The sequence below is a fragment of the Blastococcus sp. SYSU DS0973 genome, assembly GCF_054051055.1.
This window is the reverse complement of record NZ_JBJHAN010000006.1, coordinates 1-57,281: the sequence shown is the minus strand read 5'-3', so window position 1 is coordinate 57,281 and position 57,281 is coordinate 1. Positions and strand designations below refer to the sequence as shown.

Annotated in this window: 54 protein-coding genes and 1 pseudogene (1 of these 55 running past the window's edge); 39 read left to right on the top strand and 16 right to left on the bottom strand. The window is 73.8% G+C overall.

Annotated features, from left to right (window positions below; all coding sequences use genetic code 11):
- From ACI791_RS11660 to ACI791_RS11650, 3 genes are all read left to right on the top strand, one after another.
- A protein-coding gene (locus ACI791_RS11660; RefSeq protein ID WP_456586216.1) for a GuaB3 family IMP dehydrogenase-related protein crosses the window boundary here: on the top strand, positions 1-819 show its 3' portion. The gene continues 309 nt to the left of window position 1, outside the view; only the last 819 of its 1,128 coding nucleotides appear in the window; its start codon lies beyond the left edge, outside the window; the stop codon is at positions 817-819.
- Between the two features lie 4 nt (positions 820-823).
- Entirely contained in the window at positions 824-2,386 is a 1,563-nt protein-coding gene (gene guaA, locus ACI791_RS11655) for a glutamine-hydrolyzing GMP synthase (RefSeq protein WP_456586215.1), read from the top strand.
- 125 nt (positions 2,387-2,511) lie between these two features.
- The gene (locus ACI791_RS11650; RefSeq protein WP_456586214.1) at positions 2,512-3,555 is read left to right on the top strand and encodes a sodium:calcium antiporter; all 1,044 of its coding nucleotides are present in this window, start codon (positions 2,512-2,514) and stop codon (positions 3,553-3,555) included.
- A gap of 80 nt (positions 3,556-3,635) precedes the next feature.
- On the opposite strand, the gene ACI791_RS11645 is transcribed toward ACI791_RS11650, so the two are convergent.
- Together ACI791_RS11645 and ACI791_RS11640 are read right to left on the bottom strand one after the other, a co-directional pair.
- Positions 3,636-3,929: a hypothetical protein gene (locus tag ACI791_RS11645; RefSeq protein ID WP_456586213.1), complete on the bottom strand. Its 294-nt coding sequence runs from the start codon at positions 3,927-3,929 to the stop codon at positions 3,636-3,638.
- Positions 3,922-4,854, bottom strand: coding sequence for a PspC domain-containing protein (locus tag ACI791_RS11640; protein WP_456586212.1), 933 nt, complete (start codon positions 4,852-4,854; stop codon positions 3,922-3,924). Before ACI791_RS11640 ends, ACI791_RS11645 begins: the two co-directional genes overlap by 8 nt.
- 124 nt (positions 4,855-4,978) lie before the next feature.
- Between ACI791_RS11640 and ACI791_RS11635 the strand changes: the two genes are divergently transcribed.
- The 3 genes from ACI791_RS11635 (at position 4,979) to ACI791_RS11625 (ending at position 8,282) form a co-directional block, all read left to right on the top strand.
- A complete protein-coding gene (locus ACI791_RS11635) occupies positions 4,979-6,202 on the top strand; it encodes an ATP-binding protein (protein ID WP_456586211.1) in 1,224 nt (407 codons plus the stop codon).
- Entirely contained in the window at positions 6,199-6,852 is a 654-nt protein-coding gene (locus ACI791_RS11630) for a response regulator (protein ID WP_456586210.1), read from the top strand. Before ACI791_RS11635 ends, ACI791_RS11630 begins: the two co-directional genes overlap by 4 nt.
- Positions 6,853-6,938: 86 nt before the next feature.
- A complete protein-coding gene (locus tag ACI791_RS11625) occupies positions 6,939-8,282 on the top strand; it encodes a short-chain fatty acid transporter (protein ID WP_347057966.1) in 1,344 nt (447 codons plus the stop codon).
- A gap of 14 nt (positions 8,283-8,296) precedes the next feature.
- On the opposite strand, the gene ACI791_RS11620 is transcribed toward ACI791_RS11625, so the two are convergent.
- Positions 8,297-9,037 (bottom strand): PIG-L deacetylase family protein, encoded by a 741-nt coding sequence (locus tag ACI791_RS11620; protein ID WP_456586209.1) that lies wholly within the window; start codon positions 9,035-9,037, stop codon positions 8,297-8,299.
- A gap of 143 nt (positions 9,038-9,180) precedes the next feature.
- On the opposite strand from ACI791_RS11620, the gene ACI791_RS11615 reads away from it, so the two are divergent.
- Positions 9,181-9,474, top strand: coding sequence for a hypothetical protein (locus ACI791_RS11615; protein ID WP_456586208.1), 294 nt, complete (start codon positions 9,181-9,183; stop codon positions 9,472-9,474).
- Between the two features lie 60 nt (positions 9,475-9,534).
- On the opposite strand, the gene ACI791_RS11610 is transcribed toward ACI791_RS11615, so the two are convergent.
- A complete protein-coding gene (locus ACI791_RS11610; protein ID WP_456586207.1) occupies positions 9,535-9,828 on the bottom strand; it encodes a chorismate mutase in 294 nt (97 codons plus the stop codon).
- A 331-nt stretch (positions 9,829-10,159) separates the two neighbouring features.
- Between ACI791_RS11610 and pcrA the strand changes: the two genes are divergently transcribed.
- The gene (gene pcrA, locus ACI791_RS11605; protein ID WP_456586206.1) at positions 10,160-12,457 is read left to right on the top strand and encodes a DNA helicase PcrA; all 2,298 of its coding nucleotides are present in this window, start codon (positions 10,160-10,162) and stop codon (positions 12,455-12,457) included.
- A 112-nt stretch (positions 12,458-12,569) separates the two neighbouring features.
- Here the strand turns inward: pcrA and ACI791_RS11600 are convergent, their stop codons facing one another.
- Positions 12,570-13,370: a M23 family metallopeptidase gene (locus ACI791_RS11600; protein WP_456586205.1), complete on the bottom strand. Its 801-nt coding sequence runs from the start codon at positions 13,368-13,370 to the stop codon at positions 12,570-12,572.
- 243 nt (positions 13,371-13,613) lie between these two features.
- Positions 13,614-14,495: an esterase/lipase family protein gene (locus ACI791_RS11595; RefSeq protein ID WP_456586204.1), complete on the bottom strand. Its 882-nt coding sequence runs from the start codon at positions 14,493-14,495 to the stop codon at positions 13,614-13,616.
- Between the two features lie 182 nt (positions 14,496-14,677).
- Here ACI791_RS11595 and ACI791_RS11590 point away from each other — a divergent pair, with 182 nt between their 5' ends.
- The 9 genes from ACI791_RS11590 (at position 14,678) to ACI791_RS11550 (ending at position 23,935) form a co-directional block, all read left to right on the top strand.
- A complete protein-coding gene (locus tag ACI791_RS11590) occupies positions 14,678-15,697 on the top strand; it encodes a hypothetical protein (protein ID WP_456586203.1) in 1,020 nt (339 codons plus the stop codon).
- A 42-nt stretch (positions 15,698-15,739) separates the two neighbouring features.
- The gene (locus ACI791_RS11585; protein WP_347057958.1) at positions 15,740-16,150 is read left to right on the top strand and encodes a cobalamin B12-binding domain-containing protein; all 411 of its coding nucleotides are present in this window, start codon (positions 15,740-15,742) and stop codon (positions 16,148-16,150) included.
- A 125-nt stretch (positions 16,151-16,275) separates the two neighbouring features.
- Positions 16,276-17,436, top strand: a complete 1,161-nt coding sequence (sucC, locus tag ACI791_RS11580; protein ID WP_456586202.1) for an ADP-forming succinate--CoA ligase subunit beta — start codon at positions 16,276-16,278, stop codon at positions 17,434-17,436.
- Between the two features lie 92 nt (positions 17,437-17,528).
- Positions 17,529-18,407 (top strand): succinate--CoA ligase subunit alpha, encoded by an 879-nt coding sequence (gene sucD, locus ACI791_RS11575; RefSeq protein WP_347057956.1) that lies wholly within the window; start codon positions 17,529-17,531, stop codon positions 18,405-18,407.
- A gap of 198 nt (positions 18,408-18,605) precedes the next feature.
- Positions 18,606-19,712 carry a hypothetical protein gene (locus ACI791_RS11570; protein WP_456586201.1) on the top strand — a complete coding sequence of 369 codons (1,107 nt, stop codon included), beginning with the start codon at positions 18,606-18,608 and terminating at the stop codon, positions 19,710-19,712.
- A gap of 85 nt (positions 19,713-19,797) precedes the next feature.
- The gene (locus ACI791_RS11565; protein WP_456586200.1) at positions 19,798-20,994 is read left to right on the top strand and encodes a cell division protein PerM; all 1,197 of its coding nucleotides are present in this window, start codon (positions 19,798-19,800) and stop codon (positions 20,992-20,994) included.
- A gap of 90 nt (positions 20,995-21,084) precedes the next feature.
- The gene (purN, locus tag ACI791_RS11560) at positions 21,085-21,708 is read left to right on the top strand and encodes a phosphoribosylglycinamide formyltransferase (protein ID WP_456586199.1); all 624 of its coding nucleotides are present in this window, start codon (positions 21,085-21,087) and stop codon (positions 21,706-21,708) included.
- A complete protein-coding gene (gene purH, locus ACI791_RS11555) occupies positions 21,708-23,258 on the top strand; it encodes a bifunctional phosphoribosylaminoimidazolecarboxamide formyltransferase/IMP cyclohydrolase (protein ID WP_456586198.1) in 1,551 nt (516 codons plus the stop codon). The genes purN and purH overlap by 1 nt, the downstream gene beginning before the upstream one ends.
- 95 nt (positions 23,259-23,353) lie before the next feature.
- Complete coding sequence (locus ACI791_RS11550) at positions 23,354-23,935, top strand: pentapeptide repeat-containing protein (RefSeq protein ID WP_456586197.1); 582 nt, start codon at positions 23,354-23,356, stop codon at positions 23,933-23,935.
- A gap of 1 nt (position 23,936) precedes the next feature.
- On the opposite strand, the gene ACI791_RS11545 is transcribed toward ACI791_RS11550, so the two are convergent.
- The gene (locus ACI791_RS11545) at positions 23,937-24,461 is read right to left on the bottom strand and encodes a hypothetical protein (RefSeq protein WP_456586196.1); all 525 of its coding nucleotides are present in this window, start codon (positions 24,459-24,461) and stop codon (positions 23,937-23,939) included.
- A 97-nt stretch (positions 24,462-24,558) separates the two neighbouring features.
- On the opposite strand from ACI791_RS11545, the gene ACI791_RS11540 reads away from it, so the two are divergent.
- From ACI791_RS11540 to ACI791_RS11520, 5 genes are all read left to right on the top strand, one after another.
- Positions 24,559-25,428 carry a bifunctional methylenetetrahydrofolate dehydrogenase/methenyltetrahydrofolate cyclohydrolase gene (locus tag ACI791_RS11540; RefSeq protein WP_456586195.1) on the top strand — a complete coding sequence of 290 codons (870 nt, stop codon included), beginning with the start codon at positions 24,559-24,561 and terminating at the stop codon, positions 25,426-25,428.
- A 2-nt stretch (positions 25,429-25,430) separates the two neighbouring features.
- Positions 25,431-25,730, top strand: a complete 300-nt coding sequence (locus ACI791_RS11535; RefSeq protein WP_456586194.1) for a DUF3017 domain-containing protein — start codon at positions 25,431-25,433, stop codon at positions 25,728-25,730.
- Between the two features lie 49 nt (positions 25,731-25,779).
- Positions 25,780-26,733, top strand: a complete 954-nt coding sequence (gene mdh / locus ACI791_RS11530; RefSeq protein ID WP_456586193.1) for a malate dehydrogenase — start codon at positions 25,780-25,782, stop codon at positions 26,731-26,733.
- 82 nt (positions 26,734-26,815) lie between these two features.
- A complete protein-coding gene (locus ACI791_RS11525) occupies positions 26,816-28,030 on the top strand; it encodes an NADP-dependent isocitrate dehydrogenase (protein WP_347057946.1) in 1,215 nt (404 codons plus the stop codon).
- A 190-nt stretch (positions 28,031-28,220) separates the two neighbouring features.
- Positions 28,221-29,114, top strand: a complete 894-nt coding sequence (locus ACI791_RS11520; protein WP_456586192.1) for a DUF559 domain-containing protein — start codon at positions 28,221-28,223, stop codon at positions 29,112-29,114.
- 62 nt (positions 29,115-29,176) lie between these two features.
- Here ACI791_RS11520 and ACI791_RS11515 read toward each other — a convergent pair whose 3' ends face one another.
- Both ACI791_RS11515 and ACI791_RS11510 read right to left on the bottom strand, forming a co-directional pair.
- The gene (locus ACI791_RS11515) at positions 29,177-29,677 is read right to left on the bottom strand and encodes a CAP domain-containing protein (protein WP_456586191.1); all 501 of its coding nucleotides are present in this window, start codon (positions 29,675-29,677) and stop codon (positions 29,177-29,179) included.
- Positions 29,678-29,735: 58 nt separating this feature from the next.
- On the bottom strand, positions 29,736-30,167 hold the full coding sequence (locus ACI791_RS11510) for a hypothetical protein (protein WP_456586190.1): 432 nt from the start codon (positions 30,165-30,167) through the stop codon (positions 29,736-29,738).
- Between the two features lie 255 nt (positions 30,168-30,422).
- Here ACI791_RS11510 and ACI791_RS11505 point away from each other — a divergent pair, with 255 nt between their 5' ends.
- Positions 30,423-31,751 carry a hemolysin family protein gene (locus ACI791_RS11505; protein WP_456586189.1) on the top strand — a complete coding sequence of 443 codons (1,329 nt, stop codon included), beginning with the start codon at positions 30,423-30,425 and terminating at the stop codon, positions 31,749-31,751.
- A 60-nt stretch (positions 31,752-31,811) separates the two neighbouring features.
- Here the strand turns inward: ACI791_RS11505 and galE are convergent, their stop codons facing one another.
- A complete protein-coding gene (gene galE, locus ACI791_RS11500; RefSeq protein ID WP_456586188.1) occupies positions 31,812-32,768 on the bottom strand; it encodes a UDP-glucose 4-epimerase GalE in 957 nt (318 codons plus the stop codon).
- A gap of 23 nt (positions 32,769-32,791) precedes the next feature.
- Between galE and hisC the strand changes: the two genes are divergently transcribed.
- The 4 genes from hisC (at position 32,792) to ACI791_RS11480 (ending at position 36,614) form a co-directional block, all read left to right on the top strand.
- Positions 32,792-33,919, top strand: coding sequence for a histidinol-phosphate transaminase (gene hisC / locus ACI791_RS11495; RefSeq protein WP_456586187.1), 1,128 nt, complete (start codon positions 32,792-32,794; stop codon positions 33,917-33,919).
- Between the two features lie 82 nt (positions 33,920-34,001).
- A complete protein-coding gene (trpS, locus tag ACI791_RS11490) occupies positions 34,002-35,024 on the top strand; it encodes a tryptophan--tRNA ligase (protein ID WP_456586186.1) in 1,023 nt (340 codons plus the stop codon).
- Positions 35,021-35,587, top strand: a complete 567-nt coding sequence (locus ACI791_RS11485) for a 2'-5' RNA ligase family protein (RefSeq protein WP_456586185.1) — start codon at positions 35,021-35,023, stop codon at positions 35,585-35,587. Before trpS ends, ACI791_RS11485 begins: the two co-directional genes overlap by 4 nt.
- A 37-nt stretch (positions 35,588-35,624) precedes the next feature.
- On the top strand, positions 35,625-36,614 hold the full coding sequence (locus ACI791_RS11480; protein WP_456586184.1) for a YihY/virulence factor BrkB family protein: 990 nt from the start codon (positions 35,625-35,627) through the stop codon (positions 36,612-36,614).
- Here ACI791_RS11480 and ACI791_RS11475 read toward each other — a convergent pair.
- Positions 36,508-37,812 (bottom strand): D-alanyl-D-alanine carboxypeptidase family protein, encoded by a 1,305-nt coding sequence (locus tag ACI791_RS11475; protein WP_456586183.1) that lies wholly within the window; start codon positions 37,810-37,812, stop codon positions 36,508-36,510. The two genes, ACI791_RS11480 and ACI791_RS11475, sit on opposite strands and share 107 nt — an antisense overlap.
- A 252-nt stretch (positions 37,813-38,064) precedes the next feature.
- On the opposite strand from ACI791_RS11475, the gene ACI791_RS11470 reads away from it, so the two are divergent.
- The 11 genes from ACI791_RS11470 (at position 38,065) to ACI791_RS11420 (ending at position 50,405) form a co-directional block, all read left to right on the top strand.
- Entirely contained in the window at positions 38,065-39,126 is a 1,062-nt protein-coding gene (locus tag ACI791_RS11470) for a BMP family lipoprotein (protein ID WP_456586182.1), read from the top strand.
- Positions 39,127-39,391: 265 nt separating this feature from the next.
- Complete coding sequence (locus ACI791_RS11465; protein ID WP_456586181.1) at positions 39,392-40,981, top strand: ABC transporter ATP-binding protein; 1,590 nt, start codon at positions 39,392-39,394, stop codon at positions 40,979-40,981.
- Positions 40,978-42,165 carry an ABC transporter permease gene (locus ACI791_RS11460; RefSeq protein ID WP_456586180.1) on the top strand — a complete coding sequence of 396 codons (1,188 nt, stop codon included), beginning with the start codon at positions 40,978-40,980 and terminating at the stop codon, positions 42,163-42,165. The genes ACI791_RS11465 and ACI791_RS11460 overlap by 4 nt, the downstream gene beginning before the upstream one ends.
- Positions 42,162-43,442, top strand: a complete 1,281-nt coding sequence (locus tag ACI791_RS11455; RefSeq protein ID WP_456586179.1) for an ABC transporter permease — start codon at positions 42,162-42,164, stop codon at positions 43,440-43,442. The genes ACI791_RS11460 and ACI791_RS11455 overlap by 4 nt, the downstream gene beginning before the upstream one ends.
- Complete coding sequence (locus tag ACI791_RS11450) at positions 43,442-43,855, top strand: cytidine deaminase (RefSeq protein ID WP_456586178.1); 414 nt, start codon at positions 43,442-43,444, stop codon at positions 43,853-43,855. The genes ACI791_RS11455 and ACI791_RS11450 overlap by 1 nt, the downstream gene beginning before the upstream one ends.
- Positions 43,855-45,138, top strand: a complete 1,284-nt coding sequence (locus ACI791_RS11445) for a thymidine phosphorylase (RefSeq protein ID WP_456586177.1) — start codon at positions 43,855-43,857, stop codon at positions 45,136-45,138. The genes ACI791_RS11450 and ACI791_RS11445 overlap by 1 nt, the downstream gene beginning before the upstream one ends.
- Positions 45,139-45,154: 16 nt before the next feature.
- Entirely contained in the window at positions 45,155-46,054 is a 900-nt protein-coding gene (locus ACI791_RS11440; RefSeq protein WP_456586176.1) for an ABC transporter ATP-binding protein, read from the top strand.
- The gene (locus tag ACI791_RS11435; protein ID WP_456586175.1) at positions 46,051-46,872 is read left to right on the top strand and encodes an ABC transporter permease; all 822 of its coding nucleotides are present in this window, start codon (positions 46,051-46,053) and stop codon (positions 46,870-46,872) included. Before ACI791_RS11440 ends, ACI791_RS11435 begins: the two co-directional genes overlap by 4 nt.
- 22 nt (positions 46,873-46,894) lie before the next feature.
- The gene (locus ACI791_RS11430; protein WP_456586174.1) at positions 46,895-47,968 is read left to right on the top strand and encodes an adenosine deaminase; all 1,074 of its coding nucleotides are present in this window, start codon (positions 46,895-46,897) and stop codon (positions 47,966-47,968) included.
- 3 nt (positions 47,969-47,971) lie between these two features.
- Complete coding sequence (locus tag ACI791_RS11425; protein WP_456586173.1) at positions 47,972-48,658, top strand: MgtC/SapB family protein; 687 nt, start codon at positions 47,972-47,974, stop codon at positions 48,656-48,658.
- A 247-nt stretch (positions 48,659-48,905) separates the two neighbouring features.
- Positions 48,906-50,405, top strand: coding sequence for a DEAD/DEAH box helicase (locus ACI791_RS11420; protein ID WP_456586172.1), 1,500 nt, complete (start codon positions 48,906-48,908; stop codon positions 50,403-50,405).
- 81 nt (positions 50,406-50,486) lie between these two features.
- Here the strand turns inward: ACI791_RS11420 and ACI791_RS11415 are convergent, their stop codons facing one another.
- From ACI791_RS11415 to deoC, 5 genes are all read right to left on the bottom strand, one after another.
- A complete protein-coding gene (locus tag ACI791_RS11415; RefSeq protein ID WP_456586171.1) occupies positions 50,487-51,881 on the bottom strand; it encodes a hypothetical protein in 1,395 nt (464 codons plus the stop codon).
- 65 nt (positions 51,882-51,946) lie between these two features.
- Positions 51,947-53,353 carry a dihydrolipoyl dehydrogenase gene (gene lpdA / locus ACI791_RS11410; RefSeq protein WP_456586170.1) on the bottom strand — a complete coding sequence of 469 codons (1,407 nt, stop codon included), beginning with the start codon at positions 53,351-53,353 and terminating at the stop codon, positions 51,947-51,949.
- 131 nt (positions 53,354-53,484) lie between these two features.
- Positions 53,485-54,354 carry an aldehyde dehydrogenase family protein gene (locus ACI791_RS11405; RefSeq protein ID WP_456586169.1) on the bottom strand — a complete coding sequence of 290 codons (870 nt, stop codon included), beginning with the start codon at positions 54,352-54,354 and terminating at the stop codon, positions 53,485-53,487.
- Positions 54,351-55,796 carry an aldehyde dehydrogenase family protein gene (locus ACI791_RS11400; protein ID WP_456586168.1) on the bottom strand — a complete coding sequence of 482 codons (1,446 nt, stop codon included), beginning with the start codon at positions 55,794-55,796 and terminating at the stop codon, positions 54,351-54,353. Before ACI791_RS11400 ends, ACI791_RS11405 begins: the two co-directional genes overlap by 4 nt.
- A gap of 5 nt (positions 55,797-55,801) precedes the next feature.
- Positions 55,802-56,797 carry a deoxyribose-phosphate aldolase gene (gene deoC, locus ACI791_RS11395; RefSeq protein WP_456586167.1) on the bottom strand — a complete coding sequence of 332 codons (996 nt, stop codon included), beginning with the start codon at positions 56,795-56,797 and terminating at the stop codon, positions 55,802-55,804.
- Between the two features lie 277 nt (positions 56,798-57,074).
- On the opposite strand from deoC, the pseudogene ACI791_RS11390 reads away from it, so the two are divergent.
- Positions 57,075-57,281, top strand: a pseudogene (locus ACI791_RS11390) (hypothetical protein); the annotation flags it as partial.

The window sequence follows — 57,281 nt, the reverse complement described above, 5'->3', positions numbered from 1 at the left end:
GCCGGCGCCCCGCCGGTGGCGCTGCTGCAGGAGGTCTACGCCGAGCCGGTCAAGACCGACCTGATCGCCGCCCGCATCAAGGAGATGAGCGACGCGGGGGTGACCACGGCGATCCGGGTCTCGCCGCAGCACACCGAGCAGCTGGCCCCGGCGGCGCTGTCGGCCGGGGTCGACCTGCTGGTCATCCAGGGCACGATCGTCTCCGCCGAGCACGTCACCTCCCAGGGCGACGCGCTCAACCTCAAGGAGTTCATCGCCGACCTCGACGTCCCGGTGATCGTGGGCGGCGCGGCGAACTACACGACCGCGCTGCACCTCATGCGCACCGGCGCGGCCGGCGTCATCGTCGGCGTGGGTGCCGACACCTACTCCACGACCGACGACGTCATGGGCATCCGGGTGCCGCTCGCCAGCGCGATCGCCGACGCCGCCGCGGCCCGCCGCGACTACCTCGACGAGACCGGTGGCCGGTACGTGCACGTCATCGCCAACGGCCGGATCGAGACCAGCGGCGCGATCGCCCGCGCGCTGGCCTGCGGCGCCGACGCCGTCCAGCTCGGCGAGCCGCTGCGCGCGGCGGCCGAGGCGCCGGGCGGCGGGGTGTGGTGGGACTCCGTGGCCGCCCATCCGCGGCTGCCGCGCGGCGGCACGTCGGCGCCGGTGGAGCCGGCCGGCTCCCTGGCCGACGTGCTCCTCGGCGAGGCCCGCGAGGCCGACGGCCGCACCAACCTGTTCGGCGCTCTGGCCCGCACCATGGCCAAGACCGGGTACTCCGACCTCAAGGAGTTCCAGCGCGTCGACCTCGTCATCGGGGGCTGATCGCGTGGACTTCCCGACCGTCCTGGTGGTGGACTTCGGCGCCCAGTACGCCCAGCTGATCGCCCGCCGCATCCGCGAGGCGGGGGTCTACTCCGAGATCGTCTCCTCGGAGGTCCCGGCCGAGGAGATCATGGCGCGGAAGCCGGCGGCGATCGTGCTCTCCGGTGGTCCCTCCAGCGTCTACGCGCCGGAGGCCCCGCAGGTGGATCCGACGCTCTTCGAGTCGGGGGTGCCCGCATTCGGCATCTGCTACGGCTTCCAGGCCATGGCCGCCTCGCTCGGCGGCACGGTGTCGCGCACCGGCGACCGCGAGTACGGCGGCACCCCGCTGACCGTCACGACCGGGGCGCGGCTCTTCGGTGACCTGCCGGTCGAGCAGAACGTCTGGATGAGCCACGGCGACGCCGTCTCCGCGGCCCCGCCCGGGTTCACCGTCACCGCCACCTCCACCGGTGCCCCGGTCGCCGCCTTCGAGGACGTCGACCGGCGACTGGCCGGGGTGCAGTTCCACCCCGAGGTGCGGCACACCGCGCACGGGCAGACGGTGCTCGAGCACTTCCTGTTCGACATCGCCGGCCTGGAGCCGACGTGGACGATGAGCAACGTCGTCGACGAGCAGGTGGCGGCGATCCGCGAGCGCATCGGGGACCGGCGGGCGCTGTGCGCGCTGTCCGGCGGGGTGGACTCCGCCGTGGCCGCGGCGCTCGTGCAGCGGGCCATCGGCGACAAGCTCACCTGCGTCTACGTCGACCACGGCCTGATGCGCGAGGGCGAGACCGAGCAGATCGAGCGCGACTTCGCCGCCACCACCGGAGCGGACCTGCGGGTCGTCGACGCGAGCGAGCAGTTCCTCACCGCGCTGGCCGGGGTCAGCGACCCGGAGGAGAAGCGGAAGATCATCGGCCGCGAGTTCATCCGGGTGTTCGAGCAGGCGGCCACCGACGTCGTCGCCGACGCGCAGGCGCACGGCGAGACCGTCGACTTCCTCGTGCAGGGCACGCTGTACCCCGACGTCGTCGAGTCCGGCGGCGGCAGCGGCACGGCGAACATCAAGAGCCACCACAACGTCGGCGGGCTGCCCGAGGACCTCACCTTCTCCCTGATCGAGCCGCTGCGCACGCTGTTCAAGGACGAGGTGCGCGAGGTGGGCCGACAGCTCGGCCTGCCCGACCGGCTCGTGCAGCGCCAGCCGTTCCCCGGGCCGGGCCTCGGCATCCGGATCGTCGGGGAGGTGACCCGCGAGCGGCTGGACGTGCTGCGCAAGGCCGACGCCATCGCCCGCGAGGAGCTCACCGCCGCGAAGCTGGACGACGAGATCTGGCAGTGCCCGGTCGTGCTGCTGGCCGACGTCCGCTCGGTCGGCGTCCAGGGCGACGGGCGAACCTACGGTCACCCCGTCGTGCTGCGCCCGGTGTCCAGCGAGGACGCCATGACCGCCGACTGGACCCGGCTGCCCTACGACGTGCTGGCCCGCATCTCGACCCGGATCACCAACGAGGTGCAGGAGATCAACCGGGTCACCCTCGACGTCACGAGCAAGCCGCCGGGCACCATCGAGTGGGAGTGAGGCCCCCGCCGCCCCCAGCCCTCGCTGTCGACCGCGAGCGAGAGGTCCCCCCAGCTCGACGGGCGGGATCGTGCCGGTCGTGATGGGGTCGTCGACGGCCACGCCGTCGAGACCCGGGAGAGCGAGTGACCACCTCGGCGTGGCCGTTCGTGCCGAGCCTGCTCGCCCTCGTCGGGATGGCCGTCGTCATCGTGCTCGCGGGCGTCCGGCTGACCCGCGTCGCCGACGTCCTCGCCGAGCGCACCGGCCTCGGTGACGCCGTCGGCGGTGCGCTGCTGCTGGGTGCGGTGACGTCGCTGCCCGGGAACGTCACCGTCCTCACCGGCGCGCTGGAGGGTGACCCCGGTTTCGCGCTCAGCAACCCGATCGGCGGGATCGCCCTGCAGACGGTCTGGCTGGCGATCGCCGACCTGCTGTACCGCCGGGTGAATCTCGAGCACGCGACCGCCTCGCTGGAGAACGTGATGCAGGCGGTCATTCTCATGGCCCTGCTCGCCGTCCCGGTCATCGGCTACGCCACCCCGGGACTGCGCCTGGGCTGGATCCATCCGGTCACCCTGCTCATCCCGGTCTTCTACGCATACGGCCTGCGCCTGTTGCGCCGGATGCGCGAGGCGCCGATGTGGCTGCCGACGCAGACCGACCAGACCGTCGACGGCGACGGCCACGGCTCGGCCGGCGGGGATGGCGACGGGGACGACGCCCGCTCGACCGGCCGTCTCTGGGCCGGGCTCGCCGTGCTCGGCCTGGTCGTCGGGGCGGCCGGCTGGGTCGTCGGCCAGGCGGGGCTCGGCGTGGTCGCGGCGACCGGCCTGGACAGCGGGCTGGTGGGCTTCACCCTGACGACGGCGATCAGCTCGCTGCCGGAGCTGGTGGTGCTGCTGACCGCGGTGCGGATGGGGCAGCTGACGCTGGGCGTCGGCAACATCATCGGCGGGAACGTCTACGACGTCCTGATGATCACGCTGGCCGACGTCGCCTTCCTGGACGGGCCCATCTACCGGGCCGCGGGGCCGACCAGCCTTGTCCTGCTGGGCGGGACCATCTTGATGATCGCGGTGCTGGCCGGTGGCCTGCTGATGCGGGACCGCAAGTGGATCGGTTTCGAGGGCATCTCCATCCCGCTGGTCTACGCGGGCACCGTCGCCTTGGTCTTCGCCAGCGGCTGACCGACCGCACCGGGAACCGCGGACGCGACGAGGGTCCGGGAGCGGTTGCTCCCGGACCCTCGTCGTCCTCCTTCCGCCGGTCAGGCCCGGCCGCGCGGCTTCCGGAGCTCCCGCACCAGCAGGGCGAGCCCGGCGCCGACGAGCAGCACCCAGAGGAGCGCGCCGTCGTCGAACAGCCGCAGCGGCAGGTCGCCTCCCACCATCGTGGTGAGCGCCAGGACCAGGAACAGCAGGCCCGGCACCAGTGCGACCAGGTCGACCTCGCGGCGGGGCTCCGGCCGGGGCAGGTCCTCGGTCGCCAGGGGGGCGACCGCCTCCCACTGCTGCTCCTGCCAGGCGGTCGGCGTGGTCGGGAACTCGCTGTAGTCAGCCACGGGACACCTCCACGTCCCCCACACCGCTGTGGATCACCAGTTCGATCTCCGGCTCCCCGTCGTCGGTCCAGGACCGCGAGCCCGTGCCGGCGTAGAAGCCCTCGATCGCCGAGCCGCCCTCGAGGACGCGCACCTCGCCGAGCCCGTGGCCCACGGTCACCTCGACGTCGGCCGGGCGGGGGACGAGGATGCGCAGGTCACCGATGCCGTGCTCGATCCGCGTGGTGACCGCCTCGTCCAGGTCGTCCACCGGGACGTCGGAGAGATCCACCGTCATGTCCCCGACGCCGCCCCGGTAGACGTCGCGCACGTCGGCGACGGTCTGGGGGGAGTACGCGCGGTCCCCCACGCCGTCGCTGGCCGTCGGCGTCGCCGAGGAGATGGCCAGCGCCAGGGAGAGGACCACGCCCAGGGCGATCAGCCCGCCACGGGCGTTCCGGCCCTTCGTGACGGCCGCGGCCACGAGGCCGAGCCCGACCACGAGCAGGGCGGTCGCGAGGTAGCCCTGCGCGCCGACGTCCCAGCCGGTGACCCGGCTGATCAGCACCAGCAGGCCCACCACGATGAGCAGCGCGGCGATGGTCACGCCCGGCACGGGAGAACGGGGGCCGACGGGCCCGCGGGTCCGGGCGACGGCGGCCGGCTGCCCGGCGGCCGTGGCGGGGGCGCCGTCGGGGCCGGCCGGCATGAGCAGCCACAGCAGCAGGTACACCAGCACGCCGGTGCCGCCGGCGAGCGCGAGGGCGACGAAGCCGACCCGCCAGAGGAGCGCGTCGATGCCGCTGTACTCGGCGAGGCCGCCCCCGACGCCGCCGATCACCTTGTCGGACCGGCTGCGGTGCAGCTGCGTGCGGGCCGGAGCGGGCGGCGGGGACCAGGGCGGGGGCTCCACCGCGGGGGGAGCGGGAGGGGGTGGCGAGGTCATGGCAGCAAGCCTGCCGACCGGCTCGGCCGGTGACCATCAGGGAACCCCCGGACCCGACCCTGGTTCCCTTCCCGGGGTGATCACCGGTGTCGGCGGGCGGGTCGTCGGTGCGACCATCGGCAGCGTGACCACGACCGTCGGCGCTGCGCCGCGCCCGCCGCTGGCGCGCCCGCGCGACGGCCGGCTCGTCGCCGGGGTCGCGGCTGGCACCGCCGCGCACCTGCGCCAGGACCCGCTGGTCGTGCGGGTGGCGTTCGTGCTCCTGGCCACGACGGGGCTCGGGATCATCGCCTACGCGCTGCTCTGGATGACCATGTCGGTCGCCGCACCCGGCGACGAGGTGCCGCTCACCACCGGCTGGCGCCCCGCCGGCGCCCGGCAGTGGATCGCGCTCGTCGTCCTCGGCCTGGTCGCCGCCGGGCTGCTGGGCCAGCTGACGCAGTGGACCAGCAGCGACATCGTCCTGCCGCTGATACTGCTGGCCGGTGGCCTGACCGTGATCTGGCGGCAGCTGGACACCGATCGCACGCTTGCCCTCGCCGGGGTGCGCTGGGCGCTGGCCGGCGGGGTCGTCGTGGTGGGAGTCGGGCTGTTCCTGCTGCTGGCCACGACCGGCCAGCTCGCCAACGCCCGCAACGGCTTCGCCGCGACCCTGCTGATCCTCACCGGGGTCGTCCTGGCGACGGCCCCGCTGTGGCGGCGGCTGCTGGACTCCCGGTCGGAGGAGCGCGCCGCCCGCATCCGGTCGGAGGAGCGCGCCGCCGTCGCCGCCCACCTGCACGACTCGGTCCTGCAGACCCTGGCCCTGATCCAGCGCAACGCCGACGAGCCGCAGGCGGTCAGCCGGCTCGCGCGCAGCCAGGAACGCGAGCTGCGCGCCTGGCTCTACGACCCCGCCGTCGTCCGGGAGGGCGGCACCTGGGCCGGCCTCCTGGCCGCGACCGTGGCCGAGGTGGAGGCCGACCACGCGCTCACCGTGGACCCGGTCGTCGTGGGCGACGCCTCCGTCGACGAGGACCTGGCAGCACTCGGCGCCGCCGCCCGCGAGGCGCTGGTCAACGCGGCCAAGCACTCCGGCGCCGCCTCCGCGGACGTTTACACCGAGGTGACGCCGGAGCAGGTGTCGGTCTTCGTCCGCGACCGCGGGAAGGGCTTCGATCCGGGCACGGTGCCCGACGACCGGCGCGGCCTGCGGGACTCGGTGCACGGCCGGCTGGCCCGCCTGGGCGGCACCGCCCAGGTCCGGTCGACCCCGGGAGAGGGGACCGAGGTCGAACTGGTCCTGCCGAGGAGGGCCGTGAGCGGGCAGCGGCGTGAGCGTGGTAGCGATCCAGGAGGCGGGGCATGAGTCCGCGGGTGTTCGTGGTGGACGACCACGCCATGGTGCGCACCGGGGTGCGGGCCGAGCTGGGCGCCGACGTCACCGTCGTCGGGGAGGCGGCCGACGTCGCCACCGCCATCGAGGGGATCCGCGCGACCCGGCCGGACGTCGTCCTGCTCGACGTGCACCTGCCCGGTGGCAACGGCCGGACCGTGCTCGAGACGCTGCGGAGGGAGCTGCCCGGGGTGCGCTGGCTGGCGCTGTCGGTCTCCGACGCCGCCGAGGACGTCATCGCCGTCATCCGGGCCGGGGCGCGCGGCTACGTCACCAAGACCATCTCCGGTCCCGACCTGCTCGACGCCGTCCGCCGGGTCGCCGAGGGCGACGTCGTCTTCAGCCCCCGGCTGGCGGGCTTCGTGCTCGACGCCTTCGCCGCCGGTGGCGCCGTCGCGCCGGCACCGGAGGAGGCGACCGATCCCGGGCTGGACCTGCTCAGCGCCCGAGAGCGCGAGGTGATGCAGCTGCTGGCCCGCGGCTACACCTACCGGGAGATCGGATCCCGGCTGTTCATCTCGGTGAAGACGGTGGAGTCACACGCGTCCAACGTGCTGCGCAAGCTGCAGCTGTCCAACCGCAACGAGCTCACCCGGTGGGCGGTGACCAACCGGCTGCTCTGACGAGTGGCCCCTCCGCTCGACCTTCGATAAGCATGTGGCCGAGCCCACAGGCGGCCCGACCGGGCCTGACGGAGAGGAAAGCCGCGATGCTGCGCACGCTGTCGCGCCCGCTGGTCACCGGCGTGGAGAGGTATCTGCCGGGAGCGTTCGTCTTCGCGGTCGTCCTGACCGTCATCGTCGCCGTCCTCGCCCTGCTCTTCGGCGACATCGGGCCGGCCGAGCTCACGCGGGCCTGGGGCGACGGGCTGGCCGGGCTGCTGGCCTTCATGACGCAGGTGGCGCTAGTGCTGCTGCTCGGCTACACGCTGGCGCTCACGAGGCCGGTGAAGGCCGGGCTGACCCGCATCGCCAACGTCCCCAAGACCCCCCGGGCGGCGTACGCCTTCGTCGCCCTCGTGTCGGCCGTCGCCTCCCTGATCAGCTTCGGGCTGGGGCTGGTGGTCGGCGGCGTCATCGCCCTCGAGGTCGGCCGGGCCGCCCGACGGCGCGGCACGCAGCTGCACTACCCGCTGCTGGTCGCCAGCGCCTACTCCGGCTTCGCCGTCTGGCACATGGGCTACAGCGCCACCGGCCCGCTGGCCGCGGCGACCCCGGGCAGCTTCGTCGAGGAGGCGATCGGCCGCACCATCCCGATCAGCGAGACCGTCTACTCGCCGTGGAACCTGATCGCGATCGTCGTCGCCGTCGCCGCGATCCTCGCGACGGTGGTCCTGCTGGCCCCCAAGGGCAGGGACCGGATCGTCGAACTGCCCGAGCGGATGGGGACCGAGGAGCCCGACGTCGCCCTGAGCACTCCGGGGACACCGGCCGAGCGGATGGAGGCGTCCCGGCTGGTCACCCTGATCCCGGGCGTGGCCCTGCTGCTCTACCTCGGCGTCTACTTCGCGCAGGAGGGGTTCAACCTCACCCTGGACATCGTCAACTGGTCGTTCCTCGCCGCGATCCTGCTGATCGTGCGCAGCCCGGCCGAGCTCGCCGAGCTCGTCGGCGGGGCGGTCCGGACGGTGGGGGAGGTGCTGCTGCAGTACCCGCTCTACGCCGGGATCATCGGGATGATGACCGCCTCCGGGCTGGCCGCGCAGCTGAGCGGCTGGTTCACCGAGGTCGCCAGCCCCGGCACCCTCGGGCTGCTGGCCTTCCTGTCCGCGGGGCTGCTCAACCTGTTCGTGCCCAGCGGCGGTGGGCAGTTCGCCGTTCAGGCGCCGATCTTCCTCGACGCCGCGGACTCCCTGGGCGTCGATCCCGCCGTCATCACCATGGCGATCGCCTACGGCGACCAGTGGACGAACATGATCCAGCCGTTCTGGGCCCTGCCGCTGCTGGCCGTCGCCGGCCTCGGCGTGCGGGACATCTTCGGGTTCACCGCCATCACCTGCCTGATCACCGGCATCGTGTTCGGCGGCACGCTGCTCGTCCTCGGCGGCGGCTGAGCGCAGCCGCCGGCTCAGGCGGTGTGCACCACGTGGAACGCCTCGGCGAGGCGGCCCGCCGGCAGGCCCAGGCGTGTGGCGGTCTGCCGCATCCAGCCGGTGACGAACTCCCTCAGCTGGCCCTCGGGCTGGTGGCTCACCTGGGTCACGTGGTTCATCAGCGCGGCGAACTTGCGGTCCACCACGTCGGTGACGTCGACGGCGTGGTCGGCCCGCGGGCTGGCGCCGAGCCACACCTCCGCCACGGTCCAGGCCTCCAGCCCCTCGTCGGCCAGCAGCTCAGGAAAGGCGAACGGGTTGCGGGCGTCGGGGTACACCGCCCGCAGGGTCGACTCCCCCACGGTCATGTGGTCGGGGTGGCTCGCGCCGATCCGCTCCCAGAACCGCTCCGGCGAGCTGGTGAGCACCCGCTGCGGTCGCACCTGGCGGATCACCCGGCTGATGTCCCGGCGCAGGTCGAGGGTGAGCTCGAGCCGGCCGTCCGGATAGCCGAGGAACCGCACGTCGGTGACGCCCACGGCGGCCGCGGCCGCCCGCTGCTCGGCTCGCCGCAGCGGCCCCATCTCGTGGCGGGGGGTGTCGTCGAACCCGCCGGCGTCGCCGTCGGTGACGATCAGGTAGGTGACCTCCGTGCCGGCGGCGGTCCAGGTGGCCACCGTCCCGGCGCTGCCGAAGTCGACGTCGTCGGGGTGGGCCAGGACGCACAGCGCGCGTTCGACGTGCTCGGCGGGAGGGTGCGGGGCGGGTGCGGTCACCCGGCGCAGCCTAGGGAAGCCGCGGACCGGTGGACTCGTCCGGGTTGCACGGGACGGTCCGCATGCGCAGAAGGGGCAGTGGCCGCGGATGTGACGGGCGGGGTGGTGGCAGGGGGACGACGGTGGTCGCGCAGACTCGGGGGGTGCCCGAGTACACGCTCGCCGTCGCGCTCCGCTCCTCGGCCCCGCTGGACGACGCCGCGATCGACGCCCTCCGCACGGTCATCCGCCCCGGCGACGCCGGACTGCGGCTGTGGCGGGAGCCGGACCGGGCGGTGCTGCGGCTGACCACCGAGTGCGCAGCCGACGACCTGCACGCGGCGCTCGAACAGGGCCGGGACCTCGCCGACGAGGCGAACGACGCCTGCCCCGGCCGGGTGTTCGAGGTGGCCGCGATGGACGACGAGGACTCGCTGGTCTGGCGCGCCGGACCCTGAGGCCTCGCTGCGGGGTCCCGCCGCGGGCTCGCGAGCGGTGGGGGGCAGCGAGGTCCTCATTCAGAGGCGCCCGCGGCCCTGGCGCAGCAGCATCATGCCGAGCGCGGCGCCGTCGGGGCCGAGCTCGGTGCGGAAGCGGGACAGCACCTGCTGCTCGCGGGACAGGGACAGCCGCGTCCCGCCCGATGCGGCGCGCAGGGCGCCGATCTCCTGCGAGATCTCCAGGCGGCGGCGCACGAGCTCGATGATCTCGGCGTCGCAGGCGTCGATCGCGTCGCGCAGCGCGCCGATCTGCTCGGCCGGGTCCTCGGGCGCGACCGGGCCGGCGGCGGGGGAGGCGGTGAGGGTGCTCATCGGTTGTCCTCGGTGGTTCGTGGACCCGGAACCCCGAGAACGAGAAACGCCCCGGGCTCCTCGGGCCCGGGGCGTCTGTTGCGGCGTGTGCTCAGCCAGCGGTGACGGACACCGGATCCCGGTGGCCGTAGTAAAAGCTGACGGTGGCGAGCACGGGCCGAGTGTGCCACAGCCCGGCCGGAACGTGCCAGGCGGAGCCACCGGCGCCAGGTGGTGCGGCTGGCTCCGGCCCCGCGGGGGCCGTCACCCGTCCGGCTTACAGTGGCGGGGTCATGAACCGACCCCACGAAGACCCTCCGCCGGCGCGCCACGTCCTCGTGGGGGCCCCGGCATGAGCAGCCTCCAGCAGTCCCTCCCCGGCACCGCCGCCCTGCAGCGTTCCGCTGCGGGCTCGGTCGGTCGCGAGCTGGACCGGATGCTCGCGGGTCTCAACGGCCCGCAGCGCGACGCCGTCGTCCACGAGGGCAGCCCGCTGCTCATCGTCGCCGGCGCCGGGTCGGGCAAGACCCGCGTGCTCACGCACCGGATCGCCTACCTGCTCGGCGCCCGCGGCGTGCAGCCGGGCGAGATCCTGGCGATCACCTTCACCAACAAGGCCGCCGGCGAGATGAAGGACCGGGTGGCCGCCCTGGTCGGGCCGCGGGCGCGGTCGATGTGGGTGTCGACCTTCCACTCGATGTGCGTGCGCATCCTGCGGGCCGAGGCCGCCAAGCTGGGCATGAAGTCGTCGTTCACGATCTACGACCAGGGCGACTCGATCCGGCTGATGACGATGGTCGCCCGCGACCTGGACCTCGACGCCAAGCGCTACCCCGGGCGCAGCCTGTCCAACCAGGTGTCCAACCTGAAGAACGAGCTCGTCGACGAGGAGTCGTTCAGCCCCCAGACGGCGCCGGAGAAGGTGCTGAAGGAGGCGTACACGCTCTACCAGCGGCGGCTGCGCGAGGCGCACGCCATGGACTTCGACGACCTGATCATGACGACGGTCCACCTGCTGCAGGCCTTTCCCGACGTGGCCGAGCACTACCGCCGACGGTTCCGCCACGTGCTGGTCGACGAGTACCAGGACACCAACCACGCCCAGTACATGCTGGTGCGCGAGCTGACCGGCACCGGCGAGGGCCCGCTGCCGCAGGCGGAGCTGTGCGTCGTCGGTGACGCCGACCAGTCGATCTACGCCTTCCGCGGCGCGACGATCCGCAACATCGACGAGTTCGAGCGTGACTACCCGCAGGCCACCACGATCCTGCTGGAGCAGAACTACCGCTCCACCCAGCGGATCCTGAAGGCCGCGAACACGGTGATCGCCAAGAACACCGGCCGCCGGCCGAAGAGCCTGTGGACCGACTCGGGCGACGGCGAGCTGATCGAGGGCTACGTCGCCGACAACGAGCACGACGAGGCCGCCTGGATCGCCGAGCAGATCGACGCCCTGGTCGACGAGGGCGACGTCAGACCTGCGGACATCGCGGTCTTCTACCGCACGAACAACGCCTCCCGCGTGTTCGAAGAGGTCTTCATCCGGGTGGGCATGCCGTACAAGGTCGTCGGTGGGGTCCGCTTCTACGAGCGCAAGGAGGTCCGCGACGCGCTGGCCTACCTGAAGCTGGTCGCCAACCCGGCCGACGTGGTGAGCCTGCGCCGGATCATCAACGTGCCCAAGCGCGGCATCGGGGACAAGGCCGAGTCCTGCATCGAGTCCTTCGCCGACCGGGAGCGCATCGCGTTCGGCTCGGCGCTGCGGCGCTGCGCCGAGGTGCCCGACCTCGCCACCCGCTCGCTCAAGGCGCTGCAGGAGTTCGTGGCGCTGCTCGAGGAGTTCGAGCAGCTCGTCGAGACCGGCTCGGGCCCGGCTGCGCTCCTGGAGAGCATCCTCGACCGCACCGGCTACCTCGCCGAACTGCAGGCCAGCACCGACCCGCAGGACGGGGGCCGGGTCGACAACCTCAACGAGCTCATCTCGGTGGCCGCGGAGTTCGAGGCCGCCAATCCCGGGGGCTCGGTCACCGACTTCCTCGAGCAGGTGTCCCTGGTGGCCGACGCCGACCAGATCCCGGTGTCCGGCGACGACGCCGGCGTGGTCACGCTGATGACCCTGCACACCGCCAAGGGCCTGGAGTTCCCGGTCGTCTTCCTCACCGGCCTCGAGGACGGCGTCTTCCCGCACCTGCGGGCGCTGGGTGACCCCCGCGAGCTGGAGGAGGAGCGCCGGCTGGCCTACGTCGGCATCACCCGGGCGCGCCAGCGGCTGTTCATCTCCCGCGCGACCGTGCGCACCAGTTGGGGGCAGCCGGCCTACAACCCGCCGTCCCGGTTCCTCGACGAGATCCCGGCCGAAACCATCCACTGGGAGCGCACCGACCCGGTGCCCGCCCCGTCGACCGGCTACAAGTCGGCGCAGACGCGGGTCGCCGCGACCGGGCTGTCCACCGGCGGCCTGCGCGGTGGCGCCGGCAACCGGCAGGTCATCTCGGTCGAGGTGGGTGACCGGGTGAGCCACGACGCGTTCGGCCTCGGCACCGTGGTGGAGGTGACCGGCGCCGGCGACAAGGCCCAGGCGACGGTCGACTTCGGCTCCGGCGGCACCAAGCGCCTCGTCCTCCGCTACGCCCCCCTCGTCAAGCTCTGACCTTCCGAGCGGGGCCCGAAGGGTCCCCGACGAGCGTCAGGGAAGGGAGGCTCAGCGCGAGTCGGGACGGTACTCGGTGGCGTGTCCGGTGGAGCCGGACCGTCGGCACGCGTCAGACAGTCACCCCGCGGTCGCCCAGCCAGGCGCGCGGGTCGATGGGCCGGCCGTTCACGCCGCCGCGGTGGATCTCGTAGTGCAGGTGGGGGCCGGTGGACTGCCCCTCGTTGCCGATCCTGGCGATCTGGTCGCCCGCGGTGACGAGATCGCCGGCGGAGACGTCGTAGTAGCGCATGTGCCCGTAGATGTGCACGTTGCCGTCGGCATCCTGGATGTAGACGGCGTTGCCGTAGCCGGACGCCCGCCCGGCGCGGACGACGACGCCGTCGGTGGCGGCGACGATCGGCGTGCCCAGCGGGGCGGCCAGGTCCAGGCCGTAGTGCATGGTGCCCCAGCGCCGGCAGAAGCAGGTGGTGAGCACGCCCTGCGTGGGGGCCACGGTCTTGGGCTGGCGGGCGGCGCGCGAGGCGGCCAGCTCGTCGAGCCGGACCTGCGCCTCGGCCTCGGTGATGCCCCGCCGCGCGTCGGCGCCTTCGAGGCCCCCGCTGAAGCTCACCTCGGTGCTCTCGCCCAGGCCGTAGTCGGAGGCGCTGGCGGAGACGTCCCGGGGTGAGCCGGTCACGGCGGGGATGCCGGCGAGCACCGCGCCGGCGACGAGGGCGGCCAGCCACATGTTGGCCCGGCGGCCCGGGGGCTGCGGAAGGCGCCGGCGGTGAGCGGGCTCGACGGGTGCCGGAACTGCGTCGGTCCGGGCGGCGGGCGCCGGGGCGAGATCCTCGCGGGCGGTCCGGGGCCTGGGCACGAGGGCGAGCCCCGGAGCCGGCTTCTCCAGCACCTGTGCACTGCTGCGAGACACGGCGAACCTTCCCGGACGACCTGGCCCGGCGAGCGCCGGGGGCGATCGTCGGGGGAGCGACGACGGCGAGGACGCCGCGGGAGCGACGTCCGCCGGTGACCCGGCGCCGTGATCGAACCGTAACGATGCGTCAGGACCCGGCCAAGCACCGAACGCTGCGTGTCGCGATGGACGCACGTCGTGAAGTCGCCGAGTCGACCCGGTCGTGTTCAGCAGGGACGCGGCGGCGTCCGCGCGCCCCGTTCAGGCGACGGCGGCGACAGGGTGGTGCTGGGCCGCTGCCTCGCGGACGCCGGCGAGGGTGGTGGCGACCTCGTCGAGCACTCCCCGGTGCATGGGCAGCGACATGTGCCCGACGCCACGGACGAGCACGTTGCGGGTGTCGAGGTCGGGGTGCTCGCAGCGGCCCGAGTGCGTGGGCAGCACCATCTGGTCGAGGTCGCTGTAGACGGCGGTGATCCGCGTGCGGCACCCCGGCGCCGGCTCCTCCAGCTCCCGCAGCACCGGGGACCCGGGGCGGAGCTGGCGCACCAGCGGGGTGGGCAGCACGTGCGCCAGGATCGAGCCCTGGTGCGGGGTGCCGAGCGTGACCAGTGAGTCGATCCGCCGGTCACCGCCCTGCCGCTGCACGTGGTAGCGGGCGATGAGTCCGCCGAGGCTGTGGCCCACGACGTGCACCCGGTCGTGTCCGGTCTGCTCGCAGATCCGCTCGATGTGACGGCCGAGGTCGGCGGCGCCCCGGGCGATGTCGGTGAGGAACGGGCTGTAGTTCCAGGAGCAGACGGAGGCGAAGCCGCGCCGGCGCAGGCTGCGCCGCATGACGGCGAAGACGGAGCGGTTGTCGACCAGCCCGTGGACCAGCAGGACGGGGGTGCGGGCGGCCAACGGGTCGGCGGCGAAGAGGGCGCGCACCGCGGCCGGCTGCTCGCCGGTCCGCCAGCGGGAATCGGGGCGCAGCTGCTCCATGCGGGTGCCCAGCGGGTACATGAGGACGTGCGCGCCCACCCAGGCCAGCTCGGTCAGACCGCCGGTCAGCGTGGCCGGCGAGCACAGTGCGCGCAGCCCCCGTGGTGCGACCTCGGTGTGCCACCCTGGACCGGAGTCCAGATCGCTCGATGGGCGCATGGCTGCCCTCCCCGTCGAACCCACCGGCGGAGCTGGTCCTCCTGCCGTCCCGCCGGTGGCGGTGCACGTTGTGTGCTCAATTCACTCGACGGTAATGCCGAGGTGTGTCGGTCGTCACATGAACGTCACCGTCCCCGCGCCGATCGAGTCCTGTTCGTGACCACACAGCCGAAGGGGGAAGCGTGTCCACCCGCGACGACCGGACCCGGACCGATCGCACCGGGGCCACCGCCCGCCGGGCTGCCCGGAGCGCGTCCCCGCGCCCGGCGCCGGCGGTGGTGGGGGACCGGCTGGTGGTCGGGACCGTGCCGCCTGCGGTCCGGATCTGCGGCCTGCTGCTCGTGCTGGCAGGCCTCGCCGGCGCCGCCGCCGCACTGCCCACGTACCTGGTGGTCGGAGGCGAGGAGCTGCGCCACGTCCGGGGGTTCGGCGACGCGCTGGTCGCCTTCCTGGTCCCGACCGTGCACGTGGCGATCGGAGTGACCCTTCTGCAGCGCGCGGTGCCCAAGCTCGGCCTGGCCTACACCGCCGTCGCGGGGGCGCTCGCGGTGGGCGAGCTGCTCATCGAGATCTACCGGGGCAGCAGCTCGACCTCCCGCCCCGGGATCGAGGTCCTGGCGGGGGAGCGGGTCCTGACCAGCAGCGTCCAGGTGGAGGAGGGCTGGGTGCTGGGTGTCGTCGCACTGGTCCTCACGGTGCTGGCCGGTGGCGTCGGCATGGCGGCATGGGGGCGGACCGTGATGGAGGACCGCGGTGCCCTGGACCCGATCCGCTCGCTGCTGGCCGGCGCGGCGGTGGTCCTGGGGGTCGCCGCCCTCCTGTGCCTCGCGCTCCCGGCCGCCGACGTGCCCGACGAGCTGTGGACCGATCCGGCGACGGGCCTGGAGGTCGTGGTGACCCGCGAGGGCCCGCAGGCGCTCCTCGAGCGGCCGGGCCTGGCCCTGCTCGGTGGCCTGCTCCTGGCCGGGACGCTGCTGCTGTGCTCGGCCGTGGCGCCCTCGCTGCGCCCGCGGCTGGGCGCGGTGGGCGGGCTGCTCGCCGTCGCCGTCACCGTGCTCGGCGCCGGGCTCGGCGGGCTCCGCGACGCCGTCTCGTCGGACGAGCTGGTCTGGGCGGTCCCGGGCGCCGGCCTGGTCGTGGTCGGGCTGGCCATGCTGGGCCTGACCGTCGTCGCGTGGCGGGCGCGCCGGTCGGCGACGTGACCGACACCACCTTCTGGGGGCGCAGCTCCTAAGCTGCCTCCCGTGGTGGACGAACGCATCCGGGTGGTCATCGCCAAGCCGGGCCTCGACGGGCACGACCGCGGCGCGAAGGTGGTCGCGCGGGCGCTGCGCGACGCGGGGATGGAGGTCGTCTACACGGGACTGCACCAGACGCCGGAGCAGATCGTGGAGACGGTCGTGCAGGAGGACGCCGACGCAGTGGGGCTGTCCGTGCTCTCCGGGGCGCACATGACCCTGTTCGCCCGGTTGACCGAGCTGCTGCGCGAGCGCGGGGTCGACGACGTCGTGGTCTTCGGCGGCGGGATCATCCCGGAGGAGGACGTGCCCGAGCTGGAGCGGCTCGGCGTCACGGGCATCTTCACCCCCGGCGCCACCACCACGGACATCGTCGACTGGGTGCGCACCCACGTGGGCGAACCCGCCGGCGCCTGAACTCGCGGCGGGCCGCGGTTCCCCCTGCGATCGGGTGGGACTGGGTGTGATGCACCCCACGCGGAGCGCAGCCCTCCCATGCCCGGGGCAGCGGTCCGGTTGCGATCGGGCTACGGTCCCTGTTCGTGGATCTCTTCGAGTACCAGGCCCGTGACCTGTTGGCCTCGCACGGTGTCCCCGTGCTCCCCGGCGGGGTCGCCGAGACGCCCGAGCAGGCGGAGGCGATCGCCCGCGAGATCGGGGAGACCGTCGTCGTCAAGGCGCAGGTGAAGACCGGCGGCCGAGGCAAGGCGGGTGGCGTCAAGCTCGCCGACACCGCCGAGGACGCCAAGGCGCGCGCCCAGGACATCCTCGGGCTGGACATCAAGGGCCACATCACGCACCGCGTGATGGTCGCCCAGGCCAGCGACATCGCGGAGGAGTACTACTTCTCCTACCTGCTCGACCGTTCCAACCGGACGTTCCTCGCCATGGCCAGCGTCGAGGGCGGTGTGGAGATCGAGCAGCTCGCCGTCGAGCGCCCCGAGGCCCTGGCGCGCATCCCGATCGACGCCAGCAAGGGCGTCGACACCGCCAAGGCTGCCGAGATCGTGGACGCCGCCGGCTTCGCCGCCGAGGTGCGGGACCCGGTCATCGCGATCGCCGTTCAGCTGTGGGACGTCTTCAGCAAGGAGGACGCCACCCTGGTCGAGGTCAACCCGCTGGCCAAGGCGCCCGACGGCACCGTCCTCGCGCTCGACGCCAAGGTGACCCTCGATGAGAACGCCGGCTTCCGGCACCCCGAGCACGCCGCGCTCGAGGACGCCGCCGCCGCCGACCCGCTCGAGGCGCGCGCCAAGGAGAAGGACCTCAACTACGTCAAGCTCGAGGGGGAGGTCGGGATCATCGGCAACGGTGCCGGCCTGGTCATGAGCACCCTGGACGTCGTCGCCTACGCCGGCGAGGAGTTCGGGGGCGTCAAGCCCGCCAACTTCCTGGACATCGGTGGCGGTGCCTCGGCCGAGGTGATGGCCAACGGTCTGGAGATCATCCTCTCCGACCCCGCCGTCAAGAGCGTGTTCGTCAACGTCTTCGGGGGCATCACCGCCTGCGACGCCGTTGCCAACGGCATCGTCTCCGCGCTGAGCATCCTCGGCGACGAGGCCACCAAGCCCCTGGTCGTCCGCCTCGACGGCAACAACGTCGACGAGGGCCGGCGGATCCTCGCCGAGGCCAACCACCCGCTGGTGACCGTGGTCGACACGATGGACGGCGCCGCGCGCCGGGCCGCCGAGCTCGCCGCCTGAGCAAGGATCCCCTTCCTCCCACCCCTCGCAGGCTCGGGCCGGGCCCCTGGAAGGGGCCGCCCCGTCCACTCCCGAGACAGGACACCAGACAGATGTCGATCTTCCTCAACGAGAACAGCAAGGTCATCGTCCAGGGCATGACCGGCTCCGAGGGGAGCAAGCACACTTCTCGCATGCTCGCCTCCGGCACCGCGATCGTCGGCGGCGTCAATCCCCGCAAGGCCGGCACCAGCGTCGACTTCGACGGTGCGAGCGTCCCGGTCTTCGGCGGCGTCGCCGAGGCCATGAAGGAGACCGGCGCCGACGTCAGCGTCATCTTCGTGCCGCCGCCGTTCGCCAAGGCCGCCGTCATCGAGGCGGTCGACGCCGCAATCGGCCTCGCCGTCGTCATCACCGAGGGCATCCCGGTGCACGACTCGACCTACTTCTGGGCGCACGCCCAGGGCGGCTCCACGCGCATCATCGGTCCGAACTGCCCCGGTCTGATCAGCCCCGGGCGCAGCAACGCCGGCATCATCCCGGCGAACATCACCAAGCAGGGCAGGATCGGCCTGGTGTCGAAGTCCGGCACGCTGACCTACCAGATGATGTACGAGCTCCGGGACATCGGTTTCTCCACCGCGATCGGCATCGGTGGCGACCCGGTCATCGGCACCACGCACATCGATGCGCTCCAGGCGTTCCAGGACGATCCGGAGACCGAGGCCATCGTCATGATCGGTGAGATCGGTGGCGACGCCGAGGAGCGCGCCGCCGACTACATCAAGGCCAACGTCACCAAGCCGGTCGTCGGCTACGTCGCGGGCTTCACCGCCCCCGAGGGCAAGACGATGGGCCACGCCGGCGCCATCGTCTCCGGCTCGGCCGGCACCGCGCAGGCCAAGAAGGAGGCCCTCGAGGCCGCCGGCGTGCGCGTGGGCAAGACCCCGTCGGAGACCGCTCAGCTCATGCGGGAGATCGTCGGCTCCTAGGCCTTCCTCCAGGGGCCCGCGCCGAGCCTGCGAGGCATGGGGAGACGGGTGGTCCTCCTACGGCCCGGCGACCGCGCTCCGCGGTCGCCGGGCCGTGCCGTTCCCGGGCGGCGCGCCGGCCGGTGGCCCACCATTGCGGCGCCACGACCGTGACCGCCACGATCGTGGCGCCCCTGATCTGCTCCGGAGGAGATCCCAGTGACCGCCAGCCAGCCCCCGCAGCCGCCCGAGGGCGGTCAGCCGTCCGCCGGGCAGGGGGCCCCACCTCCGGGACAGCAGGGGCCCGGTCCGCGGCACACCGCCCCAGAGCACGGCCAGCGGCCCTTCGGGCAGTCGGGGCAGGGGCCGGGCCAGCCCCCGGGGCACCCCGGCTACGGACAACCGCAGTACGGGCAGGGTCAGTACGGGCCTCCCCAGTACGGCCAGCAGTACCCGCAGCCGCCCTACGGACAGCCGCCGTACGGCCTGCCCGGATACGGGCCTGCATACGGGCAGCCGCCGTACGGCCGGCCCGCCTACGGGCCCCCCTACGGCCAGCCGCCGTACGGTGCGCCGGGCTACGGACCGCCCTACGGGGTCCCCGGGCACCCGGGCGGCCGGCGGCCCGGTGGCGGAGCCGAGTTCTCGTTCGACCCCAAGCGGCTGACCTGGAGCGACTGGGCCGTCGCCGGGGGGACCCTGCTGTTCCTGATCGTCGGGCTCCTGCCCTGGTGGCGGTTCGGCGACGCCACCTTCGGCGTCAGCTTCAGCGGCCTGGAGGACGGCATGGTGCGCTCGGCCTTCGTGCTGCTGCTCCTGGCCACCACCTGGGCGGTGCTGCCGGCGTTCGTGCGCATGACGGTGACCTTCCCCCGTGCCGGGCTGACGGTGGCCATGGCGGGGCTCGCCCTGGTGCTGACGCTCTTCGCGTGGCTGGACACCCTGCGCTACGCCTTCTCGTTCTGGGCGCTGCTGGGCTTCCTGACCGCCGCGGGCATCACCACGGTGGCGGCGCTCGCCCTGCGGCGGGAGATGCGCGACCGCCCGGCCCGGCCGAGCGCCCCGCCGGGTGGCGGCTACTGGCCGGCCCAGGGGCAGCCCTACCCCTACGGGGCGGCGCCGCCCTACGCGCAGGCGCCGGGGCAGTTCCCGCAGCAGGGTCACCCGGGGCAGCCGGGTTCCGGCTACCCGTCGCCGTGGTGGCCGACGCCGCCTTCGTCCGGACCGGGCCAGGCCGGCGGTCCCGGCATGGCTCCCGGTGGCTCGACCGCCTCCGGGGACGATCCGGGGGCTACGCGCAGCGAACGTCCGGGCACGGATAGCTGACCGGCGTCCCGGCGTCGCCACACGGAACGGTCGGCTCCGGCGAGTGCGCCACCCATCCGCCGGAGCGGCTTGCGAGAGTGGAGGGGTGGTCTCCCTGCTCGCACGCCTGCCCTCCCGGCGGGACGCCGGGTCGGCCGCACGATCCGCTCCGTCCGCGGTCCTCGCCGCCGTCGCGACGGCCGCCGTCACGGTCTGCGGCCTGGTGGGCCTCGGCCTGGCCCTCGTCGTCGTGCAGGTGCTCGACCCCGGCGGCGGCATGTCGGTGGCCGCCTCGGCGACGCTCGGTGCCCGGCTCTGGCTGCTGGCCCACGGCGCCGAGCTGCTGCTGTCGTCCGGGCCGCTGGTCCTCGCACCGCTGCTCCTGACGCTCCTGGTGGCCCGTGGGCTGTCCTGGGCCGGGCGGGTGGCCGTCCGGGCGCTCGACGACGACGCCGCGGCCCGGGACGTCGCCCGCTCGGCAGCGCTGGTCGTCGCCCTCCACGTGGCGCTCACCTGGCTGCTCGCGCTCGTCGTGGACGACGACGCCGCCGGCACCGGGTGGCTGCGCACCCTGCTGCTCCCCCCGGCGCTGGCCCTGGTCGCCGTCGGCTGGGGCGCCGGCCGGGAGTCCGGGCTGGCCGACGCCGCGCTGGGCCGCCTGCCGGGTGTCCTGCGACCCGTTCTCCGCGGCGTGCTGGCCGGTCTGCTGACCGCGCTCGCGCTCTGCCTGGTCGTCGTCGCGGTGGCGCTGGCGAGCGATGCGAGCGGCTACGCGGCGCTGTCGGGCTCGCTCGGCGGCGCCGGCGCGGGCGCCGTCGGGCTGCTGGGCCTGGGGGCGCTGTACCTGCCCAACGCGGGCGTCGCCGTCCTCGGCCTGGCGGCCGGCCCCGGCTTCTCCGTGGGCAGCGGCACGCTCGTCTCGGTGCACGGCGTGACGCTGGGCGCGGTGCCCGCGCTGCCGTTGCTGGCGGCGCTGCCGGACACCCAGGCCGTGCCGCTGATCGCCTTCGTCTCCCAGGCGATCCCCGCCGCGGCCGGCCTCGTGGCCGGGGTGGCGCTCGGCCGGTGGTTGGGCGACCGCGACGGCGGCTCGGTGGTCGCCGGGCTCGCCGGCCTGCTGGCGGGCTCGCTGCTCGGCGTCGTCGCCGGGGTGCTGGCCTGGTTCGCCGGTGGCTCGCTCGGCGACGGCGCCCTCGCGGTGGTCGGTGCCCCGCCGGTGGCCACGGGCATCGCGATCGCGGCCCAGGCCGGGATCGCCGCGGCGGTGGCGGGCGCGGTCACCCGCTGGCGGGCGCTGGGCTGACAGAGGACCCCCTGGCCCCCCTCCGCTCGCACCCTCGCGGCGGTCCCCTGCGAGGGGACCGGTCGCGGGGCTCCTTATAGGGTCGGGACCGTGCCCGCCGACGAGCCTCCCCAGCGGGCCCGGATCGTCGTGCTGCTGTCGGGCGCGGGCTCGCTCTGCGCGGCCCTCCTGGAGGCCACCGACGACCCGGCCTACCCGGCCGAGGTCGTCGCCGTCGGCGCCGACCGCGACGCCCCCGGGCTGGCGCACGCCCGCCGGCGAGAGCTGCCCACATTCGTGTGCGCGCTCGGGGACCACCCCGACCGCGCCGCCTGGGACCGCGCGCTGGCCGACCGGATCGCCGGTTTCGCACCCGACCTCGTCGTCTCCGCCGGGTTCATGAAGATTGTCGGGCCGGCGGTGCTCGCCGGGTTCGAGGGCCGGCTGATCAACACCCACCCGGCGCTGCTGCCGGCGTTCCCCGGCGCCCACGCGGTGCGCGACGCGCTGGCGGCCGGAGTGCCCACGACCGGATCGACCGTGCACCTGGTCGACGCCGGTGTCGACACCGGGCCCGTGCTGGCCCAGCGCGAGGTGCCGGTGCTGCCCGGCGACGACGAGGTGCGCCTGCACGAACGGATCAAGGACGTGGAGCGCGAGCTCCTGGTGGAGACGGTGGCGGCGTTCGTCACCCCACCCCCGACCAGCCCGCCCCGGACGAGGAAGAGCCCCTGATGAGCGACCGAACCCCGATCCGCCGCGCCCTGCTGGGCGTGTACGACAAGACCGGCATCGAGGAGCTGGCCGCTGGGCTGGCCGCCGCCGGTGTCGAGCTGGTGAGCACCGGCGCGACCGCGCGGCGGATCGCCGAGGCCGGGGTGCCCGTGACCCCCGTCGAGCAGGTCACCGGCTTCCCCGAGTGCCTCGACGGCCGGGTCAAGACGCTGCATCCCGCGGTGCACGCCGGGATCCTCGCCGACCGGCGCAGGCCCGAGCACGTCGCGCAGCTGGAGGAGCTCGGCGTCGCGCCGTTCGACCTCGTCGTCGTGAACCTCTACCCGTTCACCGAGACCGTCGCCTCGGGCGCCGCCCCGGACGAGTGCGTCGAGCAGATCGACATCGGCGGCCCGGCGATGGTGCGGGCCGCGGCCAAGAACCACCCGTCGGTCGCCGTCGTCGTCGACCCGGCGCGCTACGGCGACGTGCTCACCGCGGTCTCCGCCGGCGGCTTCACCCTGGCCGAGCGGCAGCGGCTCGCGGCCGCCGCGTTCCGGCACACCGCCTCCTACGACGTCGCCGTCGCCTCGTGGATGGGCAGCGTGCTCGCCCCCGACGACGAGACCGGCTTCCCGGCCTGGGTCGGCGGGAGCTGGGAGCGCGCCGACGTGCTGCGCTACGGCGAGAACCCGCACCAGGCGGCGGCGCTCTACCGCTCCGACCGGCCGGGGCTCGCGCACGCGGAGCAGCTGCACGGCAGGCAGATGTCCTACAACAACTACGTCGACACCGACGCCGCCTGGCGCGCCGCCCACGACCACGACGAGCCCTGCGTGGCGATCATCAAGCACGCCAACCCCTGCGGCATCGCCGTCGGCGCCGACATCGCCGCCGCGCACCGCAAGGCGCACGCCTGCGACCCGGTGTCGGCCTTCGGCGGCGTGATCGCCGCCAACCGCGAGGTCGACCTCACCATGGCCGAGCAGGTCGCCGAGGTCTTCACCGAGGTCGTCGTCGCCCCCTCGTTCACCGACGACGCCGTCGCGGTGCTGACCGGGAAGAAGAACATCCGGCTGCTGCGGCTGCCGCACCTGCCCGACGCCGGCGTCGAGCTGCGCCCGATCGGGGGCGGGCTGCTGCTGCAGACCCGCGACCGCATCGACGCCGCGGGCGATGACCCCACCACCTGGACGCTGGCCGCCGGTGAGCCGCTGGACGCCGCCGGCCTCGACGACCTGGTGTTCGCCTGGCGGGCGGTGCGCGCGGTCAAGAGCAACGCGATCCTGCTGGCCCACGACCGGGCCACGGTCGGCGTCGGCATGGGGCAGGTCAACCGGGTCGACTCGGCGCGCCTGGCCGTCGCGCGGGCGGGGGAGCGGGCCGCGGGTGCCGTCGCGGCGTCCGACGCGTTCTTCCCGTTCGCCGACGGCCTGCAGGTGCTGCTCGACGCCGGTGTGCGCGCCGTCGTCCAGCCGGGTGGGTCGGTGCGGGACGAGGAGGTCGTCGCCGCGGCCGCGGCGGCCGGCGTGCCGCTGTACCTGACGGGCACCCGCCACTTCGCGCACTGATGAAGGACCCCCTCGCCCCCCGCACCTCGCGGGCTCGGAGCGGGTCCCTGCGAGGGGGCCGACCGCACGTCGGCCCGCCCGAGGCGGGCACCGTCGTGGAGGGGGAGGACTTCGCGCGGGTCGACTGGTGGGGCGCCGAGCTCGAGGGCGTCACCTTCACCCGGTGCCGGTTCCACGACGCCGGGCTGGAGGAGCTCGTCACGCGCCGCTGCGTGTTCGAGGAGTGCGTGCTGACCGGGGTGCGGATGGCCGGTTCCCGGCACGTCGGCTCGGCCTTCCTCTCCTGCCGGTTCGACCGGGCCACCCTGATCGACGTCGTCTGGGACGGCTGCAAGCTCACCGGCTCGCTGTTCCCGGGCGCGCACCTGCGCCCGATGACCGCGACGGAGTGCGACTGGAGCTACACCGCGCTGCGAGGCGCGGACCTCTCCGGCCTCGACCTGTCCGGTCAGCGGTTCCGCGAGGCCGACCTCACCGACGCCGACCTCCGCGAGTGCGACCTCACCCGCGCCGTCCTCGACCGCGCGCGGCTGCAGGGCGCCAGGCTGCGCGGCGCCGACCTGCGCGGTGCGTCGACCGACGGGATCAACTGGCGCGCCTTCGACCTCACCGGCGTCCGGATCGACCTGGCGCAGTCGGTGCAGTTCGCCGCCGCCCACGGCGCGCTCGTGTCGTGAGCTAACGGGGGTAGCGCGGGCCCGTCAGAACCGCCTTCAGCGAGCCGAGCAGCCCCAGGACGGCGACGGCGATGCCGCACCAGAAGCCGGGCCCGAAGAAGCCGAGGTCGAAGCCGGCGTCCAGCAGCGGCACGAGGACGGCGGCCGTGACGACGCCGCTGACCACCAGGGCGACGAACCCGACGAACCGGTGACTGCGGGCCGGGAGCCACAGCACGATGCCCAGGAGGAGCAGCAGGCCGCCGCCGAGCACGATGGCCAGGGGCTGCCAGCCGCCGTCGTCGACGATCTCCCCGAGGTCGCCGAACGCGTCGCGGACCAGCCCCCAGCCGCTGTCGTCGCGGTCGCGCAGCCAGTCCAGCGGCAGGCTCACGGCGGCGGCGATCCCGGCGAGGATGAGCAGCAGGCCGCCCAGGCTCTCGGGCCCGCGGAAGGCCACCGGCCGATCGGAGTACGCCGGCGTCGTCGGCCCCTGGTCGGCTCCCAGGGACGTCGCGCCGGTCGGGGTCTCGTCGCGCCGGGCCATCGCGCACCTCCGGATGTCGGCGGGGCACCGGCGCCCCGCCAGTCCGACCCTAGGGCCGCGGCGTCCACCGCGGGACCCTCTCCGGCAGACTGTCGGCGTGCCCGCGACGACTCTGGACGGCAAGGCCACCGCGGCGGCGATCCGCGCCGAGCTCACCGAGCGGGTGGCCGCTCTCACCGCGGCCGGGCACCGGCCCGGTCTCGGCACCCTGCTGGTGGGTGACGACCCCGGCAGCCGGTGGTACGTCAACGCCAAGCACTCCGACTGCGCCCAGGTGGGCATCGCCAGCATCCAGCGCGAGCTGCCGGCGACCGCCACCGAGGCCGACGTGCTCGCCGTGGTGGCGGAGCTCAACGCCGACCCCGCGTGCACCGGGTACATCGTCCAGCTGCCGCTGCCGCTGGGGATCGAGGAGAGCACGATCCTCGAGGCGATGGACCCGGCCAAGGACGCCGACGGGCTGCACCCGGTCAACCTCGGTCGGCTCGTGCTCAACGTGCCCGGCCCGCTGCCCTGCACCCCGGTCGGCATCGTGGAGCTGCTGCGCCGCTACGAGGTGCCGATCGCCGGCGCCGAGGTCGTCGTCATCGGCCGGGGCATCACCGTGGGCCGCCCCCTGGGACTGCTGCTCACCCGCCGGTCGGAGAACGCCACGGTCACCCTGTGCCACACCGGCACCCGCGACCTGGCGGCGCACGTGCGCGCCGCCGATGTCGTCGTCGCCGCCGCCGGGGTGCCCGGCCTGATCACGGCCGACATGGTGAAGCCCGGTGCCGCCGTCCTCGACGTCGGCGTCAGCCGGGTCGACGGGAAGATCGCCGGTGACGTCGCCCGGGACGTCGTCGACGTCGCCGGGCACGTGGCGCCGAACCCCGGGGGCGTCGGCCCGATGACCCGCGCGATGCTCCTGCAGAACGTGGTGCTCGCCGCCGAGCAGGCCGCGGCAGCCGAGGCGCTGTCGGCCTGACCGTGACGCGCCCGCCGCTCCACGTCCGCCGGCCCTTCCTCGCGGGGCTGGTGCGGCAGCTGCCGCTGCTGGCGGTCCTGGTCGTGGTGGCCGCCGGGCTGCTGCTGGTCACGTTCGAGCACTGGCGGTGGGGGCTGGTCGTCGTCGGGCTGGCGATGGTCGGGGCGGCGCTGCTGCGCCTGCTGCTCCCGGTGCGCCGGGTGGGCTTCCTCGCCGTGCGCAGCCGCGGGGTCGACGTGGTTCTCCTCGCCTGCGTCGGGATCACGCTCACCGCCGTCGCGCTGGCCATCCCGGGCACGTGAGGCTCACCCGGGGCGGCACGAGGCGCCGACCAGCGCTAGGTTGACGGCCATGGCGAAGCAGCCCAGGAACGGCAAGGTCACCGTGGTCGGTGCCGGGTTCTACGGCTCCACCACCGCACTCCGCCTGGCCGAGTACGACATCTTCGAGACCGTCGTGCTCACCGACATCGTGGAGGGCAAGCCCGAGGGGCTCGCGCTGGACATGAACCAGTCGCGTCCCATCGAGGGGTTCGAGACCCGGGTGCTGGGGGTCGGCGGTGGCTCCTACGAGGGCACCGAGGGCTCGGACGTCGTCGTCGTCACCGCCGGCCTGCCGAGGAAGCCGGGCATGAGCCGCATGGACCTGATCGAGACGAACGCGAAGATCGTCCGCGACGTCTCCGAGAACATCGCCCGCACGTCGCCCGACGCCGTCGTCATCGTCGTCTCCAACCCGCTCGACGAGATGACCGCGCTGGCGCAGCTGGCCACCGGCTTCCCGCACCAGCGCGTGATGGGCCAGGCGGGCATGCTCGACACCGCGCGCTTCACCAACTTCGTCGCCGAGGAGCTCGGGGTCCCCGTCGCCTCGGTGCGGACGCTGACCCTCGGCTCGCACGGCGACACGATGGTGCCGGTGCCCTCGCGCTGCACCGTGGACGGCAAGCCGCTGGCCGACGTGCTCCCCGCCGACCGCATCGAGCACCTCGTGCAGCGCACCCGCAACGGTGGCGCCGAGGTGGTCGCCCTGCTCAAGACCGGATCGGCCTACTACGCTCCTTCCGCCGCGGCTGCCCGCATGGCCCGCGCGGTCATGGAGGACTCCGGCGCAGTGATGCCGGTGTGCACGTGGGTCGACGGCGAGTACGGCATCTCCGGGGTGTACCTGGGGGTGGAGGCCGAGATCGGCCGCGGGGGCGCGAAGCGCGTCGTCGAGAGCGACCTGTCGGAGACCGAACGGGCGGGCCTGCACGAGGCGGCCGAAGCGGTGCGCGCCAAGCAGGCCGACGTGGCCGAGCTCTGAAGAAGGACCCCGCTGCCCCCCCACCGCTCGCACGCTCGCGGCGGGGCCCTGCAGCGGGGCCATGACTGCACAAGGAGAACCTGTGAGCAAGATCAAGGTCGAGGGCACCGTCGTCGAGCTCGACGGCGACGAGATGACCCGGATCATCTGGCAGTTCATCAAGGACCAGCTGATCCTCCCGTACCTCGACGTCAACCTCGAGTACTACGACCTCGGCATCGAGCACCGCGACGCCACCGACGACCAGGTGACCGTCGACTCCGCCAACGCCATCAAGAAGCACGGCGTCGGCGTCAAGTGCGCGACCATCACGCCCGACGAGGCGCGGGTCGAGGAGTTCGGGCTCAAGAAGATGTGGCGGTCCCCGAACGGGACGATCCGCAACATCCTCGGCGGCGTGATCTTCCGCGAGCCGATCATCATGCAGAACGTGCCGCGCCTCGTGCCGGGCTGGACCAAGCCGATCATCGTCGGCCGTCACGCCTTCGGTGACCAGTACCGCGCCACCGACTTCAGGTTCCCCGGCGAGGGGACGTTGACGATCAGCTTCCAGCCGGCGGACGGCTCGGCGCCCATCGAGCATGAGGTCTTCCAGTCGCCTGGCGGCGGCGTCGCAATGGCGATGTACAACCTCGACGACTCGATCCGCGACTTCGCCCGCGCCTCGCTGAACTACGGGCTCGACCGCGGCTACCCGGTCTACCTCTCGACGAAGAACACGATCCTCAAGGCCTACGACGGCCGGTTCAAGGACCTGTTCGAGGAGGTCTTCCAGGCCGAGTTCAAGGAGAAGTTCGACGCGGCCGGCATCACCTACGAGCACCGGCTGATCGACGACATGGTCGCCGCCTCGCTCAAGTGGGAGGGCGGCTACGTCTGGGCCTGCAAGAACTACGACGGTGACGTGCAGTCCGACACCGTGGCGCAGGGCTTCGGCTCGCTGGGCCTCATGACGTCGGTGCTCGCGACCCCGGACGGCCGCACGGTCGAGGCCGAGGCCGCCCACGGCACGGTGACCCGCCACTTCCGGCAGCACCAGAAGGGCGAGCAGACGTCGACGAACCCGATCGCGTCGATCTTCGCCTGGACCCGGGGCCTGGCCCACCGCGGCAAGCTGGACGGCACCCCCGAGGTGACCCGCTTCGCCGAGACCCTGGAGAAGGTCTGCATCGACACCGTCGAGAGCGGCCAGATGACCAAGGACCTCGCGCTGCTGATCTCCAAGGACCAGCCGTGGCTGAACACCCAGGACTTCCTGGCGGCCATCGACACCAACCTGCAGAAGGCCATGGCGTGACGCTCGGCTGACGCGCACAGCGGCCCCCTCGCCTCCGGGCGAGGGGGCCGCTGTGCGTTCCGGCCCCCGCACACCCCGCCTCGTGCGGGGAACGAGGGTCCTGCGGCGTGCGCCAGGCGCCTCCTTTCCCGCACGAGGGTCCTGTGGACGGCGCCCACGCCGGAAGGGCCCGACGGAGCAACCTGTCCGGGTGCCGCCACCTCGCCGTCCGGACCGTCTCGTCGACCGGGTGTTCCGCGGGGCCGATGCCATCGCCGCTGGCCTCCTGACGAAGGACGCGCTGCGCTCCTCCGCCTGGCGGCGCCTGTACCGCGGGGTCTACGCCGACGCATCGCTCGAGTCGAACTTCTCGCTCCAGGTGGCGGGCGCGCTGCTCCTCGTGCCCGCACCAGCCGTGTTCAGCGGTCGCACGGCCGCCTACCTGCTCGGCGCGCAGGAGCTGGTCGACCGAGGGACACCGGTCGAGGTGACCGTGCCGCCGGACGTCCGCTTCGGGCCGGTGGCCGGCCTGCGGATCCGTCGCATGCCGTTACCGGAGGCGGACGTGCTGCTCCGCCGGGGCCGGCGGGTGACCAGCGGCTTGCGCACCGCGCTCGACATCGCGCGCGCCGAGGCCCTGGTGGACGCAGTCGTGGCACTGGATGTGCTGGTCGGCCGGGCGATCGTCGGCCTTGGAGAGCTCCGGGCGGCGGCCGCCGAGCTGGGGAGCGTTCGTGGCGCCCGCCGTGCGCAGCGCGCGGTGGCCATGGTTTGCCCGTTCGCCGAGTCTCAGCCCGAGAGCAGGCTGCGCGTGCTCCTCTCCCTCGCGGGCATGGCGCCGGTGCCGCAGTTCTCCGTCCGGGACGGCAGGGGCGACTTCGTCGCGCGCGTCGACCTGGCGTTCCCGGATCAGCGGGTCGCAGTCGAGTACGACGGCGCCTGGCACGCAGCGCCCGGGCAGTTCGCGCGGGACCGGCGGCGGCTCAACCGGTTGGTAGCCGCGGGGTGGACGGTCATCCACGTGACCGCCGCGGACATGCGGGACCCGGACGGGCTGGTGGCCCGCGTGCGTGCGGCGCTGGAGCCACCTCGTACGGCGGAGTAGGCCTCCGGACCACGCTCCAGACCCCTCGTCCTCCGTACCAGGCCGGGCCGAGGGCAGGCGGGTCAGGCGAAGAGCTGGGTCCACCAGGGGCCGCCGGCGCCGGTGGCGAGGCCGACGCCGAGGCTGCGCAACCGGCAGTCGAGGATGTTCGCCCGGTGCCCGGGGCTGCCCATCCACGAGCGGACGACGGCGGCGGGGTCCTGCTGGCCGCGGGCGATGTTCTCCGCCCGCGCGGTGATCGCGGCCGCCGACGCGCGGGCGAGCGGGTCCCGGCCGCTGGGGTTCACGTGGTGGAAGAAGCCGCGGTCGCGCATGTCCGCGCTGTGGGCGCGCGCGACGGCGGTCAGCTGCCTGTCCGCGGTCAGCGGCTCGCACCCGGCACGGGCGCGCTCCTCGTTGACCAGGGCGAGCACCCGGCCCTCCGCGTCGGTGCCCGCGAGCGCGGGGGCCGGGGTCACCGGCGCCGACGACGTCCCGCCGGCCGTGGTGCTGCCGGTGGTGCGGGTGCCGACCGCGGTCGTGGGAGGAGGCCCGGCGGGGGCGGCGCTCGTCGTCGACGGCACCGAGGTGCCCTTCTCCGCCGGCGCGGGTCTGCTCGCGGTCCCCGTCGGGGCGACGGCGTCACTCTCCGGTGCCGACGGAGACGTGGCCGACGGAGAGGTGGCCGACGGAGACGTGGCCGACGGAGAGGTGGCCGACGGAGACGTGGCCGACGGAGACGTGGCCGACGGAAAGGCGGAGGGCGGCTCCCCGGGGGCGGCGCTCGTCGTCGACGGCCCGCCGCCCGCCGCGGGGGAGGCCGACGACGACGGCGGGGACGGCGGCACCGACGAGCCAGGAGAGGTCGCGGAGCCGGCGGACGGCGGGCCACCCGTGGCGGACCCGGCCGCCGAGGACCGCGACGACGCGTCCAGGGACGCCGACGGGAACTCCGCCGGCCCGGCCACCGGCACCGCCAGCATGGCCGCGGTGATGGCCACCGTCGCGACGGCGCCCACGGCCACCCGGCGGGCGTGCCGGCGGGACCAGCGGGAGAGCAGGAGCCCGGCCCATCGGAACGGAGCGCTCAGGCGGGCGGACAGCGGGGGACCGGACGGCCGGTGGTGCATGCGGGTCCTCAGAACAATCACGATTTGTTATCGATTGCAGACTAACCGTGTTCGGACCTCAGCGGTAGCCCGGAGGAGTCCGCACCCTCACCCACTCGGTTCGGGCACCCGGGCATGCGCGCCGCACCGCCGGGCAGCATGGAACCGGCACCATGGACCCGTCCGCCCGTACCCAACCCCCCCGAGGAGCACGCCGCCGGTGAGCGACGTCTGGCTCAGCATCGTCATGGTCGTCGCCTTCATCATGCTCGGCGGCGTCTTCGCCGGAGCGGAGATCGCCCTGGTCTCGCTGCGCGAGTCGCAGGTCCGGGCCATGGCCGAGCAGGGTGGCCGCCGCGGTCAGGCGGTGCAGAAGCTGCTCAAGGACCCGAACCAGTTCCTGGCCGCCGTGCAGGTGGGCGTCACCCTGGCCGGCTTCTTCTCGGCCGCCTTCGGTGCCAGCACCCTGTCCGCCCCGCTGGCCGACTGGATGCAGGGCCGCGGCGTGAGCGAGGGCCTGGCCGGCACGCTCGCGCTGGTGCTGGTCACCATCGCGATCAGCTACGTCTCGCTGGTCGTCGGCGAGCTGACGCCCAAGCGGCTGGCCCTGCAGCGCGCCGAGGGCTTCGCGCTCATCGTCGCCGCGCCGCTCAACCTGATCGCGAAGCTCTCCCGCCCGGTCATCTGGCTGCTGTCGAAGTCCACGAACGGCCTCGTGCGGCTGGTCGGCGGTGACCCGAAGGCCAGCGGCGAGTCGATCAGCCAGGAGGAGCTGCGCGACCTGGTGGCGGCGCACGAGTCGCTGAGCAGCGACGAGCGGCGGCTGATCGACGAGGTCTTCCGCGCCGGCGAGCGCGAGGTGCGGGAGGTCATGACGCCGCGGACCGAGGTGCAGTTCCTCGACGCGTCGATGACCGCCAGCCGCGCCGCCAAGCACGTCGCCGAGTCGAACTGGTCGCGGTTCCCCGTGGTCGGCCGAGACCAGGACGACGTCGTCGGCTTCGTGCACGTCCGCGACCTGTTCCTGCCCAGCCACCCGGCGGGGCGGGCCGCGACCGTCGGCGACCTGGCCCGCGAGGTCACCCGGCTGCCCGGCACCGCCGCCGTCCTCACCGTCCTCAGCGAGATGCGCCGGGAGAACCAGCACCTGGCCATCGTCGTGGACGAGTACGGCGGCACCGACGGCATCGTCACCCTCGAGGACCTCATCGAGGAGGTCATCGGGGAGATCTACGACGAGTACGACGCCGAGGTCGCCCCGGAGGACCGCCAGTCCCCCGGCGCCCCGCGCGAGGTCGACGGCCTGCTCAACCTCGACGACTTCACCGAGGCCACCGGCCTGGAGCTGCCCGAGGGGCCGTACGAGACGGTGGCCGGCTACGTGCTGGCCGAGCTCGGCCGGCTGCCGGAGGTCGGCGACTCCATCGAGGTCGAGGGCCGCACGGTGTCGGTGCTGGAGCTCGACGGACGGCGGATCGCCCGCCTGCTCGTCGGCCCCCCGCCCCCGGCGGAGGCTCCCGACGGCGAGCCGGACGGCGTCGCCGGTTGACGGCCCCTCTGCAGGGGCCCGCCGCGAGGGTGCGAGCGGTGGGGGCAGAGGGGTGCTCTCTCAGCGGCGGGACCGCGCGACCTCCCAGGCGTCCCGGACGATGTCGACCAGGTCGGTGTGCTTCGGCGCCCAGCCCAGGTCGGCGCGGATCCGGTCGCTGGAGGCGACCAGCTGGGCGGGGTCGCCGGCCCGGCGCTCGCCGACGGTGACCGGGATCGGGTGCCCGGTCACCTCGCGGGCGGCCTCGACGACCTCCTGCACGGAGAAGCCGGTGCCGTTGCCCAGGTTGTAGGTCCGGTGCTCCCCGGCGGCCGGTGCGGGTAGGGCCAGCAGGTGGGCGTCGGAGAGGTCCTCGACGTGGACGTAGTCGCGGATGCAGGTGCCGTCGGGGGTCGGGTAGTCCTCGCCGTAGACGGTGAGCGAGCCCCGCTGCCCGGCCGCCACCTGGAGGGCGATCGGGATGAGGTGGGTCTCGGTGGCGTGCCGCTCGCCCAGCCCGTAGGCGGCGCCCGCGACGTTGAAGTACCGCAGGCTCACCGCGGCGAAGCCGTGCGCGACGGCGTACGAGGTGAGCATGTGGTCGACGGCGAGCTTGGAGGCGCCGTAGGTGTTGGTCGGCCGGGTGGGCGCGTCCTCGCGGATCGGCACCTGGTCGGGCTCGCCGTAGGTGGCGGCGGTGGAGGAGAACACGATCCGGCGGCAGTCCGCGGCGCGCATCGCCTCGAGGAGGGCCAACGAGCCGCCGACGTTGGTGTGCCAGTAGTCCTCGGGCTGCTGCTGGGAGACGCCGACCAGCGACCTGGCCGCGAAGTGCAGCACCGCCTCCGGCCGGAACTCGGCCAGCACGGGCGCCGAGTCGTGCAGCGAGACCTCGGCGAGCGTGGCGCCGGCGGGCACGGCGTCCGCGTGACCGGTCGAGAGGTCGTCGAGGACGGTGACCTCGTGACCGTCGGCCAGCAGGGCTGCCGTCACTACGCTGCCGATGTAGCCGGCTCCGCCGGCGACGAGTACGCGCATGGGCCCACCCTATGAGGAGGGTCGTGGAGGTGGAGGATCTCGTGGTCAGTGCCCGACCGGCGGTGCAGTCGCTCCCGGCCTACAAGCCCGGCCGCAACCCGGCGGACCTCGCCCGGGAGATCGGCGTCGAGCGGGCGGTGAAGCTGGCCAGCAACGAGGTCGCGTTCCCGCCGCTGCCGGCCGTCGTCGAGGCGGTGACCGCGGCGGTCACCGAGACCAACCGCTACCCCGACAACGGCGCCGTCGTCCTCACCGGGGCCCTGGCGCAGCGGTACGACGTCGACCCGGCGCAGGTGGCGGTCGGCTGCGGTGCGGTGGCGATCTGCCAGGAGCTGGCCCAGGCCTACAACGACCCGGGCACGGCGGTGGCCTTCGCGTGGCGCTCGTTCGAGATGTACCCGCTGCTGGCCCGGGTGGCCGGTGCGCGCGCGATCCAGGTGCCGCTGACCCCCGGCCGGCCCGGGGGGCCCGCCGACACCCATGACCTGGACGCCATCGCCGCCGCGATCGACGACACGACCCGCCTGGTGTTCGTCTGCAACCCGAACAACCCCACGGGTACGGCGGTCCGCCGGGCGGAGCTGGAGCGGTTCCTCGACGCGGTGCCCGCGGAGACGCTCGTCGTGCTGGACGAGGCCTACCGGGAGTTCGTCACCGACCCCGAGGTCCCCGACGGCGTCGAGCTGATGCGTGGGCGGCCGAACGTCGCGGTCCTCCGCACCTTCTCGAAGGCATGGGGGTTGGCCGGGCTGCGGGTCGGTTACCTGCTGGCCGAGGACCCGTCGGTCGCCGAGGCGGTGCGCCGGACGCACCTGCCGTTCAGCGTGGGCCTGGTCGCGCAGGCGGCCGGGGTGGCGGCGCTGGCCAGCGAGGACGAGGTCCGTGCCCGGTGCGCCGCCGTCGTCACCGAGCGGGAGCGGCTGACCGGCGAGCTGCGCGCGCGGGGCCTCGAGGTCGCCGGGAGCCAGGCCAACTTCGTGTGGCTGCCGGTGGGGGAGCGGGCGCTCGGGCTGGCGGCCGCGTTGGAGGCCCGCGCGGTGATCACCCGGCCGTTCGCCGGCGAGGGCATCCGGGTCACGGTCGGCACTCCCGAGGAGGACGACGTGTTCCTCGGTGCGCTCGACGACGCGCTCGCCGCGACGCCGTCCTGACCTGCGTCGACCGGGCCCCCCGATCGGTCGGTGACGCAGCGGACGGGGGAGGTCGGAACGGAGGCCCCTCCCGGCTGGTTTGATGGCCGACGTGGCTCTTCCCCGAGTACTGTCCGGCATCCAGCCGACGGCGGACTCCTTCCACCTCGGCAACTTCCTGGGTGCGCTGCGGCAGTGGGTCGCCCTCCAGGACGACCACGAGGCCTTCTACTGCGTCGTCGACCTGCACGCGATCACCGTCGAGCAGGACCCCGCGGTGCTTCGCCGTCGCACCCTGGTGTCGGCCGCGCAGCTGATCGCCATCGGCGTCGACCCGGGCCGCAGCGCGCTGTTCGTGCAGAGCCACGTTCCCGAGCACGCCCAGCTGGGCTGGGTGCTGCAGTGCCTCACCGGGTTCGGCGAGGCCAGCCGCATGACGCAGTTCAAGGACAAGAGCCAGCGGCAGGGCACCGGCGGTACCAGCGTCGGCCTGTTCACCTACCCGGTGCTCCAGGCGGCCGACATCCTGCTCTACCAGGCCGACCGGGTGCCGGTCGGCGAGGACCAGCGCCAGCACCTGGAGCTGACCCGGGACCTGGCGACCCGGGTCAACGGCCGGTTCGGCCCCACCTTCACGCTGCCGCAGCCCTTCATCGTCCAGGGGACGGCGAAGGTGCTGGACCTGCAGTCGCCGGACAAGAAGATGAGCAAGAGCCTTCCGCCGGCCGGCTGCATCAACCTGCTCGACGACCCGAAGGTCACCGCCAAGAAGATCCGCTCGGCGGTCACCGACACCGGCCGCGAGGTCGTGGCCGACCCGGTCGGGAAGCCCGGCGTCACCAACCTGCTCACCATCCACTCGGCGTTCTCCGGGAAGAGCACCGCGGAGCTGGAGCAGCACTTCGCCGGACGCGGCTACGGCGACCTGAAGAAGGAGCTCGCCGAGGTCGTCACCGAGGCGCTGGCGCCGATCCAGCAGCGCACCCACGAGCTGCTGGCCGACACCGCCGAGCTGGAGCGGGTGCTGGCCGCCGGGGCCGCGCGGGCCCGGGAGGTGGCCGCCCCCACGCTGGAGGCCGTCTACCAGCGGATCGGTTTCCTGCCACCGGCGGGGCCCCGCCCGTGAACGACGACACCTTCGTGGGCCGGCTGCCGACGCCGCCCGAGACCGCGGTGCTGGGCGTCATCGTCCCGGTGCCCGAGCCCTGGGCGACGCTGCTGGTCGACTGGCGAACCAAGGTGGGCGACCCGCAGGCGGCGCTGGTGCCCCCGCACGTCACGCTGCTGCCGCCCACCGAGGTGCCGGTCGCCTCGCGCGACGCCATCGCCGAGCACCTGGCCGCGGTCGCCGCCGAGCACCCGCCGTTCGACATGCACCTGGCCGGCACGGGCACGTTCATGCCGGTCACCGACGTCGTCTTCGTGACCGTCGCGCGCGGCATCGGCAACTGCGAGATGCTGGCCAACGACCTCCGGCAGGGGCCGCTGGCCCGGTCGCTGTCCTTTCCGTACCACCCGCACGTCACCGTGGCCCACGACGTGCCGGCCGACATGCTCGAGCTGGCGTACAGCGGGCTCCAGGAGCTGTCGGCCGAGTTCCGGGTGGAGCACTTCACCGAGTTCGAGCAGGTCGTCGGCGGCGGCTGGGCGCTCGCCCGCGAGTACCCCCTCACCGGTCCCGGGCGCTGAGAGCGCGCCGCGGGAGCCGATCGCCCAGACTCGGGCGGTGAGTTCCGCGAGCTCCGGGAACGCCCCGGCCGGGAAGGGCTGGCCGGCCCGGACCTGGGACCGCATCGAGGGCACGGTCGACGCCGCGCGCCGGCGGTCCCGGCGGTTCGACCACCTCGCCCGCGCCGGCGGCCGCTACCGCCGGACGCAGGGCGACCTCATGGCCGCCGGGGTCACGTACTTCGCCTTCCTGGGGCTGTTCCCCGTGCTGCTCCTGGTCGCCTCGGTGATCGGCCTGGTGCTGGCCGGTGACGAGCTGCTCCAGCGCGAGCTCTACGACGCCATCCGGGATGCGTTCCCCGGCAGCACCGGCCGGGAGATCGTCGACGACCTGCGGAGCGCCGTCGGCTCGGCCGAGGTGGTCGGCGTCATCGGGCTGGTGGGCTTCCTCTACGCCGGGCTGCGGGCGATGGACAAGCTCCGCATCGGCATGGAGCGCATCTGGAAGGGGCACGCCGACGAGCCGGAGTTCCTCAGGGACAACGTCCAGGACGTCGTGGCGCTGTTCCTCCTCGGTGTCGTCGGGCTGCTCAGCCTGGGGCTGACCGGGGTGGCCACGTGGGCGACGTCCTGGTTCCTGGAGGTGCTCGGGCTCGACGGTGCGCCGGGTCTGTCCGTGCTCGCCACCGTGGCCGGCCTGGCGCTGGCGTTCCTCGGTGACACCGTCGTCTTCCTGTGGCTGCTGAAGGTGGTGCCCTCGACGCCGCACCCGCTGCGGCGGCTGCTCCCCGGCGCGCTGTTCGGCGCCGTCGGGTTCGAGGTGATGAAGCTGATCGGCAACCTCTACCTCTCGCTGATCTCCGGCAGCGTCACCGCGTCGGCCTTCGGCGGCGCCGTCGGCATCCTGGTGTGGATCAACATCGTCTTCCGGTTCGCCTTCTTCACCGCAGCCTGGACCGCCAGCTCCCCGGCGCTGGAGGGCGCCGCCCCGGCGCCGGTACCGGAGCAGTCCGACCTGCCCGACGACGAGCGCGCCCCGTCGCGCTGACCGCGGCGAGCGCGGCGAGCGCCACCGCGGCCAGCGCGACCGCCGTCCACGGCCGGCCCACGCCGTCGGCCACCGGGGAGCCGCTCGCCGGTGCGGCCGCCGTGCCCGGGGGCACGGTCGGCGGAGCGGTGCGGGTGGCCGTCGTCGACGCCACGAGGTCGGCGGGGCGGACCAGCCGGCCGACGCCGGCGCTGGTCGTCGGGACGGCGAAGCCCCAGTCGAGCAGCCGGGCGGCCTGGTCGGCCGCCCGCAGCGGGACGTTCTCGGTGTCGAGCACGCTGACCACCACCCGGCGGCCGTCGCGCTCGGCGGCGGTGACGAACGCATGCCGGGCGGCGTCGGTGAACCCGGTCTTGCCGCCGAGGTTGCCCGGGTAGCCGGTCAGCAGCGGGTTCTGGTTCTGGATCTGGAAGCCGGGGAAGCGGCCGTCGACGGCCGGCATGTCGGCCGTCGGGGTGCGCAGGATGTCGGCGGCGACGGGGTCCTCGACCAGGGCGCGGAAGACGAGGGCCAGGTCGTAGGGCGACGTCGACTGGCCGGCGACGTCCAGCCCCGACGGGCTGCCGGCGACGGTGTCGAAGGCGCCGAGCTCCGCGGCGGTCCGGTTCATGAGGGCCAGGGTCGCCGCCCTCCCGCCGGCTGCACGGGCGAGCGCGGACGCCGCGTCGTTGCCCGACTGCAGCATCAGCGCGGTGAACAGCAGCGGGACGGGGTAGCGCCCGCCGGCGACCAGGCCTACCCGGCTGCCCTCGACCTCCTCGTCCTCGACCGATCCCTCCACGACGAGCGCCGGGTCGAGCCGGGGCAGCAGCGCCAGCAGGGTCAGGGTCTTGAGGGTGCTCGCCGGGTAGTAGCGCCCGTGCGGGTCCCGCGCACCCAGCACCGCCCCGGTTCCGGCGTCGGCGACCAGCCAGCCGGAGGCGGTGATGCCGTCGGGTAGCGGGGGAGCGTCGGGGGTGGCGACGACGCCGCGCGTGCGCAGCCGCTCCCCGCCCACGGTCGAGCCGTCGGGGGCGCTGCCCCGGGGCGGCAGGCCCGTGCGGGGCGACGTGGGCGTCGGCGCGGCCGAGTCGGCCGTCGGCCGCGACGACGAGGTCCCGGCCCCGGGTGCGGCCTGCGCCGGGACGACGGGGGAGGGGAGGCCGACCACGAGCGCCGCCGCGAGAGCGACGGACGCAGTCCGCCACCGTCGTCCCATGTGGCCCGAGGTTATGCGCCGGTGACGGGGACCACTGCCCCGGGAGGTCCGGCGCCCGATGGAATCAGGGTTCGCAACGATCGGGTCTCAGTCCGGACCAGAGGTTGGAGGCCTCTCGGTGGCCGGGATTAGCGTCCGGGGACGTGCTCCTCCGGAAGGCCGCCCGAGGCGACCGCCGCGGCACGCGCAATCCCACCCCGGGAGGCCCCCCGCCACGGCGCAGGGATCTCCCCACCAGCAAAGGAGATCGTCTTGCGCCGAGCGCGGATGACGAAGGTCGCGGCGCTGCTGCTGGCCGGCGGCCTGGCCCTCGCGGGTTGTGCCAGCGACGAGGACAGCAGCGCGGGCGGCGCCAGCGGCGGCGGCGAGGGCGACCTCAAGGTCGGTGTCGCCTACGACACCGGCGGTCGTGGCGACAAGTCCTTCAACGACTCGGCGATCGCCGGTGTCGAGGCCGCCGTCAAGGACCTGGGTGGCAGCGTCGAGGATGACATCCAGGAGCTCTCGCCGAACGAGGACGGGTCCGACCGCGCCGAGCTGCTCACCCAGCTCGCCGAGAACGGCTTCAACCCGGTGATCGCGGTCGGCTTCGCCTACGGCGACATCATCGGCGACATCGCCGCCGACTACCCCGAGACCCAGTTCGCCATCGTCGACACCTCGGTCGCCGACATGGGCGTGGACAACCTCACCGGTCTGATCTTCGCCGAGGAGGAGGGCAGCTTCCTCGCCGGCGTCGCCGCCGCGTCGAAGAGCGCCACCGGCCACATCGGCTTCATCGGTGGCCAGCAGAGCCCGCTGATCGAGAAGTTCGAGGCGGGTTACACGGCCGGTGCCAAGGCCGTCAACCCCGACATCATCGTCGACACCCAGTACCTGTCCCCGGCCGGTGACCCGTCGGGCTTCGGTGACCCCGAGGGCGGCAAGGTCGCGGCGCAGGGGATGTTCCAGAACGGCGCGGACATCGTGTTCCACGCCGCGGGTGGCTCCGGCGAGGGTGTCTTCGAGGCGGCCGTCGAGGCCGGTCAGCGCGCCATCGGCGTCGACTCCGACCAGTACGCGAGCGCCTCGCCCGAGCAGCAGGCCGTCATCATGACGTCGATGCTCAAGCGGGTCGACAACGCGGTGGAGGCCTACATCAAGGACTTCGCCGAGGGGAACATCGACGGCGGCGTCGACATCCTCAACGACCTGTCCACCGGCGGTGTCGGCCTGTCCACCTCGGGCGGCTTCATCGACGACATCCAGGACGTCATCGAGGACTACCGCCAGCAGATCATCGACGGTGACATCGAGGTACCGACCACCCCGTGATCGGTGCGGGTCCGCCTCCGGGCGGGCCCGCGTCCACGGATCGGTCCACGGCGGGCCCGGGCACGCGCGCCCGGGCCCGCCGTCGTGGTCCGGGGCGGGGTCCGGTGGCTCGGGAAGGTGCGGGATCATGCCCCTGCCGGTCGGGGTGGGCGGTCCCACCGCCCTCGGTAGGACCCCGGTGCGGACGGAGGGATCCCGTCCCCGCCGGTGCAGACGAGTGGACGTGCGTCGCGTACCCGCGGCGACACCGCGAGAGAGAGGCCCCATGGCCGCAGCAGGAGCGGCCGGCGGAACCCCGCCGGCCGGCGACGGACCGGGCTCCGGCGCCCCCTACGCCGTGGAGCTGCGCGGGATCACCAAGCGCTTCCCCGGCGTGGTCGCCAACCGTGACATCGAGCTGCGGGTCCGCCGCGGTGAGGTGCACGCCATCGTGGGCGAGAACGGCGCCGGCAAGTCGACGCTGATGAAGACGCTGTACGGGATGCACCGGCCCGACGAGGGCACGATCCTGCTCGACGGCCGCGAGGTCTCGCTGCGCAGCCCGGCCGACGCCATCGCCGCGGGCATCGGCATGGTGCACCAGCACTTCATGCTGGCCGACAACTTCACCGTCCTCGAGAACGTCGTCCTGGGCAGCGAGCCGACGAAGGGCGGCCGGCTGGACCGGGCCGAGGCTCGCCGCCGCATCCGCGACATCTCCGACCGGTACGCCCTCGACCTCGACCCCGACGTGCTCGTCGAGGAGCTCGGGGTGGGCGACCGGCAGCGGGTCGAGATCGCGAAGGTGCTGTACCGCGGCGCGACGACCCTCATCCTCGACGAGCCCACCGCCGTCCTGGTGCCGCAGGAGGTCGACGAGCTCTTCGGCAACCTCGGCGAGCTCAAGCGCGAGGGCCTCACCGTCATCTTCATCTCGCACAAGCTCGACGAGGTGCGCAAGGTGGCCGACTCGATCACCGTCATCCGACGGGGCACCACGGTCGGCACCGCCGACCCGAGGACCACCACCGCCCACCAGCTCGCCGAGCTCATGGTCGGCTCGGAGCTGCCCTCGCCGGGCGCCCGGACGTCCACGGTGCGTGAGACCCCCGTCCTCCAGTTGCGCGGCGTCACCGTCACCACGCCGGGAGCCCGCCGGCCGGCCGTCGACGACGTCGCGCTCACCGTCCACGAGGGCGAGGTCGTCGGCATCGCCGGCGTCGAGGGGAACGGCCAGGCAGAACTCGTCGACGCGATCATGGGCCTGCGGTCGCCGGCCGGAGGCGCGGTCGTCCTCGCCGGTCAGGACGTCACGGGCTGGAGCACCCGGGCCCGCCGCGAGGCCGGGGTGGGATTCATCCCCGAGGACCGGCACCGCCAGGGCATGCTGCTCGACGCCCCGCTGTGGGAGAACCGGATCCTCGGCCACCAGACCCGGCCGCCGGCGGTCAAGGGACCCTTCATCGACCGCAAGGCCGCCCGCTCGGACACCCAGCGGATCATGCGCGACTACGACGTCCGGGCGCCGGGGCCGGACACGCTGGCCGTCGCCCTCTCCGGCGGCAACCAGCAGAAGCTGATCATCGGGCGGGAGATGAGCTCCGCTCCCCGGCTCCTGGTCGCCGCGCACCCCACCCGGGGTGTCGACGTCGGCGCGCAGTCCTCGATCTGGGAGCTGCTCAAGGACGCCCGCGCGGAGGGGATGGGAATCCTGTTGATCTCCGCCGACCTGGACGAGCTGATCGGCCTGTCCGACACGCTGCACGTGATGCTCCGGGGTCGGCTGGTCGCCACGCTCGATCCGACGGCGCTGACCCCGGAGGAGCTCGGCGGTCACATGACCGGGGCCTCCGGCGGCTCGGTGGGCGCCGCGTGACCGCGATCCGCCGGATCGGCGCGTCCCTGCTCGCGCCGGCCCTCGCCGTGGTCGTCGCGATCGTCATCACGACGCTGGTCATCCTCGCGATCGGGCAGCACCCGGGCACCGCGCTGCAGGTGCTCTTCGACTTCGGCGACAGCCCGTCGCAGCAGACGCAGGCGATCGTCGTGATCCTCAACCGGGCGGTGCCGCTGTTCCTCGCGGGGCTGGCCGTCTCGGTCGCCTTCCGCATGGGCCTGTTCAACATCGGCGTCGAGGGCCAGTACCGGATGGCGACGGTCATCGCTGCCGGCGCCGGTGCGGCCGTGGTCCTCCCCGCCCCCCTGCACCTGCTGCTCATCATGGTCGTCGCCATGGCGGTCGGCGCCTTCTGGGCCGGGATCGTCGCCGTCCTCAAGGTGACCCGGGGCGTGAGCGAGGTGATCAGCTCGATCATGCTCAACTTCATCGCCCTGGGCACAGCGTCCTACCTGCTCACCGGGCCGCTGCGGGGCAGCGAGGCGGGCGCGGCGATCATCACCACAGCGGACCTCCCGGAGTCGGGCCGCTTCCCGGCGCTCAACGGGGTGTTCGACGTCCTCGGCCTGGCCCAGCCGCGCACCCAGCTGTACGGCTTCCTGCTCGTGGCGGTCGTCGTGGGCGTCGTCGTCTCGGTGCTGATCAGGCGCACCCGGTTCGGCTTCGACCTACGCGCGACCGGGCTCTCGCCGTCGGCGGCGACGGCGAGCGGGATCGATGCCCGGGCCATGGTCATCAAGACGATGCTCATCTCCGGCGCGATCGCCGGCCTCATCGGCCTGCCCGACCTGCTGGGGCGGACCTACCACTTCGGCACCGAGTTCACCGCCGGCCTGGGCTTCCTCGGCATCGCGGTGGCGCTGCTCGGCCGCAACAACCCGCTGGGCATCGCGTTCGCCGCGCTGCTGTTCGCCTTCCTCGACCGGGCCGCGGTGCCGCTGCAGTTCGCCGACATCCCTGCCTCGGTCGTCACGATCATCCAGGGCACGATCGTGCTCTCGGTGGTCGTCGCCAACGAGGTCGCCCGCCAGCTCACCCGCCGGCGGGCCGGGCGGGACAGCGGCCAGGGCGACACCGGCACCGCCGCCGGCGGCACCTCCGCCGGTCCCGAGGGTCCGATCGGCACCCGCATCACCGACGACCGCCAGGGAGCCGGAGCATGAGCACCGCGACGACCGCACCCGGCACCGCTTCCGGCCGCGGTCCGCTCACCGAGCTCTTCCTCGGCGGCGGCCGGGCGCGCCGCTTCGCCTGGCTGTTCGTCGGCCTGGTGCTGCTCATGTCGTTGGTCCGCATCGTCTCCGGTCAGCAGGCGCTCACCTCGTCGTCGACCTTCGCGGCGGCGCTGCTGCTGGCGGTGCCGATCGGCCTGGCCGCGCTCGGCGGGCTGTTCGCCGAGCGGGCGGGCGTGGTCAACATCGGCCTCGAGGGCATGATGATCCTCGGCACCTGGGGCGCCGGCTGGGCCGGCTACCAGTGGGGCTGGGGCGCCGCGATCATCGGCGGCGCGGTCTTCGGCGCGTTGGGCGGGCTGCTGCACGCGGTCGCCACCGTCACCTTCGGCGTCGACCACGTCGTCTCCGGCGTCGCGATCAACATCCTCGCCGAGGGCGTCGTGCGGTTCCTGTCCGAGCTGCTCTACGCCGGCGGGGCGGAGGGCGGTGGCGTCACCCAGTCGCCGGCGCTGGCCAGCCGGCCGCCGAACTTCTCGCTCCCGGTGCTCTCCTCGGGACCGGACCTGCTGGGCGACATCGAGGGCGCCAGCATCTTCCTCGTCTCCGACGTCGCCGGGCTGCTCCGCGGCCTCACCAGCGGCGTCGGGGTGCTCACCCTGATCGCCGTGCTGCTGGTGCCGGCCAGCTACCTGCTGCTGTGGCGCACCGCGTTCGGCCTCCGGCTGCGCTCGTGCGGTGAGAACCCGGCGGCGGCCGACTCCCTCGGCGTCCCGGTCCACCGGCTCAAGTACCTCGCGGTGATCATCTCCGGGGCGCTGGCCGGGCTGGGCGGCGTCGCCCTGGTGTTCGTGGCCAACATCTACCGCGAGGGGCAGACCGGTGGCCGCGGCTTCATCGGCCTGGCGGCGCTGATCTTCGGCAACTGGCGTCCCGGTGGCCTGGCGGCCGGCGCGGGCCTGTTCGGCTACGCCGACGGCCTGCAGCTGCGCAGCCGGGGCGCGGTGGTCGCGCTGCTGCTGCTCATCGCGATCCTGCTGCTGGCCGTCGCGTTCTACCAGGCCGGCCGGCGCCGGCTCCTCCAGGCGGTGCTCGCCGTGGTGTTCGCGGCCGCCAGCCTGGTGGCCTTCCTGACCATCGAGGAGCTGCCCGAGGGCATCGTCTCGTTCACCCCGCACCTGATCACGCTGCTGGTGCTCTCCCTGGCCGCCCAGCGGCTGCGGATGCCCAAGGCGGACGGACTCGTGTACCGACGAGGAGAACACTGATGCAGCCGGACTGGAACGCGCTGCGGGCCGCGGCCCGCGAGGCGATGAGCCACGCGTACGCGCCGTACTCGAAGTTCCCGGTCGGCGTCGCCGGGCTGGTGGACGACGGCCGCGTGGTCACCGGCTGCAACGTCGAGAACGCCTCGTACGGGCTGGGCCTGTGCGCCGAGTGCGGAATGGTCAGCGACCTCGCCCGCACCGGCGGCGGGCGGTTGGTCGCGGTGGCCTGCGTCGGCGGGGACGGGCAGCCGCTCATGCCGTGCGGCCGCTGCCGGCAGCTGCTGTGGGAGCACGGCGGCGCGGACATGCTCATCGAGACGGTGTCGCTCGGGATCGTGCCGATGCGCGAGGTGCTGCCCGACGCGTTCGGCCCCGAGGACCTGGTCGCCGCCGCCGAGCGGGGGCAGGGCTGATGCCCTTCGACGCGATCGACGTGATCCGCGCCAAGCGGGACGGCGTCGAGCTCTCGGCCGAGCAGATCCACTGGGTGGTCGACGCCTACACGCGGGGTGCGGTGCCCGACGAGCAGATGAGCGCACTGCTCATGGCCGTGTTCTTCCGCGGCATGGCCGCCGGGGAGCTCGCCGCCTGGACCCAGGCGATGATCGACTCCGGCGAGCGCAAGGACCTCTCCGCCCTGGGCCGACCGACCGCCGACAAACACTCCACCGGCGGCGTCGGCGACAAGATCACCCTGCCGCTGGCGCCGCTCGTGGCGGCCTGCGGCGTCGCCGTGCCGCAGCTGTCCGGCCGGGGCCTCGGGCACACCGGCGGCACGCTGGACAAGCTCGAGGCGATCCCCGGGTGGCGGGCCGACGTCCACGAGGAGGCGTACCTGGCGCAGCTGCGCGACGTCGGCGCGGTCATCTGCGCGGCCGGTCACGACCTGGCGCCGGCCGACAAGCTGCTCTACGCGCTGCGCGACGTGACGGGCACCGTCGAGTCGATCCCGCTGATCGCCAGCTCGATCATGAGCAAGAAGATCGCCGAGGGCGCGGACGCCCTGGTCCTCGACGTCAAGACCGGATCGGGCGCGTTCATGAAGGACGCCGAGGCCTCCCGCGAGCTGGCCCGGACGATGGTCGGCCTGGGCGAGGCGGCCGGCGTCCGCACCGTCGCCCTGGTGACGGCGATGGACCGGCCGCTGGGCCGGTCCGCGGGCAACGCCGTCGAGGTCGCCGAGTCGGTCGACGTGCTCGCCGGCGGCGGCCCGGCCGATGTCGTGGAGCTCACCCTCGCCCTGGCCCGCGAGATGCTCGCCGGCGCCGGGCGGGACGACGTCGACCCCGCCGAGGCGCTGCGCGACGGCCGCGCCATGGACGTCTGGCGGCGGATGATCGCCGCGCAGGGCGGCGACCCCGACGCCCCGCTGCCGCGCCCGGCCGAGACCCACGTGGTGACCGCGCCCGCCACCGGCACGCTGACTCGCCTGGACGCCTACGCGCTCGGCGTCGCCGCCTGGCGGCTGGGCGCCGGCCGGGCCCGCAAGGAGGACCCGGTGCAGGCCGCGGCCGGCGTCGTATGGACCGCCGGGGTGGGGGAGCGGGTGACCGCCGGCCAGCCGCTGCTGGAGCTGCAGACCCACGACGCCGACCGGATCCCGCGGGCGCTCGAGGCGCTGGAGGAGGCGATCGGCGTCGACACCGCCGACGAGCCGCTCCCGCTGGTCCTCGACCGCATCACCGCAGGGTCGTAGGGGACACTGGTCTGTCGTGACCCGAACGACGGTGACCGCGGCGCCCCCGCAGCAGCTCACCTCCCCGCTCGACCCCGACGCCGCGATCTCCATCCGCGGCCTGGTCAAGCGGTACGGCGACCGCGCGGCCGTCGACGGCCTGGACCTCGACATCCGTCGCGGGGAGATCTTCGCGCTGCTCGGCCCCAACGGCGCGGGGAAGACCACGACCGTCGAGATCTGCGAGGGCTACCGCGACCGGGACGGCGGTGCGGTCCGCGTGCTCGGGGTCGACCCGGCGCGGGGCGGGCGCCGCTGGAAGGCCGAGCTCGGCATCGTGCTGCAGTCCGGTGCGGGGGACAGCCAGCTCTCGGTCCGCGAGCTGCTGACCGCGCAGGCGTCCTACTACGCCGACCCCCGCGACCCCGACGAGGTGCTCGAGCTGGTCGGCCTCACCGACAAGGCCGGCGCCCGCGGCCGCACCCTGTCGGGTGGGCAGCGCCGCCGGCTCGACGTCGCGCTGGGCATCGTCGGCCGGCCCCGGCTGCTCTTCCTCGACGAGCCCACCACCGGGTTCGACCCCGAGGCGCGCCGCCAGTTCTGGGCGCTGATCCGCTCGCTGCGCGAGCTCGGCACCACCATGCTGCTGACCACCCACTACCTCGACGAGGCCGAGGAGCTGGCCGACCGGGTCGGCGTCATCGCCCACGGGCAGCTCGCCGAGGTCGCCGTTCCGACCGCCCTCGGTGGCCGCGGCAGCGCGCCCGCCGTCGTCAGCTGGACCGAGGACGGCGCCCGGCGCACTGCCGAGACCGCGACACCGACGGCGTTCGTCGCCGCGCTCGCCGCGCGCTTCCCGGGCGAGGTGCCCGACCTCGCGGTCAACCGGCCGACCCTCGAGGACGTCTACCTGAAGATGATCGGGGACCGCTCGTGACCACCGCCGCGCCGGAACGCACCGCGCTGCCGTCGGTCGGCCGGGTCTGCCGCACCCGCGCCGGGGTGGAGCTCAAGGAGTTCTTCCGCCAGCGCGAGTCGGTCGTGTTCACCCTGCTGTTCCCGGTGATCCTGCTGCTGGGCCTCGGCGCGGTGCTCGACTACGACCTCGGCTCCGGCGTCGACTTCCCGCAGTACTTCATGGCCGGGGTGATCACCGCCGGCATCGTCGGGGCGAGCCTGCAGAACATGGCGATCCACATCGCCGGCGAACGGTCCGACGGCACCCTGAAGGCTCTGGCCGGCAGCCCCATGCCGAAGACCGCCTACTTCGTCGGCAAGGTCGCGCAGGTCGTCGCCGTCACACTGGCGACGATCGTGGTCCTGCTGCTCGTCGGCGTCCTCGTCTTCGGCATCGACCTGCCGTCCGGGGGCGACTGGCTGACCTTCGCGTGGGTCACCGTGCTCGGCGCGGCGGCCTGCACGCTCCTGGGCATCGCCGTCTCCTCGCTCGCCCGCAACGCCCGGTCGGCGTCGGCGACGGTGACCCCGATCGCCCTGGTGCTCGAGTTCGTCTCCGGCGTCTTCATGCCCTTCGACCAGGTGCCCGGCTGGCTGCAGGACGTCGCCTCGGTCTTCCCGGTGAAGTGGCTGGCGCAGGGCCTGCGCTCGGTCTTCCTGCCGGACTCCCTGGCCGCGCGCGAGCAGGCCGGGTCGTGGGAGCTGGGCACCGTCGCGATCGTGCTCGGCCTCTGGTGCGTCGTCGGCCTGCTGCTGTGCGTCGCCACCTTCCGCTGGCAGGAGGGCGAGGGGCGCTGAGGCCGCCGGGTAACTTTTTCAGGTGTCCTCCCCGCTGAACGACGAGAACGTCCGCCGCGCGCCGAAGGTCCTGCTGCACGACCACCTGGACGGCGGGCTCCGGCCGCGGACGGTGCTGGAGCTGGCCGACCGGGGCGGGTACCGCGGGCTCCCCGCGTCGGACGCCGACACCCTGGGCCGCTGGTTCCGGGAGGCGGCCGACTCCGGCTCGCTGGTCCAGTACCTGGAGACGTTCGCGCACACCGTCGCCGTCATGCAGACCCCCGACGCCGTGGCGCGGGTGGCCCGTGAGTGCGCGCTCGACCTCGCCGCCGACGGCGTGGTCTACGCCGAGGTGCGCATGGCGCCCGAGCTGCTCACAACCGGGATGCCGATGGAGGCGGCCGTCGAGGCGATGCTCGACGGCTACGCGCAGGGCAGCCGGGAGGCCGCCGCAGCGGGCACCCCGATCCGGGTCGGCACGCTGCTGTGCGCCATGCGGCAGAACGACCGCTGGGGGGAGGTCGCGCGGCTCGTCGTCCGCTACCGGGACGCCGGCGTCGTCGGCTTCGACCTCGCCGGCCCGGAGGACGGCTTCCCGCCGGACCGCATCCCGGCCGCGCTCGCGCTGCTCGACCGTGCGGGCGCCCACCGCACCGTCCACGCCGGGGAGGCCGCCGGCATCGACAGCATCGTCGCCGCCCTCGACGGCGCCCGTGCCGAGCGGCTCGGCCACGGAGTGCGCATCGCCGACGAGGTGGGCGGGGACGGCACCCTGGGCCCGGTCGCGCAGCGGGTGCGCGACGAGCAGGTGACCCTGGAGGTCGCGCCGTCGTCCAACGTGCAGACCGGCGCCTACCCGTCGCTGGCCGCGCACCCGGTGGACCGGCTGCACCGGCTCGGCTTCGCCGTCACCCTCAACACCGACAACCGGCTGATGAGCGGGGTATCGGTGAGCAGCGAGATCGCGGGAGTGGCGACGACGTTCGGCTGGACGTGGGACGACGTGCGGACGGTGACCGAGCGGGCCCTGGCCGGCGCGTTCCTGCCCGCCGAGGAGCGCGAGCGGCTGCTCGACGACGTCGTCCGGCCCGGCTACGCGGCACTGCTGGGCTGACCGGTGTCGGAGCTCGCCGGTCCGACCGGGCAGACCTGGGCCCTGGTGGGCGACCTCGGGGTCGCGTTCGTGCTGTCGGCGCTCATCGGCTTCGAGCGGGAGCTCCGCCACAAGGCGGCGGGGCTGCGGACCCTCACCGTCGTCGGCTTCGCCGCGGCGCTGTTCATGGTCATCAGCCAGGCGCAGTTCGGTGACTCCCGGGTGGCCGCGCAGGTCGTCTCCGGGCTGGGCTTCATCGGGGGCGGGCTGATCTTCGTCCGCCGCGACGCGGTCCGCGGGCTGACGACGGCGGCGATCGTCTGGCTGACCGCCGCCGTGGGGATGGCGGCGGGGGCGGGCCTGTGGCTCCTCGCCGTCGTCGCGACGGCCGCGCACTTCGTCGTCTCCTACGGCTTCACCCCGCTCGCCCGCCGGCTGTCCGGCCGGGCCACCCGGGTGCACTCGCTGACGCTCACCTACCGGGACGGCGAGGGCGTGCTCCGCCGGGCGCTGGCCGAGTGCACGCAGCGCGGGTTCACCGTCCGCGACCTGCGCACGGCCGCCGACGACGGCGGCACCGCCGTGCGGCAGGCGACCGTGCGGCTCTCGGTGGAGGGCACCGGGCCGGTGACGGCGCTGGCGGCGTGGCTGGCCGACCTCGACGGCGTGCTGTCGGTCAGCGCCGGCGACGCCGACGAGGAGCCCTACTGACACCGCCGACGTGGCCCCCGTCACCCTCGGTCGCGGGAACAGCGTCGCGATCTTCGCTGCTACCGTAGGCGTACCGGCACAAGGCCGGTCATCCTCCCGGACGGTTTGTCCGGGCACGAGCGCATCCGTGCAGATCACGCGTTCCACACCTGGGCGCAGACGATCGCCAAGTGAGGACGCCGGTACGTGACGGCGCTCTCCCTCTCTCACGGGACGCGCTCCGAGCAGTATCGGAGCCCCACCCCGCATGACTGTGGTCCACCCTGTCTCGTTCGAGTCGAACACGACTGGTCAGAACACCCCCGAGAACGTTGTCGAGAACACCGCCGCGGTCGCCGCGGCGGAGCACGCCGTCGAGGCCCCGACGGGTCCGACCTTCCACCAGCTGGGCCTGCCCCAGCCGCTGGTGACCGCGCTCGAGCGGCGCGGCATCCACCGCCCCTTCGCCATCCAGACCTCCGCCCTGCCGGACGCCCTCGCGGGGCGCGACGTGCTCGGCAAGGCCGCCACGGGGTCGGGCAAGACGCTGGCCTTCGGCCTGCCCCTGCTCGCCCGCATCGGCGCCGACGCCAAGCAGGGCCGCCGCGCCCCGCGTGGCCTGGTGCTCGTCCCGACCCGCGAGCTGGCGCAGCAGGTGCACGACGCGCTGGCCCCGCTCGGCCAGGCCATGGGCCTCCAGCTCGCCACGGTCTACGGCGGCGCGCCCATGTACCGGCAGATCCAGCAGCTGCGCCGCGGCGTCGACGTCGTCATCGCCACCCCCGGCCGGCTGCAGGACCTGATCAGCCAGGGCGAGTGCACCCTGGCCGAGGTGGTCGTGACCGTGCTGGACGAGGCTGACTTCATGGCCGACCTGGGCTTCCTCCCGGTCGTCAAGGAGCTGCTCGACCAGACCGACCGCAACGCCCAGCGGCTGCTGTTCTCGGCCACCCTGGACGGTGAGGTGGACAGCCTGGTCCGCCGCTACCTCAAGGACCCGGCCCGGCACGAGGTCAAGCGGGCCGGCGACGACGCCCCGCCAGCCGAGCACCTGGCCTTCAGCCTCGCCTTCCGCGACAAGCTGCAGGTGGCCACCGAGCTCGCCGGCCGTCCCGGCCGCACGATCATCTTCGCCCGCACCCAGCTGGGCGTGGACCGGCTCGCCGAGAACCTCAAGGCCGCCGGGATCAAGGCCGAGGCCATCCACGGCGGGCTGCCCCAGGCGGCGCGCAAGCGTGCGCTGGAGGAGTTCACCGACGCCCGCTCGCCGGTCCTCGTCGCCACCGACGTCGCCGCCCGCGGCATCCACGTCGACGACGTCTCGCTGGTCCTGCACTACGACCCGCCGACGGACGCCAAGACCTACCTGCACCGCTCGGGCCGCACCGCCCGCGCCGGGGCAGCGGGTGTCGTCGTCTCGCTGCTGCTGCCCGACCAGGTCGGTCAGGCCAAGCGCCGGTTCCGCACCGCCAAGGTCGACCCGCCCCTCGACCGGACCCGTCCGGGCGACCAGCCGATCCTGGACCTGGTCGCCTCCGGCATCCCGGTGGAGCCCAAGGAGCGCACCCAGCGCGACATGCGTCGCGGCGGCGGTGGCCCCGGCGGCCGTCCGCGCCGTGACGGCGACCGCCCCGGCGGTTCCCGCGGCGGCCCGCGCCGGTCCTACGGCGACCGCAACCGCTCCGGCGGCGGCGAGCGCTCCGGCCGACCCGGGGGTGAGCGCCGGTTCGCCGGTGAGCGCTCGGGGCGTCCTCCGCGCCAGGGCTGAGCACCCGCACCACCTACGACGACGGCGGCCCGTCCCGGATCTCTCCGGGGCGGGCCGCCGTCGTCGTCGGGGGAGGGACCGTCAGTCGCGGAAGACCAGAGCGCCGCTGACCGAGGTGACGATCTCGTCCCAGGCCGGGCGCAGCTGCGCCGCGTCCGGGGCGGTGAGCGCGGTGTCGGGCTGCCGGTCGGCGCGGGCGACGGCCCGGCCCAGCGGCGCCGTCGGCGCGAGCAGCTCGTCGACCCGCGACAGGCCGGCGTACTCGGCGAGGTCGCGCACGCCCTCGACCGGCTGCACCAGGGCCCGGTGGGGCACCAGCCCGGCGGCGCCGTCGGCCACCTCCGCGAGGACCTCGGAGAGCTCGGTCAGGTCGTAGCGGTCCTGCTCCGCGGGCAGTGGCAGGGTGTCGGTGTCGGCGACCTCGGGCCACGAGGCGATCTCGCTGAGGTCGTGCCGCTCGTTGCCCGCGCAGAAGCGCGCCAGGTCGGCCGGAGTGTCGAACACGAAGACCTCGCCGTCGCGGCCCAGGAAGCGGGCAACGTCCTCCACGTAGCAGCGCAGGGTCACCCCGGCGCCCTCCGGGACGACGACCTCGACCGGGAGGATGCCGACGGCCTCCCAGAACTCGGCGGCGGCGGCGACCGCGGCGGGGGAGGCGGTGACCCGACTGCCGCGTGCGATGGTGCGCACGCCGCCTCCGCGCGCCACCGACGCGGCGGTCGCCCCGGTGGCTGCGGCGTCGGGGGCCCGGTTCGGAACGGCGGGGGCGTCGTCGTCCTCGTCCTCGTCGTCCTCCTCGGGGAAGGTGCGGCCGGCGTCCTGCTCGGCGGCCTCGGAGGCCGAGGGGTACTCCTCCACCGTGGCGGTGCCGCCGCCGGTCCAGTCGAGGTGGTCGGAGAGCTCCTCGACGACGTCCTCCCACAACTCGTCGAAGACGCTGCCGACGCCGATCCACGCGTCCTCGCCGGAGCGCCCGACGAACGCCTCCACCCCCAGCCCCAGAGAGCCGATCTCCGGCTTGGCGGCGAACTCGGCGACGGCCTCGAACTGCTCCTCGTCGTCGTCCTCGTCGGTGGTGTCCAGGCACTCGGCCAGGCGGCTGACCATGTCGACGGTCGCCGCCAGCTCCTCCACGGCCCACCGGTCGGGGTTCTCGGCGGCGATGTCGTACACGCCGTCGAAGTCGTACCGGTGGTCCTCGTCGGGGGTCAGGTCGGGGGCGCCCAGCCCGGCGACGACCGGCCACACCGGGTGGTCGGCCAGGTCGTGGTCGGTGCTGGTGCGGCAGAAAGCGGCGAGCTTCGCCGGCGTCGGGAAGAGGTGCACCATGGCACGCCCGCCCACCGCGTCGCCCTCGGTGGTGCCGAGGAACGCCTGCCACTCCTCGCCGTCCTCCTCCCACGGCGGAGCCCACAGGGTGTACCCCGTGCGGTCGTCGAGGGTCAGTGCGATGGGGACGATGCTGGGCCTGGCCACCCGACCATCCTGCCCTGTCGGGCGAGCGGCGCATCTCCGGGTGGCGGGGGATCCGCCCGGGCCGGTCAGAGGTTGATCATGTGGCCGGCCAGGCCGTGGATCGCCTCCTGCAGACCCTCGCTCAGCGTGGGGTGGGCGTGCACGTTGCGGGCGAGCTCGGTCGCCGTGAGGTCCCACTTCTGCGCGAGGGTGAGCTCGGGCAGCAGCTCGGTGACCTCGGGCCCGACGAGGTGGCCGCCGAGCAGCTCGCCGTGGGTCTCGTCGGCGATCAGCTTGACGAAGCCGCCGGGCTCGGCCAGGCCCTGGGCCTTGCCGTTGGCGGTGAAGGGGAACTGGGAGACCTTGATCTTCCAGCCCTTCTGGTCGGCCAGCTCGCGGGCCTGCGCCTCGGTGTAGCCGAAGCTGGCGACCTGCGGCGAGCAGAACGTGGCCCGCGGCATCATCACGTAGTCCAGCTCCATGGTCTCCGCGCCGGCGATCGTCTCGGCGGCGACGACGCCCTGGGCCTCGGCCACGTGCGCGAGCATCAGCTTGGCGGTGACGTCGCCGATCGCGTACACGTGCGGCACGTTGGTGCGCATGCGGTCGTCGATGGCGATCGCGCGGACGCGGTCGGTCAGCTCGACGCCCAGCTTCTCCAGGCCGTAGCCCTCGACGCGGGGGACGAAGCCGATGGCCTGCATGACCTTGTCCGCGTGCAGCTCGCGGGTGCCCTTGGCGTCGGAGACGGTGACCGTGACCTGGTCGCCGGAGTCGTCGATCCGCTCGACCTTGGTGGAGGTGAGCACCTCGACGCCGAGCTTGCGGTAGGCCTTGGCGAGCTCCTTGGAGACGGCGGCGTCCTCCAGCGGCAGCACCCGGTCGGCGAACTCGACGATGGTGACCTGCACGCCGTAGTTGCGCAGCACGAAGGCGAATTCGACGCCGATGGCGCCGGCTCCGGCGATGATGATGTTCTTCGGCAGCTCGCGGCTGAGGATCTGCTCCTCGTAGGTGACCACGCGCTCCGACAGCTTCGTGCCCGGCAGGAACCGGGTGTGCGCCCCGGTCGCGATGATCACGTTGTCGAAGGTGACCGTCTCCTCGCCACCGGCGTTGAGGCCGACCCGCAGGGTGTGCGGGTCGGTGAAGGTGCCCCAGCCGTCGAACTCGGTGATCTTGTTCTTCTTCATCAGGAAGTGCACGCCCTTGACGCGGCCGTCGGCGACGGTGCGGCTGCGGTCGAAGGCGGCGCCGAAGTCGAAGGAGACGTCCCCGGAGATGCCGAAGGTCTTCGCCTCGTCGCGCACCAGGTGGGCGAGCTCCGCGTTGCGCAGCAGCGCCTTCGACGGGATGCAGCCCACGTTCAGGCAGACCCCGCCCCAGTACTGCGACTCCACCACGGCCACGCTCTTGCCCAGCTGCGCGGCGCGGATCGCGGCCACGTACCCACCGGGCCCGGCTCCGAGGACGACGACGTCGAAATGCGGCACGGTTCGAGCCTAGACCGGTGCCGGAACGCGACGCCGCCCCCCGCAGCGGCTCCTCCTGGCACCCCGATGCCAGGAGGAGGAACCCGTCCCCGCACCGTTCGCAGGCTCACGGCGAGCCTCCGGACGGCGCCTCACACGCCCATCGGATGCCAGACCGTCTTGGTCTCGAGGAACGGGGTCATGCGCGACAGGCCGGGGTCGGCGGTCCAGTCGGGCTCGGTGGTCGGCGGGCGGACGACGCGCTTGAGGGTCCCGGCGGCCTCCCGCTCGAACTCCATGGCCCGCCCGGCGGGGGCGCCGGTGAGATCGATGCCGTCGACGTCGGCGTGCTCGGCCAGCCACGGGCCCAGCTCCTCGGCGTCGCCGGTGAGCAGGTTGGCCACGCCCCCGGGGACATCGCTGGTCGCCAGCACCTCACCGAGGGTGACGGCCGGGATCGGCCGCTGCGCGGAGGTGACGACGACGGCGGTGTTCCCCGTGGCCAGGACCGGGGCCAGCACGCTGACCAGGCCCAGCAGGCTCGACTGCTGCGGGGCCAGGACGGCGACGACGCCGGAGGGCTCGGGCAGCGAGAAGTCGAAGTACGGCCCGGCGACCGGGTTGGCGCTGCCCAGGACGGCGGCCAGCTTGTCGGTCCAGCCGGCGTACCAGACCCAGCGGTCGATGGCGGCGTCGACGGCGGCCCGTGCCTTGGCCGCCGACAGGCCCTCGGCGGCGGCGACCTCCTCGCAGAACTGGACGTGCCGGCCCTCCATCACCTCGGCCACCCGGTAGAGCACCTGGCCACGGTTGTAGGCGGTGGCGCCGGACCACCTGCCGAAGGCAGCGCGGGCGGCGACGACGGCGTCCCGGGCGTCCTTGCGGGAGGCGCGGGCGACGTTGGCGAGGAAGTGGCCCCGGGCGTCGGTCACCTCGTAGGTGCGGCCGCTCTCCGAGCGCGGGAAGGCGCCGCCCACGTAGAGCTTGTAGGTCTTGCGCACGGCGAGACGGTCGGAGCTCACTGGTCGTTCCCCTTCACGTAGGCCGCCAGGCCGTGCCGGCCGCCCTCACGCCCGTAGCCGGACTGCTTGTAGCCGCCGAACGGCGACGTCGGGTCGAACTTGTTGAACGTGTTGGCCCACACCACCCCGGCGCGCAGCTGGTCGGCGATCTTCAGGATCCGGGAGCCCTTCTCGCTCCAGATGCCGGCCGACAGCCCGTACGTGCTGTTGTTCGCCTTGGCGACGGCCTCGTCCGGGGTGCGGAAGGTGAGGACGCTCAGGACCGGGCCGAAGACCTCGTCGCGGGCGATGCGGTGCGCGGGGGAGACGTCGGTGAAGACGGTCGGCGGGAACCAGTAGCCCTTGGCCGGCAGCTCGCCCGGTGGCTGCCAGCGCTGGGCGCCCTCGGCCTCGCCGATGTCGCACAGCTCCCGGATGCGGGCCAGCTGCTGGTGCGAGTTGATCGCGCCGATGTCGGTGTTCTTGTCCAGCGGGTCGCCGACGCGCAGGGTGCCGATCCGCCGCTGGAGGCTGGCGATGACCTCGTCGTGGATCGACTCCTGCACCAGCAGCCGGGAGCCCGCGCAGCAGACGTGCCCCTGGTTGGAGAAGATGCCCTGCACGATGCCCTCGACGGCCTGGTCGATGGGGGCGTCGTCGAAGACGATGTTCGCCGCCTTGCCGCCGAGCTCGAGCGTCAGCAACTTGGCTGTGCCGGCGACGGCGCGGGCGATCGAGCGGCCCACCTCGGTGGAGCCGGTGAAGGCCACCTTGTCGACGTCGGGGTGCTCGACGACCGCCCGGCCGGTGTCGCCCGCGCCGGGAACGATGTTGACCACGCCCGGCGGGAGGTCGGCCTGGCGGCAGATCTCGGCGAACAGCAGCGCGGTGAGCGGGGTGGTCTCGGCGGGCTTGAGGACGACGGTGTTGCCGGTGGCCAGCGCGGGGGCGACCTTCCACGCCAGCATGAGCAGTGGGAAGTTCCACGGGATGACCTGACCGGCCACGCCGAGTGGGCGGGGGTTCGGCCCGAGGCCCGCGTGCTCGAGCTTGTCGGCCCAGCCCGCGTGGTAGAAGAAGTGCGCCGCGGCGAGGGGCACGTCGATGTCGCGGGACTCCCGGATGGGCTTGCCGTTGTCCAGTGACTCCAGCACGGCGAACTCGCGGGCGCGCTCCTGCAGCAGGCGGGCGATGCGGAACAGGTACTTGCCGCGGTCAGCGGGGCGCATCGGCCCCCACACGCGGGTGAAGGCCCGGCGGGCGGCGGCCACGGCGCGGTCGACGTCGGCGGCGGTGCCGGTGGCGACCTCGCTGAGCACCTCCTCGGTGGCCGGGTTCACCGTCTCGAGCGGGTCGCCGGAGCCGTCGACGAACTCCCCGTCGACGAACAGTCCGTAGGAGGGGGCGATGCTGACGATCGACCGCGACTCGGGGGCAGGGGCGTACTCGAAAACGCTGGTCATCGCTGTCAGTCCACCGTGACGTGGTCGGGGCCGGAGTAGTGGCCGGTGCGCAGCTTCTGCCGCTGGACGAGGAGGTCGTTGAGCAGACCGGAGGCGCCGAAGCGGAACCGGTCGGGGTGCAGCCAGTCGGGGCCGACGGTCTCGTTGATCAGCACGAGATGCCTGATGGCGTCCTTCGTCGTCCGGATGCCGCCTGCGGGCTTGAAGCCGACCTGGCGGCCGGTCGCGGCGCGGAAGTCGCGGACCGCCTCCAGCATGACGAGCGACACCGGCAGGGTGGCGGCGGGGCTGACCTTGCCGGTGGACGTCTTGATGAAGTCGCCGCCGGCGAGCATGGCGATCCAGCTGGCCCGGCGGACGTTGTCGAGGGTGACCAGCTCGCCGGTCTCGAGGATGACCTTGAGGTGCACGTCGCCGCAGGCCTCCTTCACCGCGACGATCTCGTCGTAGACGTCGAGGTAGCGGCCGGTGAGGAAGGCGCCCCGGTCGATGACCATGTCGATCTCGTCGGCGCCGTTGGCCACCGCGTCGCGGACGTCGGCGATCTTCACCGCGCGGGAGGCCCGTCCGCTCGGGAAGGCGGTGGCGACGGCGGCGACGTGGACGCCGGTGCCCTCCAGTGCCTCCCGCGCGACGCCGGCGAGGTCGCCGTAGACGCAGACGGCGGCGACCCTCGGGGTGGTCGGGTCGGTCGGGTCCGGCTGCTTGGCCTTGGCGGCCAGGCTGCGCACCTTGCCGGGGGTGTCGGCGCCCTCGAGTGTCGTGAGGTCGACCATCGAGATGGCGGTGTCGATCGCCCAGGCCTTCGACGTCGTCTTGATCGACCGGGTGCCCAGGGTCGCGACGCGCACCTCGGCGCCGACCTGGTCGACTCCCGGGAGGCCGTGGAGGAAGGCGCGGAACGCCGAGTCCGAGCGCGTGACGTCGTCGTAGGGAGGCGTCGGCGCGGACAGCGCCCGGGCGTCGTCCGACAGCGCGCCGGGATCGAGCACATGGGTCATGCCGCCATTCTCCTCTGCGACGGCCCGGAACCCGACCCCGCTCACCCGCTGGGAACACGCCGTGGTCGACGTCTCGCGACGATGTCCTGCGGAAGGGCATACCGGGCGGTCGGATGTCCGCCCGAGGGACACCGTCCGGATGCGGCGCCGCGCCGCCCGCCGACGACGTCCGGCGCTCCTGCGCGCTGCGGTGGAGCCAGGTCGCGGCTCTGTGGACCGGTCTCTTCACCTGGGGATTCGGACTGTGCGGGCGGCGGGCGGGCGATATTCTTCGTACATGCGTTCGACGGGTGGGTCCGAGGTGCTGAGCCGGTTGGCGGCCGCGCTGGACGACCTGGCCGCCGAGGAGCTGGCGGGCCGGTTCGGCCCGGAGTTGCTGGACCGGCTCGGTGGCCTGTTGACCGCGTCGAACCGGCTGGCCGCGCAGGTGGCGCGCACGGTGTGGGAGTGCGAGGTCACCCAGGCCGCCGAGCACGACGGGCTG

What these genes read in the sequence shown, in the direction of transcription:
- ACI791_RS11640 (WP_456586212.1), bottom strand. Translation starts at nt 4,854, where the DNA reads ATGACCTCGCCACCCCCTCCCGCTCCCCCCGCGGTGGAGCCCCCGCCC.
- ACI791_RS11630 (WP_456586210.1), top strand. Translation starts at nt 6,199, where the DNA reads ATGAGTCCGCGGGTGTTCGTGGTGGACGACCACGCCATGGTGCGCACC.
- ACI791_RS11625 (WP_347057966.1), top strand. Translation starts at nt 6,939, where the DNA reads ATGCTGCGCACGCTGTCGCGCCCGCTGGTCACCGGCGTGGAGAGGTAT.
- ACI791_RS11610 (WP_456586207.1), bottom strand. Translation starts at nt 9,828, where the DNA reads ATGAGCACCCTCACCGCCTCCCCCGCCGCCGGCCCGGTCGCGCCCGAG.
- pcrA (WP_456586206.1), top strand. Translation starts at nt 10,160, where the DNA reads ATGAGCAGCCTCCAGCAGTCCCTCCCCGGCACCGCCGCCCTGCAGCGT.
- ACI791_RS11595 (WP_456586204.1), bottom strand. Translation starts at nt 14,495, where the DNA reads ATGCGCCCATCGAGCGATCTGGACTCCGGTCCAGGGTGGCACACCGAG.
- sucD (WP_347057956.1), top strand. Translation starts at nt 17,529, where the DNA reads ATGTCGATCTTCCTCAACGAGAACAGCAAGGTCATCGTCCAGGGCATG.
- purH (WP_456586198.1), top strand. Translation starts at nt 21,708, where the DNA reads ATGAGCGACCGAACCCCGATCCGCCGCGCCCTGCTGGGCGTGTACGAC.
- ACI791_RS11545 (WP_456586196.1), bottom strand. Translation starts at nt 24,461, where the DNA reads ATGGCCCGGCGCGACGAGACCCCGACCGGCGCGACGTCCCTGGGAGCC.
- mdh (WP_456586193.1), top strand. Translation starts at nt 25,780, where the DNA reads ATGGCGAAGCAGCCCAGGAACGGCAAGGTCACCGTGGTCGGTGCCGGG.
- ACI791_RS11510 (WP_456586190.1), bottom strand. Translation starts at nt 30,167, where the DNA reads ATGGGCCGGGCTCCTGCTCTCCCGCTGGTCCCGCCGGCACGCCCGCCG.
- galE (WP_456586188.1), bottom strand. Translation starts at nt 32,768, where the DNA reads ATGCGCGTACTCGTCGCCGGCGGAGCCGGCTACATCGGCAGCGTAGTG.
- trpS (WP_456586186.1), top strand. Translation starts at nt 34,002, where the DNA reads ATGGCCGACGTGGCTCTTCCCCGAGTACTGTCCGGCATCCAGCCGACG.
- ACI791_RS11475 (WP_456586183.1), bottom strand. Translation starts at nt 37,812, where the DNA reads ATGGGACGACGGTGGCGGACTGCGTCCGTCGCTCTCGCGGCGGCGCTC.
- ACI791_RS11465 (WP_456586181.1), top strand. Translation starts at nt 39,392, where the DNA reads ATGGCCGCAGCAGGAGCGGCCGGCGGAACCCCGCCGGCCGGCGACGGA.
- ACI791_RS11455 (WP_456586179.1), top strand. Translation starts at nt 42,162, where the DNA reads ATGAGCACCGCGACGACCGCACCCGGCACCGCTTCCGGCCGCGGTCCG.
- ACI791_RS11450 (WP_456586178.1), top strand. Translation starts at nt 43,442, where the DNA reads ATGCAGCCGGACTGGAACGCGCTGCGGGCCGCGGCCCGCGAGGCGATG.
- ACI791_RS11445 (WP_456586177.1), top strand. Translation starts at nt 43,855, where the DNA reads ATGCCCTTCGACGCGATCGACGTGATCCGCGCCAAGCGGGACGGCGTC.
- ACI791_RS11420 (WP_456586172.1), top strand. Translation starts at nt 48,906, where the DNA reads ATGACTGTGGTCCACCCTGTCTCGTTCGAGTCGAACACGACTGGTCAG.
- ACI791_RS11400 (WP_456586168.1), bottom strand. Translation starts at nt 55,796, where the DNA reads ATGACCAGCGTTTTCGAGTACGCCCCTGCCCCCGAGTCGCGGTCGATC.
- deoC (WP_456586167.1), bottom strand. Translation starts at nt 56,797, where the DNA reads ATGACCCATGTGCTCGATCCCGGCGCGCTGTCGGACGACGCCCGGGCG.